The organism is Oerskovia sp. NPDC057915, assembly GCF_042887685.1.
Classification (GTDB): Bacteria; Actinomycetota; Actinomycetes; order Actinomycetales; family Cellulomonadaceae; genus Oerskovia.
In genome coordinates, this window is sequence record NZ_JBHVOS010000003.1 from 74,240 (window position 1) to 130,144 (window position 55,905).

Here is a 55,905-nt window from a genome sequence, read left to right on the forward strand (position 1 = left end):
GGGGCCCCCCCGCGGGCCGGTCCCCCCCCCCCACTCCCGCCGCCCCCCCCGCTCGTGCGCGCTTGCTCCGGGCGGGGCTGTCCGTGGGCCCCGGGGACAGCCCGAACTGCACACTCGACGCGGCGGAGCGCCGGCGGAGCGCCCGCGGAGCCCCCAGCGACCGTCCGCGGAGTCACGTGAGGTGGTCGAAGTCCCCGCGCACCCACGCCACGTGCCGGTCCGCGGACCGCCGCACGACGCCCCGCGCATCCACCGGGATCACGCCCTCGAAGTTGTTGTAGAGCCGGTCGAACGCGAAGCGCTCGACGTGGGTCGCGACCCGGTCCACCACGGCACCCGACAGCGGGATCCGGTTGGGGTAGCTGCGCATGAAGCTCACCGACGTGCGGTCGGGGTTGGCGAAGATCGTGTCCCCGCTGAGCAGGACGCCTCGCCCCTGCGCACCGGCCGCCCAGTGGACGACCGCGCTGCCGGGGAAGTGTCCGCCCGGCTGCGAGAGCGTCACGCCCGGCAGGATCTCGCGGTCCTCGGACCAGGTCTCGATCACCGGGTCGGGGCGGGCGACCCACCCGGCGTCGGCCTCGGCGACGAGCACGGGCACGCCCCCGAGCGCTCGGCTCCACTCCACCTGGACCCCGAACATGTGCGGGTGGCTCGCGACGACCGCCACGACCTCGCCCAGCGCGAGCACCCGGCGGACGGCGTCGTCGTCCAGGTACCCGACCGGGTCCCAGAGCAGCATCCCCGCCGGTGTCCGGACGATCTTGGACTCCTGCCCGATGCCCACCCCGGGGTGCCCCGCGAGCGCGAACAGGTCCGGTTCGAGCTCGGTCACGGACACCTCGTGGCCCTCGGCGGCGAGCTCGTCGAGCGTCGTCCACGCCTGACCGGACTCGGGCACCCACTGGCGCTCGTCGGCGCAGATCGCGCACACCTCGGGACGGTCGGCGTGCTCGACGGCGCACGTCCGGCAGATCCACCACGTCATCGGGGTCGTCCTCTCCTCGTCAGGGCCTCTCCTCGTCAGGGCCTCTCCTCGTCAGGGCCGCGCCTCGTCGGAGCGGGCGTGGCCCAGGGGTCACGCCCACTCTGACACGCCCCCGGGCCACGGGACCTGTCGGAACCAGCGTGGTGCGTGGACCACGCGGGTTCCGACAGGTCGTCGGGGGCGCGGGCGTCAGCGGCTCAGCACCTCGGCGTCCTGCGGCTCGTCGTCACCGGCCGCGTCGTCCGGCACGTCACCGGCCGCGTCGCCCGAGCCGCCCACCGGCGGCGCGTCGAGCCCGCGCAGCGGGTACGCCCAGAAGCAGAGCCAGGCCAGGCCCGCCACCACGAGCGGCACACCGCCCATGAGCACCCTGATCCCGGTCGACACGGTCTCCGGCTGGGCCGCGACCGAGAGGCCGGCGTCGTAGCCCGTCACGCCGAGAACCACGGCGATCACGACCGCCTGCACGATCACCGACCCGCGCACCACGAACCCGTTGACCCCGAAGTACATGCCCTCGCGGCGCAGCCCGGTGCGCCGCTCGTCGTCGTCGATCACCTGCCCGAGCGCGACCTCGAGGAGCTGCATCATGCCCGCGACCCCGATGCCGACGAGCCCGGCCACGGCCATCGCCCCCGGGATCGAGCCGGAGACCATGAACAGCCCGACGGCCACGCCGTACGCCGCGACGGACCAGAGCAGCGCCTTGCGCGGGCCGACCTTGCGGACCACCCAGGACCAGCCGACGATCGCGGGGATCGCGACGACGAAGATCGGCGCGAGCACGAGCGTCGCGTCGGCCTCGGCGCCGCCGAGCACGTAGCGCACGTAGAACGGCACCGACGCGAGCAGGATCGCGGTCGTGGACTGGAGGAGCAGGGAGCCCAGGACGTACGTCACGAACGCCTTGTTCGCGAACGTGTACCGGAGCTGGTCCCGCAGGGGCAGCGCGGCCTCGCGAGCCCTGACCTCGACCTCGTCGACGGGCCGCTCGACCATGCCCGCGAGGGACCACACGAAGAACGCGAGGCACAGCGCGCCCAGCACGAGCCCCATGCCGACCCACCCGAGCGCCGACCCGTAGAGCAGCGGCGCCGCGGCGGTGCCGAGGATCATCCCGACCAGTCCGAAGATCTGGCGCGGCGTGTTGCCGCGGGCGCGCTCCGCCGTCGTGCGGAAGATCTCCGGGAAGAGCGCCGAGGTGTTGAGGACGACCGCGACGTACGCGACGTCGTAGACCGCGACCACCACGAGGAACCACACGAGCAGACCCGCGGGGCTCACCTCGGGCGGCATCCACACGAGCGAGAACGCCGCGACGAGCGGCACGATCCCCAGCCCGATCCACGGGACGCGCCGCCCCCAGCGGGTGCGGTGCCGGTCGGAGGCCGCGCCGACGAGCGGGTTGAGGAGCGCGTTGAGGATGCCGTGCGCGACCATCGCGCCCGCGACCCAGCCTGCGGGGAGCCGCAGGTGGTCGACGTAGAAGAACACGACGAAGGCCGAGAACGTCTGCGCCATGAGGTTCGCGGGGAACGCCGAGGCACCGTAGGCGAGGGTCTGGCCGCGCGTGGGGAGACCGGTCAGGCGGCGGTCGCGCAGTGCCGTGAGCGCGCTCATCGCGCACCCCCGACGGCGTCGCTCGCCCGGGCGGCCGGGTTGCCCGAGACGTCGCGCACCCGGGGTTCGAGCCCCCGCTGGACGTCGCGCAGGTCGCGCCAGCCGACGCGCACGATCCCTTCCTCGGCGAGCGTCGCGGCGACGTCGGGGTCTGCCAGCAGCCGGCGCTCGAAGCCGCGCTTGGCGACGGCGTAGTCGGCGACGTCGCCGAGCTCCTCGTCGTCGAGCATGGGGTGCAGGAAGACCTCGGTGACCCCGGGTTCGATCGCGCGCAGCAGGTCGAGGAAGCCCACCTTCATCGAGGCGTAGTCCTCCTCGTCGGGCGTCCCCTCCCCCAGCAGCTCGAACGGGTGCGTCGTGAGGTGGTCGAGGATCACGACGCCGGCCGCGTCGGCTGCCGCCGCGGCCTGGTCGAGCACCGACCGGTAGGTGTCGGGCAGCCCCAGGCCGACCGTGCGGGGCAGCCGGAACGGCAGGCCGTGCCGGGCCGCGAGCTCGAAGACCTGCGGCAGGAAGCTGCGTCCCGTCTCGAGCCCGTAGACGGAGCCCATGTGGTTGTCGAGGTGCGTGACGTCCATGCCCGCGGCGAGCGCCGTGTCGAGCTGGGCGGCGAGCTCGGCCGCGACGTCGGCGTCGCTCGCGCGGGTCTCGACGCTGCGGCAGTCGGCCGGGAAGTAACCGGCGTCGTCGACGAGGGTCGTCCCGGTCCCGATGAGGGGGCGCCAGCGGTACCGGGTCCACTCGCTCGTGAGCACGAGGTGCACACCCAGGTCGAGGTCCGTGCGGTCGGCCGCGAAGGCGAGCGCCTCGGGCGCCCAGGGGCACGGCACCATGAGCGTCGCGGAGTCGAGGTGGCCCGCGACGAGCAGCTCGGTGATCGCGCGGTTCGCGGCGCGGCACATGCCGAAGTCGTCGGCGTTGAGGATCAGCGCCCGGGCGTCCGGCGGGAGGCCGAGCCGGGTCACGAGGTCAGAGGGTGCGGGCATCGTCGGCTCCTCGGGAGGAGAGACCGGGGGCGAGGTCGGCGTCGAGGGGTGCGTCGTCGTCGGACAGGTCCTCGGACTCCGCGGCGCGCTGCACCGCGGCCGTGAAGGCCTGGTCGCGCAGCGTGTCCCGGGCGAGGGCCGCCGCGCCGAGCAGCACCGCGTCGGCCGCGACGGCGCTGGGTTCGACCACGATCGGCAGGATGCCGACCCGTTCGGCGAGGTAGGTCTGGACGCGGCCCAGGACCGCGTCCTCGCGCGCGACGCCCGCCAGGACGATCTTCTGCGGTTCGAGCAGGAGCGCGACCGACGCGATCAGCACGGCCAGGCGCCCGGCGAGCTCGTCGACGACCGCGACCGCGCGCTCGTCGCCGTCGGCCGCGAGGTCGAGGACCTCGTGCGGCGCGAGGCCCGCGGGCAGGCCCGCCTCCTTGGCAGACGTCGCGAGCGACGCGGCGCCGATGCTCTCGGCGCCGAGCGCGCGGCCCGGCTGCGGGAGGAACGCGACCTCGCCGGCCCCGCCCGACGCGCCGCGGTGCAGTTTGCCGTCGATGACGATCCCGGCCCCCAGCCCGATCCCCAGGCGCAGCAGGACGAACGAGTCGAGCCCCTTGCCAGCGCCCGTGCGCTGCTCGGCGATCGCCGCGAGGTTGACGTCGTTCTCGAGCACGACGGGGCAGCCGAGGCCCGTCTCGAGGGCGGCGTGCAGCGTGGGTCCGCCCTTCTCGAGGCCGGGGACGCGGCGCACCATGGCGTGGTCGGCACCCACGATCGCCGGGAGCCCGACGACGGCGCACCGGATCGCGACGGACGCGGCGCCCGTGTCGTGGCGCACCGCGGCGACGCAGTGCGCGGCGAGCTTCTCGACAGCGCTCGCGCGCGCCTCGGGCTCCTTCGCGGACAGCGGCTGCTCGGCGCGGGCCCGGACCCGGCCGACGAGGTCGACCAGCGCGACGCGGACGCGGACGTGGCCGATGTCGACCGCGAGCGCGTAGCCGTGCTCGGGGTCGACGCGGTACAGCGTGGCCGCGGGGCCGCGTCGGTCGTGGTCGAGACCGGCCTCCTCGACGAGCCCGTGCTCGACGAAGGTGCGCAGCGCGAGCGCCACGGTGGTCTTGGACAGGCCCGTGGCCGCGACGATCTCGGGGCGTCCGAGCGTGTCGTGGGCGTCGAGCACCTCGAGGACTGCGCGGGCGTTGATCTCCCGGAGCAGTCGTTGATCTCCTGCAAGAAGCATGTCTACCGGTCTCCGTCGACGGTCGTTACCCCTGGGCACAAGTAGGTCGGAAACCTCCCTACCCGGGCGAGAGTACCCCGCCGGTGTTCACGGCCGCGCGGCGAACCAGCAGGGTTCACCCCGCGCTCCCGGCACAGGACGAGGCACAGGACTCGGGGTTGACCCCGAGGGCGAAATGGGGGGAACACCCGATGTCGCCCGGAGCCCCTCCCGCCCTAGCCTCGATGGTGGTGGGCCCCGCCGGGGGGGTGGGGCCCCCACCACCACTTGCCTCGGACACGACGAACAGGGGATCGACATGCGGACCACACACCGGCGACTGGTGACGGCGGGCCTGGTCGCCGTCACGGCGGTCACGCTCGGGGCGTGCGGGTTCGGGCCGCGATCGATCGCGACCGACACCTACACGGTCACCGACGAGATCACGTCGGTGCGTCTCGACCTCAGCGCCGGGTCAGTCGCGCTGCGCGGGGACGCGGCGGCGACCGAGGTCGGCATCGAGCGCACGGTCGACTACTCGGGCACCTACCCCGAGCAGGAGACGCACCGCGTCGAGGACGGCGTCCTGGTCCTGTCGGGGTGCGGCCGGCACTGCTCGGCGAGCTACTCGATCGACCTGCCCGCCGGGCTGCCCGTCACGGGCGGGACCGAGCACGGCAGCATCGACCTGACCGCGACCGGCGCGGTCGACGTCGAGACGTCCAACGGGTCCATCACCCTCACCGGGATCGACGACGGGATCGTCGCGAGGACCTCGAACGGCAAGGTCACGGGAACCCGGCTCGGCGGCACCGGCGGCGTCGACGCCGAGACGTCCAACGGCTCGGTCGAGCTGACCCTCACGACCCCGCAGGACGTCCGGGCGACGACCGACAACGGCAAGGTCCAGGTCACGGTCCCCGACGGCAGCTACCGGGTGCGCGCCGAGACCGACCTGGGAGGCACCGACGTCACGGTCCCGCACGACCCCGACGGCGAGTTCGCGATCGACGCGTCCTCGTCCAACGGGCGGGTCACGGTCTCGCGGGGCTGAGACCCGTCAGAGCGGGCCCAGGACGTCGCGGGCGTCCGCGTCGAGCGCGAGCGTGTCGAGCACGGTGAGCAGCACGCGTTCCTCGTAGCGGAAGTGGGACTCCATGATCGCGGCGATCCCCTCGAGGTGACGGTCGAGCTCGCCCGGTGGCGCGGACCGGCCGACCGCGTCCGCGAGCCCGCTCACGAGGTGCGCGATCATCGAGTGGTCCTGCCTCAGGTTCCGCAGCGTCCCGACGAGCTCGGGGTGCGCGGCGGCGATCGCGGGGAACAGCTCGCGGTCCTCGCCCTCGTGGTGTCCCGTCAGGGCCGTGCAGAATCCGTGGCAGAACAGCAGCAGGTCCCGGGTCGCAGGTCCGGTGGGCGCTCCGTCGTCGAGCGCGGTCCGGGTGACGCGCAGCGCCTCGCGCAGCCGTTCGTGCACGGCGCGCAGCTCGTGGCTCCAGGCGACGAGCCTGGTCTTCTCGCCCTCAGTCACGCGAGGGCGAAGGGGTCGACGTGGTCATCGTCGTGCTCCTTCGTGTCCGGCGCCTCCATGCCTGGCACGGTCTGCCACCGGCACGCGACGCTGCGCAGACCCTACCGGACCCGTCGCGCGCGGGTGCGCGGCGCCGTCGGGCACCGTGGCCCTTGCCGTTCGCCCCCGGTGCACCGCCTCAGCCCCGCGCGACCCAGGCGGGGCGCCGCGCGTCGTCGACACGCACGACCACGTCGGCCGTCCGCTCGGGCGCGACCTCGGCCCGGTACCGCTCGTACGCGGGCAGCGTCCAGGCCTCGGCGGGCGATGTGCGCCGTGCCAGCGTCGCGTCCTGGAGGGCGAGGTGGACGGTCAGGTCGACGTCGAGCCCGCGCCCGGACGACAGGGACCCGTCGAGCAGCACGACGAGCCCCGGTGGCGCCTCGACGTAGTCGGCGCGCGTCGAGCGCGAGGTCACGGGGTCGCGCAGGCTCGGCAGGTAGCGCCCGTCCCCACCCGGCCCGACGGCGGCGAGCACCTCCCGGTTCAGCGCCCCCACGTCGATCCACCCGTCGAGCAACGAGTCCGGGTCCTCGTGCCCGTGCTCGAGCCGCAACGACGCGGGCCGCAGGAAGTCCCGCACGCTGACGCGCGCCGTCGGGCGACCTGCGACGCGCAGGGATTCGACGAGCGCGTCGGCGAGGTGCTCCGGGCGGGTCGAGGGATGGCCGTCGACGAGGACCCTCGTCGCCGTCCCGTCATCACGCGAACGCTCGACGACGAGCGCGGCCACCCGTGCGACGAGGACCTCCTGGCTGACCGGCTCGACACGCACCGGGCCAGGATGCCACGGCACCCAGCGACGAGGGACCGACCGCGTGTCACTCGACGACGGGCACGGTGGGGAACTCCGGCGAGCTCGGGAGCCGCGAAGGGACCCACAGCGACCTCCGCGCCCGAGGCGCGCGGCTCAGCCGCGCGCGGGCGGGTCCCCGAGGAGCGCCTCGACCCAGCGGACGGACAGGTGGCCGACCGCCGCGATCTCGTCCGGCAACGCTCCCTCGTGCGCCGCGGCCCGTACGACCGCGGCCACGCGTTCGAGCTCCCCCGGGCCCGGCACCCCCGGCAGGTCGGCCGCGAGGGCGGACAGACGGTCGAGCGCGGTCGTCGGAGGCGTGTCCACGGCAGGAACGTACCAAGACGGCACGAATTGCGGGTCGTTCGCGCGCGACGCACGGTGAGAGCCTGTCCACCGCTCCCAGGAGGCGTCCACGATGACCACGTTCCCGACGATCCGGCAGGTCGTGCTCGACACGACCGACGCCCGCGGCCTCGCCGAGTTCTACCGGGCACTGTTCGGCCTGGAGTACCGCGCGGGCGACGAGGCGCCCGCGACCGGTGAGCCCGACCCGGACGGCGCCGACTGGCTCGTCCTGCGCTCGCCGGGCGGGGTGCCGCTCGCGTTCCAGCAGGTCGAGCACCTGTCGCCGTCCACCTGGCCCGACCCGGCCGTCCCGCAGCAGGTCCACCTCGACTGCACGGTCCCCGACCGGGAGGCCCTCGACGCCCAGCACGAGCGCGCCCTGGCCCTCGGCGCCCGCCTGCTCCGGGACCGGTCCGACGACCCCGACGAACCCCTGCGCGTCTACGCGGACCCGTCAGGCCACCCGTTCTGCCTCTTCGTGGGCTGACCTCCCGTCGCGTGCACGACCAGGCCGCCTCTCCGCGGCCCGCGCCGGGAGTGCCGTCAGAGCTCCTCCACGTCGATCAGCCACTGCGCGACGGTCCGGTCCTCGATCGTCATCCGGTACGTCCGCCCCGGGTCGATCGCGTCGTCCAGCCGGCTCTGGCGTTTCTCGTCGACCCCGAGCAGACCGCAGGACGTCCGGACGTCGTAGTAGGTCCTGGAACGGTTCGTGTGCGGGGCCACGTCGCTCTCGACGAGGCAGGTCCGCTCGGTCGTCGTCCAGCTCGCGACCCAGACGACGACCGGCGTCGCGACGACGACGGCCGCGACCGTCCACCCGACCACGACCTTGGGGATGCGCATGGCGTGGACGATACCGGGGCGCGGCCCGTCGTCGGGCAGCAGGGCCGTGCGACGCTCAGGCGGGCTTGGTCGCCTTGCCGTCCAGCCACAGGGTGTCGGACTCGTCGCGGTGCGTGCCCGTCGAGCCGACGTGCTTGCTGTCGATCGTCGGGCCCTTCTTGATCACGTGGACGATAGCCATCGCGTGACCGCGACCGAGGCCGTAGTCCTCCTTGAGCCACTCGACGATCACGCCGGCCTTCACCGCCGGGTCGTCGTAGCCCTTCTCCTGCGCGATCGTCACGAGCTGGCGCGGGGTGAGGCCGGTCTTGTCCTCGACGGCGTCCAGGTAGGCCTGGAATGACATGGTGCTCCTCGTTTCGGGTGGTTCGGACTGGGTACCGGGCCTGCCGGCCCGGGTGAGGCTTCACGAGGTGCCGAGCACCGTGCGCAGACGCTGGGCGAAGGCCGACGGGTCGTCGACGAAACCCGTGTGGTCGCCCGGGAAGAGCGTGGTCGTGGTGCCGAGCAGGGCCGCGAGCGCCGACGACGTCCGGTCGCAGAGCTGACCCGTCGAGTCCTCGCCGACCCCGACGACGACGCGGACGGGAGAGGCGCGCAGCGCCTCGACGTCGGGCTCGAAGAGCGTGGTCCCCAGGAGGTCGTGCGCGAACCAGAAACGTTCGTCCGCGACCTGCTGCGGGTCGCGCTCGCCACCGAACATCTGCTCGACCATCCCCTCCGGGACGTCGATGTCCCCGACCGCGAAGAACTTGCGCCAGGCGCCGACGACGTCGCCCGCCCGGTGGTCGTCCACGAGCTCGCGGGTCGCGGCGTGGAGCCGCTCACGGTCCGGCATGAGGGCGTCGAGCGGCGGCTCGTGCGCGACGACCCTCCGGACCAGGGCGGGCCGCGACTGGGCGAGAGCGAGAGCGGTCACGGCCCCGCCGCTCGACCCGAAGACGGTCGCGGGACCCGCGTCGAGGTGGGCCAGGAGCCGCGCGAGGTCGTCGGCCCGGACCTCCGGCGGCGTGTCCTGCTCCGGGTCGTCGACCGTGCTGCGGTGGATGCCGCGCGGGTCGGTCGTCAGGACCGTGTGGTCGGCCGCGAGCAGGTCGGCGAGCGGCGCGAACGCGTCGGCGTCCATGGGGGCGCCGACCAGCACCACGAGCGGCCCCTGGCCCCTGACCTCGTGGTGGAGCGTGGCGCCCGGGACCCGCAGCGTCCGGGCGGTCGCAGGGACGGTCGCGGGGACGGTCGGGGTGTCGGTCACGGGAACCTCCGGGGGTGCGCAGGACGGGTGGTCGAGGGGGTGGACCTGCCGGACGGCCGGAACTCATCGGTGCGTCGCGCCGGGGCTCACGGCCCTCGCCTCCGCACCCCGCCGCCCGAGCCCGACCGCGATCAGCCAGACCCCGAGGAACACCTCGAACAGGCCCGCCGGGGCGGCGAGCACGAGGCCCGCACCCGCGACCCCGAGGAGCTCGAGCGCAGAGCCGAGAGCGAAGAGCGCGTAGCCCACGGTCCCCCAGAGCGCGACGCCGCGCGGAAGCAGCGCCGCCCGGAGCAGGGTCACGCACAGGACCACGCTGCCCGCCCCGAGCGTCGCCATCCCCAGCGCGTACGCCGCGTCGTCCAGGGCGACGAGCACCCCGCCCACGAGCGGGTCCCCCTGCGCGGCAGCCTGCGCCCAGAGCGCCGCCCCGCCGACGGCGAGCAGGACGGCCTCGACGATCCGGGCCGCGAGGTACGCCGTCGCCGCGACGGGGCTGCGGCGCGAGAGGACGGGGACGAAGAGGATGCCGATGGCCAGGACCGCGAGGGAGTTCACGAGGATCAGGACCACGCCGGTCCCGAGGGGGCCACTACCTGCCGGGCCTCCCTCGGACACGGCGGTCCCCGAGGCGAGCAGGCTCCCTGTGCCGTAGAGGGCGAAGGCGGACAGGAACAGGATGCCGATCGTGGTGGTCGTGCGCCGGTCGGTCGCGGCGCTGTCGGTCACGGCGCTTCTGGTCGCGGCGCTGGCGGTCACGCTGGTGCGGTGCTCGGACATGGCGTCCTCCAGGGCAGACATACGGTGTAAGGCTGGATTTCCGACGCTACCATACGCTGTAAGGTGACTCCATGGCCCGAGCCCCGCTGACCCGAGAGAACGCCCTGCGTGCCGCTGTCCGGATCGCCGACGAGTCCGGCCTGGACGCCCTGAGCATGCGCAGGCTGGCCACGACGCTCGGCGTCGAGGCCATGTCGCTCTACCACCACGTCCGCAACAAGGGCGAGATCCTCGACGGCATGGTCGACCTCGTGATCGGGGAGATCGCCTCCCCGCCACCGGCGACGGGCTGGCGCACAGGGCTCGAGGAGGTCGCCCGCTCGACCCGGACCGCACTCGCACGTCACCCCTGGGCGACGGCCCTGCTCGACTCCCGGTCCACGCCGGGTCCGGCGCGCCTGGCCCACCTCGACGCCATGATCGGCGCGCTGCGCCGCGACGGGTTCACGGTCGCCGCGACCGGACACGCGCTCGCCCTCTTCGACAGCTACGTGCGCGGCTTCGCCCTCCAGGAGCAGGCGCTGCCCGTCCCGGCCGACGGCGGCATCGCCGACGTCGCGACCGACATCATGGCCCAGCAGGAGTCGATGGCGACGTCGTTCCCGCACCTCACGGAGATGGCGACCGAGCTGGTGCTCCGGCCCGGGTACGCGTTCGGCGACGAGTTCGAGGTGGGCCTCGCCGTCGTGCTCGACGGGATCGCGGGCTTCGCACCGCAGGCCTGACCCCGCAGCCGGGCCGACGGACCGCCGCGCCGGGCCGGAGCCACGGCCCCACGGTCCCGCGCCCGCAGGCGCCGCGACCTACCGCCCGAGCAGCGTGTCGATCTCGGCCATCTCGGCCGTCTGCACGTCGACCATGACCTGCGCGAGGTCACGGAGCTCGGCGTGCCCGCCGCCCTCGATCTCGCCCTGCGTCATCGCGATCGCGCCCTCGTGGTGCGAGTGCATGAGCTCGAGGAACGTCCTCTCGGCCGCGGCCACGGCGCTCGCGTCGCCCGTGCTCGCGTCCGCGAGACGCTCGAGGGACCCCATCTGGTCGCTCGTGAGCATGCCGTTCGCGACGTGCACGGAGTGCATCTGCATGAGGTCGTCGAGCCCCCAGGCGTCGGCCCAGCCGACCATGGTCCCGATCTCCTCGGCCTGCCCGTCGAGGATCCGCTGCGCGAGGTCGCGCGTCGGAGCGCTCACGCCGTCGACGGCCAGGATGATCTCGCTCATCTCGACGGCCTGCTCGTGGTGCGGGGTCATCATCGCGACGAAGTGCGTGTCGACGTCGTTGACCTCCGCCGGAGCCTCCGCCGGGCTGCTCGCGGCGGACGCGCTCCCGTCCCCCGAGGAGGACCCGCTCCCTGCCGAGCAGCCCGCGAGGGCGGCGGTCAGGACGAGCGCGGTGAGGGCGACGGGCAGCTTCTTCATGAGGACTCCGGTGTGTCTCGGGATCGCCGGGGCACGCGGGCGCCGGTGCCGGCGAGCGTCCGACCAGCGTAGATGCGGAGCCTGGGAGCCGGCTGTGCACGAGCCTCGGGCCAGAGCCTGCCCCGAACCGACCGGGCCCGACGGCGGCACGTGCGCGACGTCGTCGGGCCCGGAGACGCTCGGGGCGCGCCGGACGAGGCGCCCCGGCACCAGATCACCCTGTGGATCGCGCGCCCGGTCCGTGCCGCCACAGTATGGTCGGCGCACTCGACGAGAGGCCACCGCACATGAGTCCCCACCCGCCCGCGCCGACGCAGACCCGGGAGACACCGACCCTGCCACCCCAGCTGACGGGGTGGCGGCGCCTGTGGACGCGCCCGGCCCTCATGCCGTACGTGCGGCTCGTCGCCCTGGTCCTGGCGGTCAACGTCGCGGCGGCCGTCGCCCTGCTCCCGGGGACGTCGACACCCGCCCGGCTCGACCTGACCCTGACGGCGGCCGCCCTGAACCTCGGGGCCGCGGCCGTGATCCGGCAGCAGCACGTCGTCAACCTGCTGTTCCGTGCCGCCACGAGCGCACCCGTGACATGGCCGCTGCGCGTCCGCGCGGGGCTCGCGAAGGTCTACCACCTGGGCGGGATCCACGTCGGGGCCGCGATCTCCGCGACCGCGTGGTTCACGCTGTTCGCCGCGACGGCCCTGAGCCCGTCGGGGCGGGGCGAGCTGTCGGGGCCGACCCTCGTCGTCGTCGTCGCGCTCGCACTCCTGCTGCTGACGATCGCCGCCCTGGCCACCGCACCGTTGCGCCGCAGGCGCCACGACCTGTTCGAGATGAGCCACCGGCTCGGGGGCTGGTCGACGCTCGCGGGCTTCGCGGCCCTGACCCTCCTGTTCGCTCACGACCTCGCCCCCGCCGACCCCTGGGACGCGATCCTCACGGCCCCCGCGACGTGGGTCCTGGCCGTCGTGGTCGTGTGCGTGGGGCTGCCGTGGCTGCACCTGCGCAAGGTCGCCGTGGACGTGCACACGCCGTCGTCCCACGTCGCGATCGTGCGCCTCCACCACGACCCGAGGACGTTCGTCGGGTCGTCGACCACGATCGCCCGGCACCCGCTCGGCCAGTGGCACCCGTTCGCCAACCTCGTCACGCCGACCCGCCCCGAGCTGCGCCTCGCGATCTCGCGCGCGGGCGACTGGACGGGGTCGTTCATCGACTCCCCGCCCGACCACGTGTGGGTCCGGGGCGTGCCCACGGCCGGGGCGGGGAACGTCGGCAAGCTCTTCCGCAAGGTCGTGTGGATCACGACGGGCAGCGGGATCGGGCCGTGCCTGCCCAGCCTGCTCGCGGGCGCGCCCGCCCACCTGGTGTGGGTCACGCGCACGCCCGAGGCCACGTTCGGCCCCGGGCTCGTCGGCGAGATCACGGAATCGCTGCCCGACGCCCTCGTGTGGGACACGCGCGCCCAGGGCAAGCCCGACCTCGTGGCGCTCGCGCTCGACGCGGTGCGCACGACCGGCGCCGAGGCCGTCATCTGCATCTCGAACCGTCCGACGACGTTCGAGGTCGTCGAGGGTCTCGAGTCGCGGGGCATCCCCGCGTTCGGCGCCATCTGGGACTCCTGAGGGGCGCCCCCTCCCCCGCCCGACGACGTCACGTGCGTGCCCCCGTCGGGCTGCGGCGGGTCTCAGCCCGTCAGCGCGCGTCGCACGTCAGCCGTGCACCCAGGGTGACGGCCGCGACCACGGCCGCCGCGGCGACGAACACGACGTCCTTGAGGACGTACTGGCCCATGAGCGTCATGCCGTCGCCGAAGAGCTCGCCGGCGAAGAGCACGACCGGCGACATCATGCCGACCAGCGCGACCGCGAGCACGACCAGACCGACCTTCAAGGCACGTCCCGTCAGGAGGGTCAGCCCGATGAAGGTCTCGACGACCGCCGTCAGGACGACCGCCGCCGTGCCCTCGACGACGCCGAAGGTCAGCGCACCGACGGTCTGCGTGACGATCTGCTCGGCCGGGCTCGCACCGGGCAGGAACTTGAGCACGCCGAACCCCAGGAACACGAGGCCGAGCGTGACCCGGAGCGCGGGGACCGACCAGCGGGTGAGGTGGGCGGCCAGTGCGACGACCACGGCATCGGCCCGGCCCAGGAGCCCCGGCCGCGCGGGTGGGGCCTGGTTGGCAGGTGCGGCAGGTGCGGGCGGCGAGGGCGGCGAGGGCAAGGTCTGGGTTCCGGCAGCAGGCATCTGTTCTCCTCGTCGAGAGCGTGCGGACGGGCGGCGCTCTGCGGAGAAAGCACCGTGACGTCCGGATTTGTGATGGCTCGCCGAGCGTAGCCATCGCGGATGAGGGCCAGATGAGGCGGGGCTCAGCCCGCGAGGCGGGCGTGCAGGTGCATGTCGTGCCAGCCGTCGACGTGCTTGCCGCTCTCCCGGAGCGTGCCCTCGGGCAGGAACCCCGCAGCGAGCGCGACCCTGCACGACGCCTCGTTGCGCGTCGAGTGCACGAGCCGCAGGCGGTGCAGGCCCAGGTCCTCGAACGCCCACGTGACCAGCAGCCCGACGGCCCGGGGAGCGATCCCGCGGCCCCGCGCGGCAGGCAGGACCCAGTAGCCGACCTCGCCCCCGCCCTCGTGCAGGTCGAGATGGTGCAGGGCGGCACGGCCGACCACGACCCCGTCGGACTCGACCGCCCAGTCCCCGGCCGCCTCCTGCACCCAGTGCTCGTCCCGCGAGTCGACCCAGGCCTCGGCCTCGGCGACGTCGTCCATCGCGCGAGCGTGCCAGAGCTGGATCGCCGGGTCCTGGTAGGCGGCGAGCAGGGTCGGGGCGTCAGCCCGCGTCCACGGGCGCAGCGTCAGGCCGCCACCCGCGAGGACGGGCATCGGCTGCGCGCTCAGACGGCCGGGGTGGACGGTGGGCTCGGTGAGGATCGGCACGCGAGCGATGATCCCACGAGGGTTGCGGAGCGGTCACGATCCGACGACGTGCAGGACGCTGGCCGCACCGCTGGGGTGCGAGGTGCGCCCCCAGCAGTCCACGGCTTGAGGAGTTGCTAAACTCGTCAAGTCCCCAGGAGGTCCAGTGCCCACCACCGCCACCACGGCACCGCTCTACGCGATCAAGGCCGAGCTGTTCCGCTCCCTCGCGCACCCCACCCGTATCCAGGCGCTCGAGGTGCTCAGCGCCGCACCGGACCACGAGGCGGCCGTGAGCGACCTGCTCGCAGCGACCGGCGTCGAGGCCTCGGTCCTGTCCCAGCACCTCGCCGTGCTCAAGCGCGCCGGCGTCGTGACGTCGTCGCGCACGGGCAACACGGTCGTCTACCGGCTCAGCAGGCCGCTCGTCGCCGAGCTGCTCGTCGTGGCGCGCGCGTTCCTGCGCGAGACCCTCGACGCGTCCGGGCGGCAGCTCGCCGCCACGGACGAGCTCCCTCCCCTCCAGGGGGAGAGCGAACGGACCGGGCAGTGAGCCGGCCGACCGGGTCGGCCCGGTCGTCCGAGCACCCTGGGTCGGCCCGGCCTGCCCGGCCTGCCCGGTCTCCCCGGCGGTCCCCCGGGTCCGCCCGGTCCCCGCGCGACCTGCTGCCGTCGCGCGCGGACGTCGACCTGCGACCGCGGACCCTGCGCGCCGACCTCCTCGCGGGGGTCACGGTCGGCGTGGTCGCCCTGCCGCTCGCGCTCGCGTTCGGTGTGAGTGCGGGCGTCGGCCCCGGGCCGGGGCTCGTGACGGCGGTGGTCGCGGGCATCGTGGCCGCGGTGTTCGGCGGCTCGCGCGTCCAGGTGAGCGGGCCGACCGGCGCGATGGCCGTGGTGCTGGCCCCGATCGTCGCCCAGCACGGCCCCGCGGCGGTACCGCTCGTCGCGATCCTCGCGGGCGTCGTCGTGCTGCTGGCCGGGGTGACGCGGCTCGGGCGCGTCGTGACGTTCATCCCCTGGCCCGTGGTCGAGGGTTTCACGGCCGGTATCGCCGCCATCATCTTCCTCCAGCAGGTCCCCGCGGCCCTGGGCGTCACGGGTGCGGTGGGCGGCAACCCGCTGGTCGTCGCGGCGGACTCGGTGGTCGCTGCGTTCGCGAACGGTCCCACGGCCCTGTGGACGCTCGGCACCGTGGCGCTCGTCGCCGTCGTGATGCTGGTCCTGCCGCGCGTCGCACCGGCCCTGCCCGCGTCGCTCGTCGCGGTCGTCCTCGCGACCGTCGTCGCCCAGCTCGCGGGCGCGCCCGTCGCCCGGATCGGGGCGCTCCCCGACTCGCTCCCCCTGCCGACCGTGCCGCCCCTCGACGCGGGCATGCTGCAGTCGCTGGTCGGGCCAGCGTTCGCGGTCGCGGCCCTGGCCGCGATCGAGTCCCTCCTCTCGGCTCGCGTCGCCGCGGCCATGCCGTCGCCCGAGCAAGGACGGTCCACGGCGTCCGGAACCGCCACTCCGTCACGCGGCCCGTCGGGCGCCACGACCGTGCCCGACGACGCCACGCACCGCTACGACCCCGACCGCGAGCTCGTCGGCCAGGGGCTCGCGTCCATCGCGAGCGGCGTGTTCGGCGGCATGCCCGCAACCGGGGCCATCGCCCGGACGGCGGTCAACGTGCGAGCGGGTGCCCGGACGCGGCTCGCGGCCGTCGTGCACTCGGTCGTGATCCTGGGCGTCATCTACCTGGCGACAGGACCCGTCTCGGCGATCCCGCTCGCGGCCCTGGCCGGTGTCCTCATGGTCACCGCCGTGCGCATGGTCTCGGTCGCCACCCTCCGCGCCGTGCTGACCTCGACCCGGGCCGACGCCGTCGTGCTCGTCGTGACCGCGGTCGTGACGATCGCGGTCGACCTCATCGAGGCCGTGCAGATCGGGCTGCTCGTCGCGGCGTTCTTCGCGCTGCGGTCGGTCGCGAAGGCTGCGGCCGTGCACCGCGAGCCGCTGCCCGGACCGGCCCTGCCGGGCGACGAGCACATCGCGCTCTACCGGCTCGACGGCGCCATGTTCTTCGGCGCGGCCGACCGCATCCACGCGCAGATCCGCGACGACCAGGACGCCCTGGTCGTCGTCCTGCGGCTCTCGCACCTGCGCCTCGTCGACGCGACCGGGGCGCACGCGCTGGGCGAGCTCGTCGCGGACCTCGAGCGCTCGGGCGTCACGGTCCTGGTCAAGGGCATCCAGCCCGCCCACCTGCCCGTACTCACCCGCGTCGGCGTGCTCGACGAGCTGCGTCACGAGAAGCACCTGTTCGCCGACCTGCCGCCCACGATCGAGCACGCGCGCTCCCACGTCGCGCGGGCTCAGGCCGGGGCTGGGGCTCAGGCCGGGACCGGGGCCCCGCCCGCGAGCGCCGCCGCGCCCGCCGTACCCGCCGTACCCTCTGCGCCCCGGGACACCCTCACCGCGTGACGTCGAGCGTCAGGAGCACCGTGACGGTGTCCCCCAGCTCGACGCCCTCGGCCGCGCGGATCGCGTCCTTGAGGGGGACGACGTACAGGCCGTCCTTGGCGAACAGCGACGTGGTCCACGTCGTGCCCCCGATGCGCGCCGAGACGGGGATCATGCCCCACCCGTAGGTCACGAGCGGGGCGACCTCACGGATGCGCGCGCTCTCGCCGTCGGGCACGGACACGAAGTGGAAGGGCGCGGGGCCCCGCCAGTGCCACACCTCGCCCACGGCCTCGATCTCCATGCGCCCAGCATGACCCCGGAGCCGCTGCGACGCCGCGCGAGCGCTGCGTCGAGCGTGCAGTTCGGGCTGCGTCTCGAGGCCCGGAACAGCCCGAACTGCACACTCGACGAGGAGGGCGAGCGTCCCCCGTCGGTCAGGTGACGTCCTGGCCGCGGGTCGTCGTCGCGCCCGCCCGCTCGAACGCGCCCGCGAGCGCGGCCCGGACGGTTTCCGGGGCCTCCGGGGCGCAGCGCCCGGCCACGGTGGCGGCCAGCTCGGCGAGGTAGGGCAGCACGGCGTCGAGCTCCGGGGTGGTCGCGTCGAGCTCGGCGGCGGGCACGACGAGAGTGGCGGTGAGCCGTCGTCGGGGCCGCGAGAACCGGACGTTGCGGACCCCCGCCGGACCGGCCGAGGGAGTGATCGAGCCGCCGAGAGCGAGCATCAGGTCGAGCTCGTCCAGGCCGGGGACGTCGAGCGGTCCGCACTCGGCCGCGAGCGCCCGGCGCAGGACGACCACCGCGGCAAGGTCTCGCTCGGGGCCGCCCAGGACGTTGCGCTGGGTGACGATCATCGGCCGGCCTCGGCGGGCGGGAGGTCGGGAAGGTTCTCGTCGAGCAGGTCCGCGAAGCCTCCCGCGAGGACGTACCGCTCGCCCGTGTCGTGGTCGAACGTCACGACCGGCCCGTCGTTCGTGACCACGAGGGGGTTCCCCGACCCGTCGAAGCCGATCACGAGCCCCTCCTCGGCCACGGCCCAGCCGTCCGCACGGAAGGTGCGTGTCAGTGTCGCGACGTCGGTGTCCTCCAGGAGCGGCGCGTTGCGCAGCCCGTGCACGGGGACGCCCACGAAGCAGCCGCCGTGCCGCCCGACGACCTCGACCCAGTCCGCGTCGAGGACGACGTCGAGCCCGCGCACGGCGGCGTCGAGCTCGGTGCGGGTCGAGGGTTCGCCCGCGCCGTAGAGGGCGACGGCCGCGTCGAGCCGCGCCAGGAGAGAGGGGGTCAGCGCCATGCGGGCCAGGGTAGCGGTGCGGCGGTGCCGTGGTGGAGACGTGCCCGACGGCGCCGCGCACCCGGGTGCGCGTGTCACCGGCGAGCGGGAGGATGACGGAGGTACGTCCCCGACCCGCACGCCCCGACCTGCGAGGTGCCCCATGACCCGGTTCGTCGTCGACCCCGGCACGGTCCTGCGGCTCGTCGCGGACGACGCCCGGGTCCCGGCTGCGCACGAGCTGCTCGCGCCGACCCTCCTGCGGTCGCAGACACTCTCCGCGGTGTACGAGGCCGTGCACCGGGGCGACCTGTCGGCCGACGTCGGGCGCGAGCGGCTGGCCCGCGTCGGACGGCTGAAGATCCGGCTCCTCGGGGACGGCGTGCTGCGCCGGACCGCCTGGACCGTGGCCGAGCGGCTCGGCTGGGCCTCGACGTACGACGCCGAGTACGTGGCCCTCACGCAGCTCCAGGGCGACGCCCTCGTGACGGCGGACGCGGAGCTCGCGCGAGCCGTCCGCGGCGTGGTCGAGACGGCACCGTACGGGGCGCTGCTCGACGCGGGAGCATGACCAGCGCCACGGGAGGCCGGAAGCCTCAGGGGCTGGACGCCGCCAGCCGGTCGAGCGCCCCGATCCCCGCCTCGACGATCTGCGCCTGGGCGTCGGCCCGGCTCGTGGTCGGTCGCCCGTCCCCCGGTTGCGCACCGTAGTCGGCGAAGAAGGCGTGGACTGCCCCGGGGATCTCGACGAACCGGGCCGTGGCGGGCAGGTCGGCGCGGGACGCCTCGATCTTGTCGGGCGTCGTCAGGCCGTCGCGCGAGCCCCACACCGACGTCACCTCGACGTCCGCTGCGCTCATGTCGGCGGAGGGGTACGAGGCGTGCAGGAGCAGGCCGTCGACCTCGTCGTCGTGCGCCGCGGCGAACGACGCGGCGACGACCCCGCCCAGGGAGTGACCTCCCACCGCCCAGGTGCCGACCTCGTCGAACGCCGCCATCGCGGAGGCCGACTGGTTCGGGGACGTGAAGGCGATCCCCAGGGGCTCCTTGAGCGCCACGACCAGGTAGCCCGCCTCGGCGAGCGGCCGGAGCACCGCAGCCGTGGCACGCACGTCCACCCTCGCCCCCGGAGAGTAGACGAGACCTGTGGACGCCTCGCCACCGCGCGGGACGAACGCGATCCATCCGGCCTCGTCGAGCACCTCGACCGAACCGTCGCTCTCGAGGGCTGCGAGCGCGGGCGCGGTCGCGGGGAAGGGCCTGAGCCACACGACCGCTGCAGCAAGTGCCACGAGCACGACCAGCCCGGCCCCGAGGAAGGTCCCGCGGAGCACGCGCCGGGCTCGCGACCGCTCCGGGCGCCGAGCAGGCCGCCGTGCACGCACGACGGTCAGCACGAGGAGGAGCGCACCGGCGACCGCGCTCGCCACCAGGACGGCGGTGAGCGCCCGGTGCTGGTGACGGACCGTGTCCCCCGTCGTCGCCACGACCCACGCGGGCGCGGCGACCAGCACGACCCCCAGGAGCGCGAGCAGGAGGTGACCGACCACCCTGCCAAGCGACCCGCCCTCGTCGCCCGGCTGTCCGGGTCCGGGGTCCGTCCGGGCGTTCTGCGTGCTCATCCCCGCTCCAGAGCTCTCGACGACGCCACCGGCAGACCGGGGCGATCGTCACGCTAGCAGCGGGTCCGCAGCAGTGGGACCCCGCGCGCAACGGACGCGGCCGACGAGCGTGGTCACGCGTCAGCGGCGCCGGCGCCCACGTCGTGGCGTCGCGGACGAGGACGGCCGCGCACGGGCGCGCTGCGCCGTCGGGCACCGTGACCGGCGCCCCCAGATGCCAACCCGACCGACCCGGGCGAGCATGGCCGGATGAGCACCCTCCTGACCGCCGACCCACCGCCCGACACCGTGGCCCGCAGGATCGGGCGCGTCGCGCTCGGGCTGAGCCTCGTCTTCGCGGGGATCGGGCACCTGACCTTCTCCCGCGAGGAGTTTCGCGCCCAGGTGCCCGACTGGTTCCCCGTGAACGAGGACGTCACGGTCCTCGCGTCGGGCGCGGTCGAGATCGCGCTCGGCTCCTCTCTCGTCGTGCTGTCTCGGCGGCGCGTCGCGGTGGGGCTGGTCGCGGCCGCGTTCTTCGTCGTGATCTTCCCGGGGAACGTCGGGCAGTGGCTCGAGCACAAGGACGGTTTCGGGCTCGACACCGACGCCAAGCGGCTCGGCCGCCTCTTCTTCCAGCCCGTGCTCGTCGCCTGGGCCCTGTGGTCGACGGGAGCGTTCCGCGCGCTGCGGCAGGCGCGGGCCCGGGACTGACCGCGGCGCGCGGGGGGACACCAGATCCGAGGCACTCCGACGAAAGGAACGACCCATGGGCTACATCACCTCCGGCAGCGAGAACAGCACCCCTGTCGAGCTGTACTACGAGGACCACGGCAGCGGACCGACGGTCGTGCTCATCCACGGCTACCCCCTCGACGGGCACAGCTGGGAACGTCAGACGCGCGCCCTGCTCGAGGCCGGGTACCGCGTCGTGACGTACGACCGTCGCGGCTTCGGCCGGTCCAGCAAGGTCGGGACGGGCTACGACTACGACACGTTCGCGGCCGACCTGCACGCGGTCCTCGAGGCGCTCGACCTGCGCGACGTCTCGCTCGTGGGCTTCTCGATGGGCACGGGCGAGCTCGCCCGGTACGTCGCGAACCACGGCCACGAGCGCGTCGCGAGGCTCGCGTTCCTCGCCTCGCTCGAACCCTTCCTCGTCCAGCGCGACGACAACCCGACTGGCGTCCCGCAGGACGTCTTCGACGGGATCGTCGACACCGCCCGCGCCGACCGCTTCGCCTGGTTCACGCAGTTCTACGCCGACTTCTACAACCTCGACGAGAACCTCGGGACGCGCATCTCGCAGGAGGCCGTCACGGCGAGCTGGAACACCGCCACGGGGTCGGCCCCCGTCGCCGCGTACGCCGTGGTCCCGACCTGGATCGAGGACTTCCGCGCCGACGTCGCGGCGGTGAGGGCGAGCGGCAAGCCCGCCCTGATCCTGCACGGCACGGCCGACCGGATCCTGCCTATCGACTCGACGGGCCGTCCGTTCCACGCGGCGTTCCCCGAGGCGGACTACGTCGAGATCGACGGCGCCCCGCACGGCCTGCTGTGGACCCACGCGGAGGAGGTCAACCGGGCGCTGCTCGGGTTCCTCGCCTAGAGGGATCGTCGACACGTCTGCACGCCCCCTGTGCGCACCGGGCCTTGACCCGGTGCGCACAGGGGGCTAGTTTCGATCCATCGACCAGACCGACCGGTCGGTCTGGTCGTTCGATACCGATCCTGCCCGCGACCCGCCACGAAGGAGCGCCCCGTGCTGACGATCCCCCCGGCCTTCCACGAGGTGCTCGGCGAGCGCCAGGACCCCCGGATGCTCGCCGCGATCGGGGGCGTCGGTCTCGCCGGCACCGCCCTGCTCGTCCTCGCCGACCGCCCGACGTTCGAGGCCGTCCCCACCTGGCAGGGCGTGGCCGCGGCCCTCCTCGTCCTCGACGTCCTGTGCGGAGCGCTCGCGAACTTCTCCCGCGGGACGAACGACTACTACGCGGCCCGCCCGCGGCACCGCGCCGTCTTCCTCGCGATCCACGTCCACCTGGTCGCGATCGCCCTCCTGCTCGGAGCCGACCCCCTGCCCGCCGTCGTGGTGTGGGTCGTGACCGTCGCGGCCGCCGCGCTCGTCACGTCGCTGCGGGCCCCCGCGCAGCAGCTCCAGGTCGCCGCCGGCGTCGTGGTCGCCGCAGGCGCCGCGGTCCCCGTCCTGTTCGCCGGGTCGACGCTGATGACCGCGGTGGCGCTGCTGTTCGTGATCAAGGTCGTCCTCGCGTTCGCGGTCGACCACTACGGGGGCCGGGCGACCGACGAGGCCAGGCACTCCGCCGCGCCCGGCCCCGCGGACCACGACACGGTGCTGGACGCGACATGAGGACCGTCCGCGACCTGCACCGGTCCGAGCACCATCAGGCTGCGAGCCTCCTGGCGAGTGCGTTCGCGGCCGACCCGCTCTTCCTCGACCTGTTCGGCGACGTGCGCCGCGAACCGGCCGCTCGCCGTCGGGCGCTCCGTCTCACGTCGTGGGCCCTCGGGGCGAACAGGCTCCTCGGCGGGCGGCGGCGAGCCGTCGTGGACGGCGCGCGGGTCGTCGGCGTCGCGGTCGTCGAGCCGCCCCAGGGCACCGTGCGACGCACCGGGGGCGCCGCCCTCGCCGCCCTGCGCTTCGCTCCCGTGGCCCTGTCTCTCCCGGCCGCCACGACGACCCGGCTCAACCGGTACGGCCGCGAGACCCGGGCCCTGGTGCCCGCGGCGCCCCACCACTACCTCACGATGATCGGCGTGGACCCCGCCGCCCAGGGCACGGGCCTGGGCGGCGCCCTCCTCGGCGACGTGGTCACGCTCGCCGAGCGAGACCCCCGGTCGGCAGGAGTCGGCCTCGACACCGAGAACCCGGCGAACCTCGGCCTCTACGCCCGGCACGGCTTCGCGCCGTCCGGCGAGGTCGCCACGGCCACGTTCACCGCCCACGTGCTGTTCCATCCGCGAGGATCGTGACCATGGCCGACACGACCCCCACCCGCGAACGCATCGTCGAGACCGCGTTCCGGCTCTTCCTGACCCAGGGCTACGAGAGCACGAGCACGGCGCAGCTCGTCGCCGCGACCGGCCTCTCCAAGGGTGCGATCTACCACCACTTCCGCGACAAGGAGGAGATCCGGTCGGCGACCGTCGACCACTTCCTGCTCCGCTACGTCGAGCCGCCCGCTCCCGACGAGAGCGAGGCCACGCCGCCCGGTCTCGCGGCGACGCTGCACCACGTGGCCGACTCGTACGCCCGGCTCCTCGAGACCGTCGCCACCCTCACGGACGACCCCCTCGCCTACCACCGGTTCGTGCTCGCCGCCGCCCCCGGCCTGCGCGAGACGCTGCGGGACGCCGTCGGGCAGGTCCGCGACGTGCTGGCCGACGCCGCGCGCACGTCCCAGGACGACGGCTCCGTCACGACCACGCTCCCTCCGGAGCGCGTCGCGGAGAACGCCGCCGCACTCGTCGAGGGCGCCGGGCTGCTCTGGGCCGTGGACCCGCGAGGGTCGGCCCGCGACCGGCTGCGGGCCGTCGTGGACGACCACCTCACGCTCCTGGCCGGGGCGCCGGGGTCGTAGGGTCGAGGGGTCGGCACGCGGTCGGGCGGTCGGAGGACGGAGGCACCGTGACGGACGGAGGCACCGTGACCCTGGCCCTGCCGTTCGACGGGCGCTGGCTCGTGCAGAACAGCCCGGCACGGCGCGTGCCCAGCCACGGCGTCGACGTCCTGGGCCAGCGGTACGCGATCGACTTCGTGGGCGTCGACCCCCGGCACCGCACGGCCGCGGTCCGCGACTGGCGCACGGTCCTCGGGACCGAGCCGCCCGAGCGCTTCGTCGCGTTCGGTCGCCCGATCCTCGCGCCGGCGGCCGGCATCGTGGTCCAGGTGCACGACGGCGAGGACGACCACGCGGCCCGCCGCTCCCAGCTGACCCTCGTGCCCTACGTGCTCGGGGCCGCGGGACGGCTGCGCGAGGGCGTGCACGCCGTGGCCGGGAACCACGTCACCGTCGCGCTGCCGGACTCCGGCGTGTTCGTGTCCCTCGTGCACCTGCAGCGCGGGTCCTCGCAGGTGCGGGTCGGCGACGCGGTACGCGTCGGTCAGCAGCTCGCCGCGTGCGGGAACTCCGGGAACTCGACCCAGCCGCACGTGCACGTGCAGGCCACGGACAGCGCCGACTTCTCGGTGGCCCGCGGCGTCCCGATCACGTTCCGCGACTTCCGGGAGTGGCCGCGCGGGCGGGGCGAGCCCCTCCACCGGGTGACGGGGCTGCCCGACGAGCGCTCCGTCGTCGAACCGTTGGCGTGACAGCAGGCATCCACGATGCCGTCACGGACGCCGAGTGTGCACTTCGGGTCGTCCCGGGCCGCTCATGACGACCCGAAGTGCACACTCGACGCGCGCGAGCCTCGGCTGGCCCGGCCGGCCCGGCCAGCCCCGCCGCCTCCAGTCAGGCCAGCGGCTGGAGCCGGAACAGGCGGACCACCCGACCCGAGTCGCGCTCGTACGCGCGGTACCCCGGCCACTGCGCCTGGATCAGGTCCCACGCGGCCTCGCGCTCGTCGTCGGGCTCGACGAGCGTCGCCCTGACCCGCATGTCCCGGCCGCGGACCGTGATCGACGCGTCCGGGTGCGCCAGCAGGTTGTACGTCCATGCCGGGTGCCTGTCACGGGCGAACGACGTGCCCGCGACCACCGCCCGCCCGTGGCCGTCGGGCGTGTACATGAGGTACGTGCTGCGCGGCTCCCCCGACCGCGCACCCGTCGAGTGCAGGACCAGCGACGGCACGAGCAGCGCGCTGAGCTGCACGCGCCCTCCCGACAGGCGCGCGAGCAACCGCTCGGCCGGGGGCAGCACGACCGGCCCGACCCGGCGGAAGGCCCGCGTGCGCGTGATCGGGGCGACCAGGGACCGGACGACCTGCAGCAGGGAGGTCATGCCCCCATGATCGTCGGGGTCGCCACAGGGCGCACGACCGCAGGACGCACGACGGCGCGCGGCTGCTGGTCCCGGCGGCCGCCCTCACCCACCCGGCGTCCCACCGCCCGCGGGTCCCGGCGACAGCCCTCACCCAGCCGCCGTCCTACCGCCCCGCGTACTCGGCGTCGGTGACGTGCTCGAGCCACGTCGTGGTCGTCGACGGGTCGTCGGCGTTCTCGAGCATCGCGAGGTGCTCCATGAAGTGGTCCGGGGAGGCACCGTGCCAGTGCTCCTCACCAGGCGGGCACCAGACGGTCTCGCCGGGGCGGACCTCGACGACCTCGCCTCCCCGCGCCTGGACGCGCGCGACGCCCGACACCACGTGCAGCGCCTGGCCCCGGGCGTGCGAGTGCCAGGCCGTGCGCGCCCCGGGCGCGAACCGGACCAGCGCCACGACCATGCGCTGCGACGGGTCCTGCGGCATCGCGATCGGGTCGAGCCACACGTCGCCCGTGAACTGCTCGGGCGGGTTCTTGGTGGTCGGGGTCCTGGGGACGATCTTCATGGGGGTGTCCTCCTCGTCGGGGAGCCGGTGCCACCGGCCTCCTCGACCGTAGGACTCCCCGCCGTTCGCAGGGAGGTACTGGCGTTACCCGGAACGCCCGGGTCTCCCTGCGCGGCCGTCCCACCGGTGTGATGGACCGTGGAACTCGCGCCGGCCCCACCGAGCGGCCGCGCCCCACCGCTCGACCCGAGAGGCAACCCCATGCGTGCAACGTTCATGTACGGCGCCGGCGACGTCCGCGTCGTCGAGGTCCCCGACCCCGTCCTGCAGGCCCCGACCGACGCGATCGTGCGCGTCACCCTGGCCTGCGTGTGCGGGTCCGACCTGCACCCGTACCGCTCCCTGCCCGCGAGCGCCGAGGGCGTCCCGATGGGCCACGAGCTCATCGGCGTCGTCGAGCAGGTCGGTGAGGCCGTGACCGACCTCGCGGTCGGAGACCTCGTCATCTCGCCCTTCGCGTTCTCCGACAACACGTGCGACCACTGTCGCGAGGGCTTCCACACCTCGTGCGTGCACGGCGGCTGGTACGGGGCCGGGGGCGTCGGCGGCGCGCAGGCCGAGAAGATCCGGGTCCCGCAGGCGCAGGGCACGCTCGTACGGATCCCGGCCGACGTCGACGAGGCGCTCCTGCCGTCGCTGCTCACGCTGTCCGACGTCTACCTCACGGGGTACCACGCCGCGCACATGGGACGGGTGGGGCCGGGGAAGACCGTGACGGTGGTGGGGGACGGCGCCGTCGGGCTGTCCGCCGTGCTCGCCGCGAAGGAGCTCGGCGCGGAGAGGATCGTCCTCATGGGTCGCCACACCGCGCGCACCGACCTGGGCCGGGAGCTCGGCGCGACCGACGTCGTCGCCGAGCGCGGCGCGGAGGGCGTCGCCAAGGTCCTCGAGCTCACGGGCGGGCAGGGCACGCACGTGGTGCTCGAGGCCGTCGGGCACATGCCCGCGTACGAGCAGGCCTACGGCGTCGTGCGCCCCGGCGGCGTGGTCTCGCGCGTCGGCGTGCCGCAGTACGAGGACGCCCCGGTCGGGTTCGGGTCGCTGTTCGGCAAGAACGCGACGCTCACGGGCGGTCCCGCGCCCGTGCGCGCCTACATCGAGGCCGCGATCCCGCGGGTCCTCTCGGAGGAGATCGACCCGGGCCGGGTGTTCGACGCCGACCTGCCCCTCGCCGACGTCGCCGAGGCCTACCGCCTCATGGACTCACGGGAGGCGCTCAAGGTGATCGTGCGGCCGTGAGGCCCCGGGACCCCGACCCGTCGTCGGGTCACGTCGCCGGCTCGGGCGACGGGTCGGGGATCTCCCCGGGCCGGTAGCGCGGGAGCCTGCTGGCGGGCAGGATCGCGGTCGCGCTGACGCCGGCGAGGATCAGCAGACCGATGCGCAGCGTGTCGAGGCGGCTCTGCTCGTTGACGGCGACGGCCGCGTCGACCTGGGCCTGGTCGGCGTCGGTCCCTTCCAGGACCTCGCGCAGCTCGTCGTTGCTCACGAAGTTCACGTTGTCGAGGTCCACCTGCGCGACGAGCGACGGCGGCAGCTCGGGGTGCTCGACGACCGAGCGGGCCACGCTGATGCCCAGGACCGTCACGAGCAGCGCCCCGACGACCGCGGTACCGACGGCCGACGCGAGGTTCTGCGTGGTCCCGCGGATCGACCCGACGTCCCCGGCGAGCGTCTTCGGCACGGCCGTGACCAGCACGTTGAACACCAGCGTGACGAGCGCGCCCTGCCCGACCCCGAACACGAGCAGCCCGAGGATCGTCGGCAGCGTCTCCCAGTTGTTCGTCACGACGAAGGACAGCCAGGTGAGCGCACCCGTCGTCAGGACGAACCCGAAGACCCCGATCGTGCGCGGGCTGAACCGCCCGTAGAAGCGCACGACGAGGGTCGCCGTGACGAACACAGTGAGGTTGAACGGCATCATCGCGAGCGCGGTGTCGAAGGGCGTCCGGCCCTGGACGATCTGGATGTAGAGCGGGACGGTGAAGTTGAGCGCAGCCTCGAGCGCCACGACGATGAACATCGCGTACACCGCGGCCCGCTCGCTCGACGACCCGAGGACGGTCAGGTCGACCAGGGGCACCTTCCCGGCTGCCGCCCGCCGCCGCGTCCACCAGAAGAACGTCTGCCCGAGCACCACGCCGACGACCACGAACAGCGGCGCCGGGGAGACCCCGACGACCGAGAAGGGCGCGTCGGGCGAGGCGTACAGCAGCCCCCACGCGTTGAGGTTGTTGAAGCCCAGGGTCAGCAGGACGATCGCCGCGCCGATCAGGACGGCCGCCACGAGGTCGATCCGGATGCCGGGGTCGCCCTTGTCCGAGCGCAGCCGGAAGCTGAAGACGAAGACGACGACCGCGAGGAGCAGCACGATCCCGAACACGGGACGCCACCCGACGAGCGTGCCCAGCGCGCCGCCGATGAAGAAGGCGCTCACGCCGGAGATCGCACGGGCCGAGCCGAGGGACCCGATGGCCGTCGCCTGCTGGGGCCCGTGGTAGTTCTCGGCGATGAGCGCGACGAGCGCCGGCACGATGATCGCCGCGGACGCGCCCGCGACGGCCTGGCCCGCGATGGCCCAGCCCACGGTGGGCGAGAAGATCATCATGAGCGCGGACACGGCGAACGTCGCCACGACCACGCGGAAGACGACGACCCACCCGATCCGCTGGCCGAGCTTCGCCCCCGTCATCACGAGCGCCGCGACCGCGAGCCCGTAGACGACGATCGTCGAGCTCACGACGGTCGGCGGCACGCCGAACTCCTCGACCATCCCGCCGAGCGAGACGGGCAGGGCCGCGACGTTGAACGACATGAGGACCTGGGCCAGGAACAGGCCCACCATCGGGACCCAGGAATGTCGGGCCTCGGTGGCGGTGGGTTCCTCCTGGACACGGCTCATGGGTGGGGCTCCGTCTTCTCGGGGACGTGCACGGCTGAGGCGAAGAGGTTGAGGCCGAGGGCGCGGGACAGGTAGGCCGTCGCGCGCTGGCCCCGGACGCTGTTCCCCGCGGAGTCCAGCGGCGGGGAGAACGTCCCGATCGCCCCCTTGCCGGGTGCGACCGCGACGATGCCGCCCGCGACCCCCGACTTCGCGGGGAGCCCGATCTCGAAGAGCCACTCGCCCGAGCGTTCGTACAGTCCCGTCGAGGCGAGCACCGCCAGGGTGTCACGGCAGACCTGTGCCGAGACGACCCGTTCCCCGGTGACGGGGTTGACGCCGCCGTCGGCGAGGGTCGCGCCCATGACCGCCAGGTCACGGGCGGTCACGCGCAGCGCGCACTGGCGCGTGTACACGTCGACCACCTCGAGCGGGTCGGTCTGGATGCGTCCGTAGCTCTCGAGCAGGCGCGCGATGGCCCGGTTGCGGATGTTCGTCTCGGACTCGGACCGGTAGACGACGCCGTCGAGCTCGAGCGGCCGCCCCGCGAAGCGTGAGAGTCCCGTCCGGACGTTCTCCCACTGCTCGGCGGGCGTCCCGCCGGGCATCATCGCGGTCGTCGCGAGGGCGCCGGCGTTGACCATGGGGTTCATGGGGTGGCCGTCGTTGAGCTCGAGCGCCATGACCGAGTTGAACGGGAGCCCGGTGTTGTTCACGCCGACGCGGTCCCGCACCGCTGCGTGCCCGTAGGCCTCGCACACGAGCGCGTAGACGAACGCCTTCGAGATCGACTGCACGGAGAACTCGACGCCGGTGTCCCCTGCCTCGTGCAGCTCCCCGTCGACCACGGCGATGCTCACGCCGAACAGCGCGGGGTCGACCGCGGCCAGCACCGGGATGTAGTCGGCGACGTCTCCGGCCGCATGGTCGCGGTACCGGGCGTGGGCCTCGACGACCAGGTGCTCGACCCGGTCCCACCGGGGCAGCGCCCCGGTGGCTGCCACCTGTTCGACGTCGTCGACGTCCATCCGCGCACCCGCCCGTCCCTGGAACCCACCGTGATGCTCCCACCGCGTCCGCGGGAGCGCACTCGGAGGACGGAGAGGTCGGTACGGGGCGCACCCGTGCCGCATCGCGGGCCCGACGGCGCCGGGTCCGCGCGAGGGACGTCAGCCGCGCGCCCGGCTCGCCGCCGCGCGTCGCACGTCGGGCGCCGCGCGCCCGTCTCGGACGGGACCGGGGCGCACCCGGTCCCCGCTGGACGGCGGCAGGCCGCCGTCAGGCCTCCGGGGCGCTCAGAGCCCGTCGAGGAGGTCGCGCATCCGGTCGATCTCGCCGCCCTGGCCCGACGCCGTCTCGGCGGCGATCTCGTGCGCGAACAGGTCCTGCCCCTCGACGAGCACGACGTCGACCATGTCGAGCGCACCCTGGTGGTGCGCGATCATGCCCTCGAGGAAGAGCCGGTCGAACGTCGCCCCGCTCGCTCCCGCGAGCGCCGCCATCTGCTCGTCGGTGAGCATCCCGACGACGGCCTCGCCGTGGGTCCCGTGCCCGCCCCCCGCGCCCTCGGGGACGCGCGGGCCCGTGCCGCCCGCGGCCTCCGCGCCCTCGGGGATCTCGACGTCGCGCGCCTGCAGCCACGACGCGAGGGCGTGGATCTCCGGCCCCTGCCCGGCGGTGACGCGCTCGGCGAAGGCCCGGACGGCGTCGGACCCCGCGCGGTCGGGCGCGAGGGCGGCGATCTCGAGGGCCTGCAGGTGGTGCTCGATCATGCCGGCGACGAACCCGACGTCCGCCTGGTTCCACGAGCCCTCGGCCGGGGCGCCGTCGAAGTCCTCGGGCAGGACGGTCGCGTTGCCCTCTCCCGGCAGCCCGGGCTGGACGACGACGCTCGACGGAGTCGAGGTCGGCAGCGGGTCGCCCGTGCACCCCGAGGCTCCGAGCGCCAGCCCGACGACGACGAACCCGCAGGTCAGCCCTCGGACGCCCGGAAGTGCGCCGCGCCCCCACCGTGCGTTTCCACCGGGAAAACTCCGCATCAGCACTGTTCCCTCCGTGTAAAACCTCGCCGGAACCATCCCGTTTAAGTGGTGCATGTCACATTTGCCGGTCAGAATGCGCAGAACCCTACCAAGGAGGTGTTTCCCTCGTGCATCGAAGAACGCACAGGCGCAAGAGCCAGGTCCTGCTCGCCTCGTCCCTGGCAGCCACCCTCGCCGTCTCCTCGCTCGCGGTCGCGTCGGCAGCGTATGCCGAACCGTCCGACGGGTCTCCCGAGGCGGTGGCCGAGCTCCTCGAGCAGGCCCCGTCCTCCCTTCCCGCACAACGCCTCGCTCCCCTCGCCCAGGCCACCGACGTCCTGGCCCCCGGGGAGATCGCCGGCAGCCCCAACCTGACCCTCGTCGCCAACATCCCCAAGAACGGGGCCTTCGCGCCGGAAGGTCAGTACAACAGCGACCTCGCCTTCCAGGGCCGCTACGCGTTCGCCGGAAACTACGGCGGGTTCACGGTCTACGACGTCGCCGACCCGACGAACCCGCAGCAGGTCGCGCAGGTCGTGTGCGCCGGCTCCCAGAACGACATCTCGGTCTACGGGGACCTGCTCGTCCTGAGCACCGACTCCTCGCGCAGCAACGCCTCGTGCGACAACGTCGCCCAGAGCGCCACGATCAAGGACTCGTGGGAGGGCCTCAAGGTCTTCGACATCTCCGACCCGACGTCGCCGAGGTACGTGTCGGCCGTCGAGACCCAGTGCGGCTCCCACACGAACTCGCTCGCACCGTCGAAGGACGGCAAGGACCTCTTCGTGTACGTCTCGTCGTACTCCCCCAACGCCGCGTTCCCCGACTGCAAGCCGCCGCACGACCTCATCAGCGTCGTGCAGATCCCCGTCGACGACCCGGCGTCGGCCGAGCTCGTCTCGACGCCCGTCCTCTTCCCCGAGGGCGGCAACCCGGGCGGCAACGGCTCGAGCACGACGTCGGGCTGCCACGACATCACGACCTACCCGTCGAAGGACATCGCGGCGGGCGCGTGCATGGGCGACGGCATCCTCATGGACATCTCCGACCGCGCGCACCCCGTGGTCACCGAGGTCGTCCGGGACACGACGAACTTCGCGTTCTGGCACTCGGCGACGTTCAACAACGCGGGCACCAAGGTCGTCTTCACCGACGAGCTCGGCGGCGGCGGCGCACCGACGTGCAACGCGACGGTCGGGCCCGAGAAGGGCGCTGACGCGATCTACGACATCGTCGACGGCCGGCTCGTGTTCAAGAGCTACTACAAGATCCCGCGCGAGCAGGCCGCGACCGAGAACTGCGTCGCGCACAACGGCTCGCTCATCCCCGTCCCGGGCCGCGACGTCATGGTCCAGGCCTGGTACCAGGGCGGCATCTCGGTGTGGGACTTCACGGACTCGGCCAACCCTGTCGAGATCGCGTGGTTCGACCGTGGCGCGCTGTCGTCCGAGCGGCTGATCCTGGGCGGGTCGTGGTCGGCCTACTGGTACAACGGCGCGATCATCTCGAACGACATCCAGAAGGGCCTCGACGTCCTGCTGCTCGACGACCCGGTGACCAACGCCGCGAAGTCGGTCCTGACGGACGAGCTCAACCCCCAGGCCCAGCCGACGTACGTCGAACCGGCCGCGTGGTCGAAGAAGACGGCGTACGCGGGCGGTGCGACGGTCACGTACCAGGGGGCCGTCTGGCGGGCCCAGTGGTGGACCTCGGGCCAGACGCCCGGCGACCCGTGGGGTCCGTGGGAGGAGATCGCGGGCGTCGACTCGAAGGGCGTCGGGGCGTGGAAGCCGACCCGGGTCTACTCCTCGGGCGACACCGTGATCCACGACGGCACCACGTACACCGCGAAGTGGTGGACGAGGAACCAGGCCCCCGGCGACCGCTGGGGACCGTGGGCGCCGCAGGGCTGACCTGCGTCCCGCCCGGGCTGCGGCCCGGGTGACCACCGCCCGACGGCGCCGCCCACCTCGCAGGTGAGCGGCGCCGTCGGGCACGGGCGTCCGGGTGGGCGCGTTCCGGGCGGTGCGGCGAGTCCGGGCGCGCGCGCTCCTCAGGGGCGCGCGGCCCCGGCCGCCTCCGGGGCGACCGGGTCCGTCGCGGGCTCCTGTCGGGCCTTCTGGGTGTTCGGGATGAGTGCCGTCGCGACGACCCCGAGCACCAGGAACCCTGCGGCGAGGTACGACCCCAGGGCGAGGCCGTGCGTCATCGCCTCCCGTGCGGCGTCCGCGACGAACGCGGTCGCCGGGTCGGCCGCGAGCGGTGCGATGGCCGCTCCCGCGCTGTCGGTGACGGCATCGCCCCACGCCACCACCTGATCCGCCGACGCCCCGGCCTCGGTGAGCCGCGCGCGCAGGTCCGAGCTCAGCACGGAGAAGAACACGGTCGTGAGCGCCGCGATCCCGAGCGCCGACCCGAGCTGTCGGAAGGTGCTCTGGATGCCCGAGCTCTGACCGTCCTCGTCCTCGGGGACGTCGGCGAGGACGACGTTCGTGACCTGCGACGTCGCGAAGCCGACGCCGATCCCGTAGAGGAAGAGCACGAGGGAGACGAGCCACCACGACGCATCGGTGAACGCGGCCACCGCACCGAGCCCCGCGAGGCCCGCGGCCTCCAGCACGAGCCCGATGCGGACCATGCCGAGCGGCGAGATCCTCGCCATGAGCGGGAAGCTGATCCCGCTCGCGACGAAGCTGCCGACCGCGATCGGCACGAGGGCGATCCCCGCCTCGAGCGCGGTGTAGCCCATCGTGAAGACGAGCCAGAGCGGGATCACGGCGATGATGCCGTACTCGCCCAGCCCGATGATCGTGGTGGCGATGTTGCCGTTGCGGAACGAGGCGATCGAGAACAGGTTCGTGTTCATGAACGGCTCACGGGTGCTGGTCGGGCGGCTGGAGACGACCTGGCGGGCGACGAACACCGCGAGGAGGACCACCGCGAGCACGAGGGCGACGAGCGCGGGCGACAGGCCGGAGGCCCAGGTCAGGCCGGGCAGCTCGAACGCACTCTCGCTGAGGACCCAGCCGTAGGTGCGCCCCTCGATGAGCCCGAAGGCCAGCAGCCCGAGCCCCAGGATCGACAGGACGGCGCTCGGCACGTCGATGCGGCCCCGGGTGCGGGGGGTGGGGACCAGGAAGAACGCCGACAGGACGAGGATCAGGACCGTGAGCGGGATGTTGATGCCGAACGCCCAGCGCCACGACAGGTTCTCGGAGAGCCAGCCACCGATGACCGGGCCCAGCGCGGTCGCCGCACCGATGGTGGAGCCCCAGATCGCGAACGCGTGGCCACGCGCCTTGCCGGTGAACATCCGGTTCAGCAGGGCGAGCGAGGTCGGGAGGATCAAGGCTGCCGTCGCGCCCTGGAGGAAGCGGGCAAGGATCAGGGTCTCGCCGTTGGGGGCCAGGCCGGCCAGGAGGCTCGTGACACCGAACCCGACGACCCCCCAGACGAACACGGCGCGGGCCCCGAGAAGGTCCGACAGCCGACCGACGAGCAGGAGGAGGGCCGCGAAGACGATCGCGTAGGACTCCTGGATCCACTGCGCCTGCGTCGAGTCGATGCCGATGTCCTCGATCACCGACGGGGTGATCACGTTCACGATCGTGGTGTCCACCACGATGAGCGCCACGCCCAGCGCGATGGCTATCAGTCCGAGCCACCGACGGACGGGTGCGGATGCTGCCGACATCGTCGACCTCCTTTTATCTTGATAAGCAAGTAGTTAGATGGTGAAGATACTTTCACGCGTGATAACTTGTCAAAGATCCGCAGCGACGACCAGAAGAGGACGCACGATGAGCCCAGGCCCCGACGCCGGCCCTGGCCACGGCCCTGAGCCTGCGGAGGAGGCCGTCGCGAGCACGCCGGAGCATCGAGACCGGCTGCTCGACGGGCTCCGCGCCTACGGTGCGATCTCCGCCGAGATCAGCAAGCGGTTCGCGGGCAGCCTCGGCCTGCACCCGACGGACGCCACCGCGCTCATCGAGATCCTCGAGGCGGAAGAACGAGGAACGCCCCTCTCCCCCGCACGGCTCAGCGAACGGATCGGCCTGACCTCCGGCGCGACGTCGTCGCTGCTCAACCGGCTCGAGGAGAACGGCCACATCGAGCGCAGCCGCATCCACACCGACCGGCGCATCGTCACCCTGCACTCCACCCCCGGGGTGCAGACGATCGCCGAAGCCTTCTTCGACCCGTTGGGCGAACGCCTCAGCGCGATGATGAGCGCCTACCCGGACGAGGTCCTGGAGCAGTTCGAGGCGTTCCTGTCCGAGATGCGCTCCACGTCCGAGGCCTACCTGCGGGACCTCCCCTCCTGACGCGTGCACGCTGGTGGCGCCTCGACCGACGACGACGAACGGCCCGCGCTGTTCGCGGCGCATGGGGCATCTTCGCGGTCACCGTCCCCGTCGGGGCCGTCGGCTTCTGGCTCCTCACGATCGGCCGGGACCCTCTCGGCGACGCCCTCGACCTCTGATCACGGAGCGCCTCGGTCGCTGCGGCGCGTGGCCGCTCCGTCGCCCCGGCTGGACCGCCGCTACGAGAGACGGTCGGCCACCCGGCCGAGCGTGAGCATCCCCGTCGCACCGCCAGCGAGCTCGCGGCGCGCGGGCTCGAGCGCCTCGCGCGACCTCTCCTTGGCGTGCGGATGCGCGGTGATCCTCGCAGCGTCGGCCACGAGGCTCCACAGTGCCTCCAGGAGAAGGCCCGCCGGAGGATCGGGGACGTCGTCCAGGAGCGCGGCCGCGGCGTCGGTCTCACCTGCCCGGGCGTGACGGAGAGGGGCGAGCCACGGGTCGTAGGCGCCGGCGTACAGGTCGTCGAGCCGCGCGTCGACGGCACGGACACCGACGAGGGCGAGCGGAAGGAGCCCCTCGGCCACACCGGGCATGCCCGCGTCGTCGAGGAGCGCAGCGGCGTCACGGTAGTCGGCCTCTGCCGAGGGTTCGTGGCACGCGGCGGCACGAGCAGCGGCGTTCCAGCCGGTGAAGACCCGGGCGAGGGGGCGCTCGTGGCGGTCCGCGAGCGCTTCGACCGCCGACGCGAGCGCCGCCGCCTCGCCGAGGTCATCGAGCGCGGTGGCCGACTGCATGCGGACGAGGAGACCGTGGAGGTGGAACGTCGGCAGGTCGTGGCGTCGGGCCAGGTCGACGATCTCCGCCGCGAGCCCGTCGCGCTCGACGGCGAGCCCGGGCCTGTCGCAGCGCTGGACCACGGCGGCGCTCAGGGCGAAGCAGAGCAGCTCGGCGCTCCCGAGCTCACGCGCGACCCGGACGGCTTCGAGGGCTGACGCACGCCCGGTCCTCGTGCGTGTCCCGCGGAGCTCGACGGCGACGACGGCGTGGAGGCGTGCACGCGCGGTCAGCTCGTCCGGACCGAGCTGGTCGAGGGCACGCAGGGCCGCGGCGGCGACGGCGGCGGACGAGCCCTCGTCGTCGGACCGCGGCCAGATGCTCGGGACGTCGAACCCGCCGATCACGCGCGCCGCGAGGGCGGGGTCGCCGAGCCCTTCGACGGCGTCGACGATCTCGGAACGTCGCTCGCGAGCCTCCACGAGGCCCGTACCACCCGACACCGCCAGGGTGCGGAGCAGCCCGACCGTGGACTCGAGTCGCAGGCGGGAGTGGGCATCCGTGATGCGCGCCGAGGCCTCGGCGACGCGGGCGAACGCGTCCACGTCCTCTCGTGGTCGTTCCTGGCGGAGGATGCTCGTCCGCAACCCGTCCAGCTCGCGCGACGGCTCGAGCCCGAGGGCCGCGAGGCGCCCCCGGACGGCATCGATCGAATCGATGGCCTCGGCCGCCCGTCCTGCATCGTCCAGCGCGCGGGCGAGCCGCAGCGACGCGCGCTCACGAAGAGGTGAGCGCCCCAGCAGCTCACGCAGGGTCGTCGCGGCCTCGTCGGGTCGGCCGAGGGCGAGGAGAGCGGCAGCGCGACGCTCGATCATGTCGTCGCGCGTCTCTGCGAGGCGCGCCCGCTCCTCGACCGCCCAGGCCGCCTCGCCCGCTTCCGGGTAGGGCGTGCCGCGCCACATCCCGAGAGCGGCAGCGAGGGAGCGTTCCGCCTCACCGGGAGCGAGGCCCGTCGCACGGACGGTCGCCCGTTCGAACCTGCGTCCGTCGATCGCGTCGTCGGGGAGCAGGAGCGCATAGCCGTCGCCTGCCGTGGTGAGGACGCGAGCGGGTCGGCGCGGCAGGCGGTCCGGTTCGAGCGCGTGCCGCAGGTCACCGACGAACGTGCGGATCGCTCCGGTCGCGCCCGACGGCGGATCTTCACCCCACAGGGAGAACGACAGCTCAGCGACGGAGACCGGACGCCCACGCGCCACGACGAGACGACCGAGCAGCGCCCGGTGCCGAGGACCGCGCAGGGCGAGCGGCGTGCCGTCGGCGAGCGTGCCGTCCGTCGGGCCGAGGACCCGCAGGACCGACGTGCCCTGCGGTTCGACGGATCGCGGGCGGCGCATCCGTCCACCGTACGCGCACACGGCGTGCTGATCCGTTGCTGATCGAGCGGCACGAGGCTTGAGGGACCGGACGACCCGAAGACCGAACGAAAGGGGTCCTCGTGACTCTCTCCATCCCCGGATTCACGGCCCAGCGACTGCGCGGAGCCGGTGACGTCACCCTGAACGTCGCCGTCGGCGGGAGCGGCTCACCGATCGTGCTGCTGCACGGCTTCCCGGAGACGCACGTGATGTGGCGTCACGTGGCGGCCGATCTCGCCCGCGAGCACACCGTGATCTGCCCCGACCTGCGGGGCTACGGAGCCAGCGACAAGCCGGCCGAGGCGGACGAGCACACCTACTCCAAGCGCACGATGGCCACCGACGTCGTCGCGGTCGCCCGCACGCTCGGCTTCGAGCGGTTCGCGCTCGTCGGCCACGACCGCGGAGCCCTGGTCGCGATCCGGGCAGGCCTGGACCACCCCGACACCGTCACCCACCTCGCGTCGCTCGACGTGCTGCCCACCTTGGACATGTGGGACATCCTGCGCGGCGCGGACGCCAAGGTCGCCTGGCACCTCTACCTCATGGCACAACCGGCGGGAGTCCCCGAGCCGATGATCGCCGGAGCCGCCGACGCGTTCTTCGCCTCGTTCCTCGACGGCTGGACCTCGGACCCGGAAGCGATCCCCACCGAGTACCGGGCCGAGTACCTGCGCGCGTCCAGGGAGGCGATCCCCTCGATCGTGGCCGACTACCGCGCCTCGGCAGGGATCGACGTCGTGCACGACCGCGAGGACCAGGCCGCCGGCGTACGTCTGACGATGCCGACACTCGTGATCCAGCAGGACTGGGGCGCCGCGCTCGGGTACGACGCGCAAGCCCTCTGGTCCGCGTGGTCCGACGACCTCGTCCACAAGACCCTCGACGCGGGGCACTTCATGGCCGAGGAGTCACCCGAGCGCATCACCACGGAGCTGCGCGAGCTGCTCGAGCGGTGAACGGGCGTCGCGGGGCACGCCCGCTCACCGTGCCCCGCGGGCGAGCGGTCACGCCAAGTCGGCGTGCAGCGAAGATCGCTGGGCCGTCAGCGGCTGCAGGAGGGTCGCCGCCCCGTTCGTCGGGCTGCGTACTCCGCGTCGGTGACGCGCCCGAACCAGGTCGTGCTCCGGACCGGGTCGTCGGCGCCCTCCGCGATCGCGAGGTGCTCCATGAACGAGGCAGGGGCGGCACCGTGCCAGTGCTGCTCACCCAGTGGGCAGTACACCGTCTCGCCCGGCAATGCCCTTCCGGGTCGAGGAACTGGAACCGAGCACTGTTGACCGGCCTCTTCGCGATCCGCTCGGGCGACTCGTAGATGACGCTCCCACACGAGATCGGCCATGTTCTCCTGCACCCGAAGTGAGCCACCTACCTCTACGTCGACGGCGCACACGACACGATGACCAGCAGGAGACCGCCGTCAGTTTCTACGCCAGCGAATTCACTCTTGATGACAAGCTGCGCCGCGAACTCCCGAGACTCAATACCGACGATTAACTCAAGTCGCTCGCACAATGCGTTGGACCCTCAGAGGGCGTGGTCGCTGATCAGTAATGTTATTAAACGGCCAGCTGGAGGAAGCTCCGAGAATTACAACCACGAGCCGATCTCGAGTCTCTGCTCCGATAGCCCCCGAAGCTCCACAACGTTTCATGACCGCGCGGCCTGCGTTCTTGGAACCCCCGACATGGCAATCGGTCTACACACCGCCGCATCCATGTCGACTACCCTCCCGGTCGCAGAGCTTTTAGGGTCTCTGGCCCATTCCCGATGCTGACCCGTGCGGATTTTGGGGTTGACGCCGTCCGCCGCCGCTGCAAGACCACCGTAGCTAACCGCTTGGCGGCCTCAGTCGGATCCTCGTGCTCCCAGACGCGGACGACGATCCAGCCCGCCTGTTCAAGTCTCGTGTTCGTGTCGGCATCGCGGGTCCGGTTCTGAGCGATCTTCGCGCTCCAGAAGGCAGCGTTCTGCTTGGCGTTGGTCCCGTGCTGCGGGCATCCGTGCCAGAAACAGCCGTCGACGAACACTGCGACCTCCGCTCCCGGGAACACCATATCGGCCCTCCGGTTCAGGTCGCGTATGGGGCGAGCATCCACGCGGTAGCGGAGCCCCAGTGCATGCGCGGCTCTGCGGAGTGCAAGTTCCGGCGCCGTGTCTCGTCGCCGGTTCGCTTGCATGCGTCGATGCGCGGCCTGTGACGATGCTGTCGAAACTGCCTTCACGGACGCGCCGGTCTCCTTCCCAGGGTCACGAGTTGTCATAGGCCACCTGGATCCGCACCGTGCCCTGCGCGGTGTGCAGCAATGCGTCACCGCGCCCTGCAAGCGCCTCGGCTCCAGTCTCGTCGAGGACGATCCGGCTGTCTGTTGCGGTTTTAACCCGCAGCGCGAGCTGGGCAGGGAAGTTCGACCTGATCGTCGTCGAGATGACATCTGCACTCGGGCGCTGCGTTGCCGCAATCACATGAATACCAGCTGCGCGGGCCTTCTGAGTCAGTCGGCGGAGAAGATCTTCGATCGCGCGCTTGTCGTCGGGATCGCTGGTCAAATCCGCGTACTCGTCGAGAACGATGACTATCCACGGCTTCCGTTCCCCGGCCTCAACCCGCGAGTTGTACTCCACCAGATTCCGAGCACGAACGGCCTTCAACGCCCGGTAACGATCCTCCATCTCCTGAACAGCAGCCGCCAGGATCTCGATAGCGTCGTCTGCATCCATCCCGATCGAACCATCGACGTGCGGATCGTCCTCGAAGTCGACCAATTCCGTGCCCTTCGGATCAACGAGTTGAAGCCTCACTAAAGCGGCGTCGTAGCGAAGCAGACCCTTGAGAATCGTGTCAAGCGCGACGGACTTTCCGGAACCCGTCGTACCTGCGACAAGTAGGTGGGGCGAGTCGGGTGAGGAGAAGTGGATCTCGACAGGTATCCCAGCAATGTCGGCACCGACCGGTGCAATGAGGCCGCTCTCACTGACAGGACACAATTGCCAGAGCGCCGTTGTAGGCACGCCGTACTTCTCGTCCTCGACCTTCGGGATCTCGAATACGACGGCGCCGCGATCGCTGCGCGTGCGGATGCTGAACCCGGCAGGGAGTCCAAGCGCCAAGAAAATCTCCTCGCGACGGTTGACCACCTTGTCCACGGCGACACCCGGTCTCGGGATGAATCGCAGTACGTAGAACCCTGGTCCCTCCTGCCACGCATCCCCAGTCTCCGGCGGTCCAACCTGGACGTTGTGGAGCGAGAAGACGCTGAGCACCCTGTTGTATCGGTGCCGGAGCTCGTCGTCGCCGAGGCCCCCGGTGTGGGAAGACGACGGCCCGTGAACTTCGTCTACGACGCCTGGCGCGCTGCCGCCGTCCTCGTCGAGTCGCTCGCCATTCATGTCGACCTTACGAGAGGAGGGCACACTACTCTCCGCGTCGCGCAAGGCGTCAATGCGGCTCGCCAACGTGTGCGAGCGCGGGCCTTCGGTCTCAATGATGTCCGCATCCAGTACGAGGGCGGGGTCCATGTCAGCGCGGAGCAGCGCGATGACCTTCTGAAGTTCGGGGCGGTTGAGGCGCACAAGGGTGTGGCTGCCGAGTGCTCGTGGAACGGGCGCCGGGTCGTCTTGCCGTGCCGCGATCGCGACGGCCAGCCCCTTGACGGAGTGGAGGACCACGTTGCCAGAGCGAAGCTCCTCGACAACGCGTGCGGCCAGGTCCGGATGCACGGGGCCGACGTGCTCTCGGGATGGCAGCTCCGACCCGGGGAGTTCCTGGATGCTGGTTTGCTCGATGGCCGAGGCAAGTTCCTGGAGCCAGAACTTGTGATCGTCGGTCGCTTTGTCGCCCGACGCAAATGCGAGCCGACACAGATCCGTCGTGCGGTTCAGTTGCTCTTCGGCAGACCCATGGTCGTAGGTCTGCCGGAACTTCGACTCAGCAACGAGGATGTCGAGCTTGACACCCCCGTCCTCGCCGAGCGTTAGCGCAAACCGGCCAAGGTCTGCCCTCGTCTTCGCCCCGCGACCGAACCATCTCTGCTGCTCGTCGAAACTGAGCCAGACCACGAGGCAGCTCTGATCAGATGGGACCGGCACCTGCTGCGCGATGACATAGCGGGTCGCGACCAGGCCGATGACCTCGTTGACCGTCGTACCTACACCAAGTGAGCGGAGGATCGCACCCGGGACGACGTTCCGGCCCACGGTGTAGAACCTGGACGCAGTCGCTTCGGCCTCGCCGGACTCCACGACACCGATATCGATGAGCCTCCGACGGAGGCGCCTCACGACCAACTCGCGGCCTGTCTGGGAACTCACGATCAGCGTGTATGCCTCGTTCTTGCCCACTCCCGGCTTCACCAGAATGACGTCCGGCCGTTCCCGCAAGTTGTCGATCTGGTCGCGCCCGATGAAGGCGTCGAGCGTCACGACCCAGTGAGCAACTCCGTGGAGCGCCACGAAGAGATTCTGATGCTGATCGAACTGGATCTGCATCTCGAAGTAGTCGGTGTTGCCTTCCGCCTCACGAGCGACGGCCGAGCGACGGTCGTAGCGGACGCACAGGGTCGCCCAGGTCTCAAGGACTTCGTCTGGCGAACTGGGCAGCAACTCACGGACGACGTTCTCGCTCGACTCGGCCAGGTTGTGCGCAGCGGGATGCGTCCACGGGTCGTAGCGTCCAGCCAGCACGGCCGACGGGTCACGCGTACTGGCGTTGAGGCTTGTCTGTGTGCCAAAAAGCGCTGGCGCGAGGGCGATGTCGATCGAGTCCTGAAGTCCTGCGAGGTCGACATCCCTATCGGAGTTCCACGACTTGAGGACGAGTTGAACATCCGGGAGGAAACGTTCCTCTGCCACGTCCGAGTCTGCGAATTCGAAGTCGAACGCCTGAATGATCCCATGGTGCATCTCGCGCGGAGCAAGGACAACGAGGTCCAAACGGAGGTTGGGATTCTTGGCTCGCATACGCTTAGCGACCCTAACTGGGAGCACCGGGTCGCCGTTGCGGTCCAAGAGCAGCACAGATAGCCCGTCCATCTTGTGCGGGTAGGTCGCTAGATAGTCGGTAATGACCCGAACCATTTCCTCGATAGCCGTCTCATCCACTGCCGCCAGCCAGTCACGCGACTCATTGCCGCCCTGCCTGACCGGTGCATATTCCTCGTGCCCAGCAGACTCCCGCATCGGGATGGCGACGGTCTGGCTCGGCCCGACGATCATCGCCGGCGTCCCGTGCGGCGACACACGCTCAAGCGAGTCGAAGAACAAGTCACTGTTCTCCGAGTTGAGCTTGAGGCATTCATTGAGAGCTTTCGCAAGCCACGAAGTAACCTCGGCGTAATGCCTGGCGAGCCAACGCAGACGGAGCGGGTGGGTCGCGAGCATCATCAAACGACCGTCTGAGAGCCGGACGACATCGCTGAGGACGACGTCGGCGAGATCGGGATCAGGAGCATTCGCGGGAACCAAACTTGCTCGTGCACGGCCGACCACCTGCTCCCACTCATCGAGATACGCGCCGATCAGTTCAGCGTCGACGCCCTCGGTGAAACCCTCGAAGTGCTTCCTCCTCAGGTTGAATAATTCTGCACCGAACCGCCCACTTGGTTGCTCAAGGCCACGTCGCTGCCAGTCTCGTGGGTCGCTGAATCGCTCCAGGAAGCCGTCAAAACTGCCTTCGTGCACCTCTCCGGGCGAAATCTCGAATCCGCACAGGAGAGCGGCGACGGCGATCTGCCCAGGCGTGGTGAACGGATCCCATCGGAAGCGTCGTTGAGCTCCTCCCTGCATCTCAACGACGACGCGGATGGGCGCCCACGCGTCCACGGTATCGAACGGCTCGTCATCGTCTGGCAACTCAGGCGCGTCGCAAGTGAGGAGGCCGGCTTCGACCTCCAGCCCCAGACGGAGTCCCGCTGAGGCCTGGACTTGCTTGAGGGACCGTCCATACAGGAAAGCAAACAGCCATTGAGTCCATCCCCCGCTCTCGACCGTGCCCTCGACACGGACGTGGACCGTCCCTTCCTCGTCGTCGTCGAAGTACGTGAGCTCCCGTAGAAGTGCGCGGAGAGGATCAAGAACGACCTGCGAATCGGGGAACGCGATCTTCTCTACGCGTCGGCGGAGGACCTTTGGCAGCAGGTCTGCGAGTGTCTCAGCATCCACCGGCGGCTCCTCGAACAGGAACCGTTCGGCAGCCTCCTGATCACTGCGGTCCAGCCCGTCTTCGACCAGAAGCGCGTCGAACTCCTCCAAGCGAGCAGGGGCCACGCGCTCAACAACGTCACGGATCTGACGTCCTAAGCCGACCTTCGTCGAACGCTTTTCGAAGATCTCAAGCCAGAGCGGAAGGTCCAGCGCTCGGCGCGCATCCTCCGACCTCTCTCCCACCTCCATGACGAGATTCCGCATGTGTGTCTTCGCGTCATCGCTTGAGAGCGCGACGCGTTCGAGTGACACCGCGGTCAGCTCCGCTGTATCGATGCGTGCAAGCAGGTCCTCCTCAGCAAGGAGTGCTCCGCTCGGCTGCTTAAGCCCCGCGACGCGCACGTTCTTCTTGATGCGCGCCTCAGCTGTGCTTTCGGATGCGAAGAGTACGCTGTCGGGAAACAGGCCAAGGCTGGGTAAGGCACTAGACGCGGCTTCTTGAACCACCTCGTCGCTGTGAACGGTGGAGGCTGCCACCTTCCCGGCGGACTCCACGAGAAAGCGAGCTAGTCGACGGAGCGAACGGCTCTCCTCCCGAGAGTCCGACACCGCGCGCCAGATGTGCCGTTGGTACGCCACGAGGGCGGGAGGAACTCTGCCGTCTCCTCCGACGGCAAACCACGCCTCGTGAGCGAAGAGCTCGAACCGGGCTTCCCTGTCCGGCCCGGTGAGAAGAACGGCACCGTCGAGGCGGTTGACAGCGGAAAGTCCTTGGGAATCTGGTGGCTGACCCCAGTCGAAGAGTAGAACCGATGCTCCTGTCCCGGGGACGTTCCGCCAGGCCGTGAGCTGCTCGCCGTCGCCGAGCAGAAAGTCTGCGGGCACTCCATCTATCGTCGTGGTCGTGCCGACCTTCACGATCACGTCTGTTGCTGCCCCATCGGCGAGTCTCTGTGCGACCTCGCGCAGCGCGGACTCCACGATTGGCTTCTCGAAGGCTGCGACTCGCAACGCTGCACGAGTTCCGTCCGAGCCTTGAGTGACCGAGTCCAATGCCACGCGGGCGACGACACGTCCGAGGGTTGAGTCTGCTCTGTCAGTCACCGGGGTTCTCCTCGCACGATGCTCGTGGCATCCGAGTACTGGGTGAGGAGCCCGGTAGCCGCCAGACGCGAGCGGAAGGCGTCCAGATTCCGAGCAAGAATCGATGCGTCGATGTCGACGGTGAGGTCGTGTTCGCCGGCCGTTCGGTCGTCGACGATAACGCGGTACTCGTCGAAGAGCCGGGAGCAGAAGGCGTACAGTTCCTCCTCCTGGCCCGGCGCGAGAGACGCGCAGACCATGGCCTCCAGCATCGGAGGCTTCATAGTGAAGTGCCGCCGCCCGGTCGTCGCGTTGAGCGCGCCGACGGCTGCTAGCGACTCGGAGAAGAACGCCACTGGGGATCCAGTCCCCGCTTTGCTCTGGGTCATGTGTCGGGCGTACCGACGCGCTCCTTCGTCGTTTGCGCTGGCCACTGCTTCGCTGTGAAGGGTTGTCGCGCGGGCAATGATCGCGTTCACGATGTTCTTCCGGAACCCGTCGAGACCGTCTTGCGACAGCCGGCGCAACGGCGATGCGTCCTTGAGCATGTCGACGAAGACGGTCTCAGTTGACAGGTCCAGAGACGTTCGCGCGAGATGAAGCTGATGTCGGGCGAGACAGTAGGGAGTCCAATGCATCAGGCTCTCGATCCGCTTTGCCCTCGGGACCTGGGTGCGCGAGACGATGGAATTCACGCCGCGCCTCAGGTACTCAGGCCACGGGCTGAGCTTCTCGAAAGTGTTGATCTCCGCTTCTGACCTGTCCGGGAAGGCGTCGTCCTCGGTGTCATAGTCGTGGGCCCTAAGGGCGCGCGCGATCTCTCCGAGGGACGTTTCGCCGTCATGGATTAGCTCGATCAGTCCTCCACGTGTAACGGTGCGTCGCGCGCCGTCAGGGTCAGAGCGGAGCACACGGTATGCCCACCCACCGCCGCCACGTAGGACGTAGCGTTCGATGTGCGGCACCTTCGTCCCGCGCGGAAGCCCCGCCTTCCATCTCTCGGCTGCGTCGTAGTGGATAAGTTCACCGACAAAAGGGTACAAGTGCGAGTTGTACCAGCTCGGAGACTTCCGGCGCCCCGGGATCTGCACCAGCAGGGACGAAGTGAGTGCCTGAAGGGTCGCAAGAGTCTCGTCGTCGCCGTCGACGGCGGCCTGAAGTGTCTCAGGCTCTATCGCGGCGCCGGCGGCAACTCGGCGCGCGAAGTCATGGGATGACCGCCGGTATGAGACGACGTCAACGCCCGGATCGAGGAGCTCCAACTGAGTTGATTCGTAGACTCCTCGAGCGATCGCGAGGAGTTCGAGCGACACGTAGAACCCACGTCCCTGCTGCTCGATATTCACCCCGAACAGATCTAGGACGACCTCTGCTTTCGACCGATCCGCCATCAGACCCGGACTGATCTGATCTGGTCGCCGACATCGATCGTGAGCTTTCGCGGCGCACCGCCGACTAACACCTGGATGACCTCTCGTTCGCTGGCCGCTTCTGCAAGCGCTGCCAGGGTGTTGGTTAGGCCTCGGATCTCCGCCTCGTGCTGAGTACCGCTCCGCAGACCGGCCGCCCATCGGTTGAGCAGTTCGAACCGCAGGAGATCAACTTCGACGGCGATCGGTGCGCGGCCTAAGGGAGCCGGAATGCGGACGAAGATCACGCGGTTCAGCCATTCGACGGCCTCGTGCATCAGCGTACCCCGTGCTTCCTGCTCAGTTTCACTCCGCCACTGACTCACCTGGTCGACTATCTGAACGTTCCGGTTGGTGACTGTCCGCGACACAACGGCGGCGCGCGTACGGTGGGAGAAGAACGCTGGATCGAGCACGAGGAAGTCGGGATTGTTGCCCGTCCGGTGGATACCCTGAACTGCCTCGAGGCCCTTCAGGACGACATCGCGGACGGCGGTCTTGCTTGCGTCAGACGCATTTCCTGTGATCCTGACGAACTCGTCTCCAGCGCTGAGCCCCAGACGAGCAAACCGATCGGACGCATCTCCGCTGAAGAAGTCGGCCCTCCGCAAGAACGTGTAGAGGTCACGTAGCACGCTCGCCTCTCGCTGCGCATCTTGGGCTGTCCGCAGGGGTCGTCCGCTGGCACCCGGCATCGGAGGGAGGAATGTGACCTTGGCTCCCTCTGGTTCGAGCATGTCGTCGACCTGGCGACGTGAGACCCTCCCGGGATCTAGGCGTCGCAGGGCTGCGATCGCAGGGACCTGCTGGCGTTGCTGCGGTGAGAGTCGATCTCCAAACAGTGCCTGGTGATACTGGTAGGGGTACTGCCACGAGTCGTCCGTACGCGCATTCCGATACCTACTGTGGACGTCCTTGCAGGTCAGCCCACCCGTGATCGCGAAAGCGAGCACCGATAGTGCCTGGCGCGCCGTGATGATCGCGCCGGTACGTTCTGCCGCGCTGAACACGTCGCGGACCGCGCGACGCCGCGGCGGACCACTGGCGCCATCGGAGAGGGCCTCGTGGTTCGCAAGGATCGGACAGGCATCTCGCGCGTCGCAACGCTTGCAGATCTGCCACGAGCGCTTGTCGGCCGACCAGCTTCGTGTCGCCCAGTCGACGAGGCCGTCATTCTGGTCGTCGGGTGCCACCGACTGGTAGTTCAGGTTGATGACAACGACCGATCCGTCACTGCTCGTCACCGTCCCGAGCTTGATACCCGAACCAAGGGTGTCGACCACTATCTGCGCGAGGCGCGCTTTATCGTCGGAGACGCAGTTTCGGAGCTGGCCCTCGTTCGCGCAGATGATCGCGACCCCGCTATCCGGCGGGTTCAGGAGGTCGATGAGTCGCTGAGCCCCGACGCTGGCGGAGAAGTCACTCAGGTCCTTTAGCATGTAGATGGGGCGTCCAGCGGCCGTTGTGCCAACCGGCTCGCGACCGTGCTTGCCTGCCCGCTCGATCTGTCGCGCGGCATCCTCTTTGCTCGCGCCGAGGTCTTCCAAGAGGCTGGCGCAGAGGCTCGTCTTGCCATGTCCCGCGTCCCCAGTCAGGACGATGGTGCGAGTTCCTGGGAACTCCACCACGGACAGCAGGTAGTCACGCGTCACGACGCGAAATATCGGCTGGTTGTGGTCAGTCTGGCGCTCGAACACGAGGTCTGCACTGTCTGCGTCGAAGGGCTGGAACCGGTGCAAGCGCCCAACATGGCCGTTCACCTCAAGCGGCACGAGCGAGTCTCCCCTTCGCCTTCGAACATCGTCGTCGCGATCGTATAGCCTCACGTGGAGAGCGACACAGAGAGTCTGCCCGCCCGCCGACAAGTCACCCGCTGCGTCTCCCCCAGGCTGTGGTCGGTGGCGGCAGGAACGATCGGCAGCACGTTGGTTGAAGAGGACCTGTGGTTCGACGTTGTCGGACCACAGGTCACGACGCATCTCAAGTAGACTAGTCCTTTGAGCTACAAGCGCACAGCCTGCGGAAGGGCATGGATGGCGAGCAAGCACCCCCTTCGCGGTCGACGTAGGCCCGCGTTCGAGCGTGGCGACCAACACCTTGTCGTTGTTGACCTCTTCGCAGGCTGCGGAGGCCTCACGCTCGGTGCCGCCCAGGCAGCACAAGACCATGGACTCGCTCTCAGTGTGCCCCTGGCCGTGGACTTCGAGCAGGCACCCGTGACAGTGTTCAAGGAGAATTTCCCGAAGGCGAACGTTCACGTGGCACCGGTCGAGAGCTACTTCGACGGCGCCCTGGGCGCCAAACCAACGATCGCGGAACTCACGACCCGCGAACAGGTCGGGGACGTGGACCTACTCATCGGAGGCCCCCCGTGCCAAGGACACTCCAACCTCAACAACCACACGCGCCGGGATGACCCGAAGAACCGACTGTATCTGCGGATGGCACGGGCGGCAGAGATCCTGCGCCCTCGGGTCATGGTGGTCGAGAACGTTCCCGCTGTCGTGCATGACTCGCAACAAGTAGTCGCACGAACACGAACCCATCTTGAGAAGGCGGGGTACAAGGTCGCTGCCACCGGGGTCGAACTCGTACAACTCGGAATCCCGCAGACACGTCGGCGTCACATCTTGCTTGCAGTGCGATCCGATGCGCTGGCCGCTGGCCTGTCCGTTGCCAACCTCCTTGAGTTCGCACCCCAACCAACCCATGACCTTCGCTGGGCTATCGGCGATCTGGAGCATGCCGGCTCGGAGCGATGGATCGATGCGCCATCGAAGATGAGTCCTGAGAACCAGGCACGGATAAAGTGGCTCATCGACGAGGACGAAGTGAACCTACCGAACGACAGGCGTCCGGAGTGCCACCGTGGAGACCACTCGTACGTGTCGATGTACGGCCGTCTCACCTGGAGTCAGCCGGCGCAGACGATCACCAGTGGCTTCGGGAGTATGGGACAGGGCCGTTACGGACATCCCTCCCAGCCACGAACGCTGACACCTCACGAGGCCGCCCGCATCCAGGGATTCCCCGACTATTTTCACTTCGACACCACCGTGACGCGTACACAGCTCTCAGTAATCATCGGCAACGCGGTCCCGCCGGCGCTCTCCCGCGTGCTAACGGCGCGCCTGTTGGAGACAGGAGTCCTCGGCCGGGAAACGAACGCCAGGCTGGATGAGTCTGCCTAGCTACGACTCGTCTCCAACTCAGAGTCTGTTTCAAGTCGCTTTGCTTCCACCTCTTGCCGCACCCCGGTGATCGACACGAGCCCAGCATCGTGTGAGTCCGTCATGACCGCCGTACAACACCGGCCCGACCCGACCCTTGCGCGGTTCGCTTGTGTACTTCGTGCCCACTGGGACGGCAATGGGGTCGTCCGCGTCCAGACTGACGCGGGCCTCCGCCGACCCCTTCAGCCGCCCGACGCGTCCGAGGATGACATCGACAGCCTCCACCGCGGCCAACAGGTCCTGTTAGACGTACCCCCGGTGGGCGTGGTTCAGATCACTCATGGCCATATCGACATGGAAACCCCGGGCCCGGTTGGAGGCGACGGCTTCGTGAGAGGAAGCATGTCGGCCAAGCCACGCACTCTATCCGGGCCGGAACGCAGAAGCCCGCAACCGGTACGGGTGATCCTCCCCTCGCCCCTTTGGTCAAGGGCCGGTCAGTTTAGCTATCCGGGCGATCGCTCAATCTAGGTTGCATCTCGACAGCCTTACTCCACAGGGCCGACACTCAACGCGCTCAGTTACGTCGCACGGACGCACGTCAGGTCGAAGTCCTCCACGCCGGGAGCTCCCATCGACCGAGCTGGATGTCGTGCTTCGGTCCAGTCGTGGGCCGCCCTCGTGCAGGATGGGTCCCATGAAACCACCCGTCCGCCGTGGCGGCGACATCGACCTCGGGCACCTCCTGCTTGCCGCAGGCGTCGAGCTCGACACCACGATCGTCATCCGGCACACCTACACCCCCGACGGACTCACCGGCCCCGACGACCTCACACCCGAGAAGATTCACGCCAACACGCGACGTCAGGGCTTCCGGAAGTTCCCCGCCGAACCGCCCGAGCACTGGCTCGTCTTCGTGACCGACGGGGGCCTGCGCTCGCGTTTCCTGACCGCCTACGACAACCGCGGCGAGGCGACCGCCGAGCGGACCCGGACCCACCGCTACTTCGACCTCGAACGTTCCGACCGGCTTGCCACCCTCAGTGGGCGTCTCGTGGTCCAGTGGTCCAAGGACGCCGTGAATTGGGTCAAGCAGGGCAGCGCCGCCGCGCAGTTCACCGTCCTTGAGATCACCGACCCTGCCGAGGTGACCTTTCCTGGCTTCGACAGGCTCGTGATCGACTTTGCCACCCTCCGTGACGTCGTCGAGAGCTCGCGATACCGCTCCTGGCAGACGGCCCTCTCCGCGGTCCAGGCCGTCTACCTCATCACCGACTCCCGCACCGGCCAGCACTACGTCGGCAAGGCCGACGGCGCCGAACGACTTCTCGGACGCTGGAGCACGTATGCCCGCACCGGCCACGGCGGCAACGTCGCACTCACCACGCTCGCCGGCCTCGACCCCGACCACGTCCGCGACTTCCGCTTCAGCATCCTGCGCGTCTTCGGCCCCGACACACCCCGCACAGATGTCGACGCCGCCGAGGAACACTTCAAGCGCGCACTCATGACCCGAGAGTTCGGCCTCAACCGCAACTGACTCACCACCGCCGCTACCGTCGACGCCATGCTCAACACAAGCACCCTGCCTCGGCCCAACCTCCTCGCCACGTCGATCGCGATCTCCACCGAGCTCCACCGCCGCGCCTACGTCCTCACCGGCACCTCGCTCGGTCGCCTACGACGCCCGCCTCGAGGCGTTCGTCAACGCTGGCTAGGACGCCATCACGACCGGTGGAAGGCGCATCCAGGTCAGGACCGGCTTCCTCGAACCCGGATCCTCCCGACGCTCCCTCACGTCGTCCCGTTCGATGTCACGGTCTGCTGCTGCAGCGAGCAGTCCAGAGCGAGCTGGTCGAGGCTCACCGTTCATCGCCCCCGGGGATGCGCTCCCAGCGCAAGGCTGGGGCCGGTGGTGTCATCGCACCGCGTGGCGCTGGCGACACGGGGCACTGTGCCGGGTCACGCGGCCATGTCTATGAGGTGGGATCACTGTGCGGACGCCAGGTCCTGCCGTGCAAAGGCCGACGTCACAGGCGGGAACGGTGCACGTGGCCGGGGCCTCAGGCCTCCTGTGGAGCTCTAAGCAGGTCGGCACACTTCCTCAGGTCGTGCTCGAACTGTTCGAGGTGACGGGCGGCGTCCCGGACGCTGCCCGATGTGACGACGCCGTCATTTGCGCAGCGCAACGAGGAGAGCAACTCCAGGCCCCGCCGAATGCGTGTGGTGGCGTGCTTGGCGGCGAGGTCGCTCGAGGTTGCGATGGTCAGCGAGATGGCCTCGTAGAGCGTGGAGACGAGCGTGAGCGTGATCGCGCGGACCAGAGGGTCAGGTGCGTCGGCGACGCTTTCTGCTCGGCCCGCTTCGATGAGGAGCTGGGTGTACTTCGCTGCGACACCCAGGAGCGCGGCCAAGCGCACTGGCGCGGGCGCTTCGAGGGCGTCCTGGGCAAGGATGGACGCGCTGAGCTGGTCGCTCGCGAGCGTCACGGCGTCCTTCAGGGTGCTCTGCGTCGCGGCGCTCAGGGTCGTGAGCACTGCCGTGACACCTCCGTCACCTGCGGCGCTCAGGGCGGCCGCGGTCGCGTTCTTCAAACCAACGGGCCCCAGGATTCGTGCGGCCTTCGCAAGGTGCCGGCGCAGCGTTGACGGGCGGGCTCCAGTAGGGCGAGCCAGGCCGCGGGTGGTGTCTGAGATGAGTCGGTCGAGGCGATCGGCGTAGCAGAACAGCGCGACCTCAAGCGTGCGGCGGGTGCTGTCGGCGTTTGCGGTGTCGGCCGTGTGGGCGCGCTCCAGGGCTTCCTTCAGCTCCTCCTCGAGCTCTGCTGCGCTCGGCGGCGGGACGTGCCCGAGCAGCAGGAGCAGGTCGGCGAGATTCTGGTCGAGGACCTCGTCCCGGACGCCGTGCATCGCGCTGTTGCGCAAGCGCAGAGCCAGCGCGAACGAGTCATCCGTCTGCTCGGACGTCTCGCCCAGCAGTGCGTGCACGAGGGCGCTGGTGCGCTGGGCGACGGGGAGCAGCGCCTCGGCGTGGGTGCTGCCCTCGTCCGGGTCGGGGCCGATGAGCGCGTCGAGTTCGACCTTGAGCCGGCGTGAGCGCAGGATGGCGGCGGAGCGACGAACTGCGGGCGGCGCATCGGCGGCGTCGACGCTCGGGTCGAGCTCGTAGAGCGACGTGCCCGGTGGCGGCCAGGGGCGCTCGTCATAGTCGGGTTCAGTCATCGGTGCTCCCCGGGAGTGGTGTGAATGCTCGCAGAGCATCGCACCTGCGCGAACGCACTGCCACCACGACGGGCGCATGAAGGCGCCAGCACCTAGCGCAGCTCGTACAACGCCGAGGACTCCTTGACCCGGGAAGCCCGGTTTGCCGCAATGTTGCGCGCAAAGGCTTCCTGCACAATGTCCTCATCGTCAAAGCGCAAACGCTGCATTTTCACCCCCGCCAGCGGGACCGGGGACGCGTCCCCCTGAACGCTGCTTCCCTGCTGGGCTCGGTGGGCCCCGCGTGCGGCGCGGGCGACCTGGCGTCATCAGCAGAGGGTCCTCGATGCCGCCCGGGGAGCCGGCCCTGTGGGTCCTCGTCCCGGTAGGTCCTCGACAGATACCACCCGGCGCCCCAGGGCGGAGCGCGGTTCACGCACGGCGGCCCGGCACGCTCGAGTCGTCCCGACCATGCGACACTGCCTGGACGGGTTCTGGTGAGTGTCCGCGCGCTCGAGTCGTCCTGGTGGCCCGGCCGCGAGCCGCGGGCTCGCGCGAGATCGCGGCGACGGCGTCCTTCCCGCGCGCCGGTCCTTTCGCCTCGGCTGTCCCCCTCATCGTGCACGCCCGGCAGGCGGCACGCAGACGGTCCACAGCTTCCTGGGAGGGCGCAACGTCCTGAGCCCAACACCGCGGCGACCGGCTGTCCCGGCTGCCCGCGAGAACCGCGAGAACCGCGAGGACCGCGAGGACCGCGAGGACCGCGACGAGCGTTGTTCCCAGATTGAGTCGGCGCGCGGTGGCCGCTGTCAAAGAGGGCGTACTCCCACCCCACAGCCAGGCATGTCTCCTCGGTCAGTACGGCGGCGCGCAGAAACTCGGCACCGCGCTTCTCGTGCGGACGCGCATCCCAGACCACGACTCGCCCATCCTCGTGCTCGGCAAGGAGGTCTGGCACATGCCCGGGTTCACCCTCGAATCGCAGCAGGGCCGGCTGAGCAACAATCCACGCGACGCTCGGGTCACGATCGAGCTCGCGAGCCAGTTCGTGCTCGAGCCCCGACTCCAGTACGAGGACCGTGCCCGTGGTCTGGCAGGCCATGTGGACCGGAGCATGCCGGGACATTGCATCCGCGGCAGGGCGTCGGGCCGGAGCAAGATAGCGGACCGGAAGCTCTTCTTGTCGCCAATCCCAGGCCAAGTCACCACCCGCAGTGGTGTGTATGCGCCACGTAGCCACGACACCGGCGAGGCCTGCATGGCGGTCTGGCAGTCGACAGAAGGTCGTGCTGCGGGTTGACGGACGGAGTTTCGGAAGTGCAGTTTGGACGTGCTGAAGACATGGGAGTACCCCCAGATGAGTGGTGGTGTTTCGTCCAGCGGAGGCGTAAGTCCGCAGCGAGGCGATCGGGTCCGGGAGAGCCAACTCCCGGACCCACTTCGCGTTTTCGGCTAGCCTTGCCCATCCCGGATCAGCCCATGGCGCCCCCATCGTCATCGAGGGCCCTATCGAGATGTTCCGCGATCACGACGCTCAGCGGGTTCCCGGTCGTGTGGGCGGTGTCGTAGAGCTGTTGAGCAAGACGCGCAGGGATGCGGGCCTCACAGCGAACGAGTTCGCCCGCCTTGTAGACGCGGTCACGTGTGGGTGGCCGACCGGTCCGGGCAGACCGAATCACCACCGGGCCGTCCCTGTGTTCCGCCACTCTGGTCACCACCCAACTCGTCCCGACGCCCAACAGCCGCACATCAGCTCGGTTGGTAAGTCCGAACAAGCAGGACCCGGGGGTGGTGAGTCTCCGGGGCCACATCAATGTGGCGACGCGCATGCTAGGCACACGCTCCGAAACGGATACTGCAGCGAGGGCAAGGGTTACTCAAGGGCTGTCCCGAACCGCAAGGCCCGCCCCTCGAACGGTGAGGCACGCGGGACTATCGCACCCCTAGGTCGCCGGGCGGGACAACCTCCCCCACCTCGACGCCACCACACCATCAACTGGCCAACACGTTACAAAGCGCCAGCCATGCAGCATAGGTGGAGGATCGTGCAATCTAGGCTGCACGTCGACAGACAGCTATCGAATCAGACCTGCATGTCCACGAACCGCGCGTAGTGCCCCTGGAACGCGACGGTGATCGTGTCGGTCGGGCCGTTTCGGTGCTTGGCCACGATCAGGTCTGCCTCGCCTGCTCTCGGGGACTCCTTCTCGTACGCGTCCTCGCGGTGGAGCAGGATGACCATGTCGGCATCCTGCTCGATGCTGCCACTTTCGCGAAGGTCGCTCATCGCGGGCTTCTTGTCCGTGCGCTGTTCAGCGCCACGGTTCAGCTGCGAGATCGCGATGACCGGCACCTCGAGCTCCTTCGCGAGGAGCTTGAGCGCACGGGAGAACTCGGAGACCTCTTGCTGTCGGGACTCGACGCGCTTGCCCGACGTCATGAGCTGGAGGTAGTCGATCACGACGAGCTTGAGGTCGTGCTTCTGCTTGAGCCGGCGGCACTTGGCGCGGATCTCCATGAGCGACATGTTGGGCGAGTCGTCGATGAAGAGCGGCGCCTCGGAGATCTTGCCCATGGTGCCGGCGAGCTTCTGCCAGTCGTCCTCCCCCATGGAGCCGTTGCGCATCTTCTGCAGGTGGATGCGCGCCTCGGCGGCCAGCAGACGCATCGTGATCTCGTTGCGGCTCATCTCGAGCGAGAACACGACGGACGTCATGTTATGCTTTATGGAAGCACTCCTAACAATGTCGATTCCCAGCGTCGACTTGCCGATGGCCGGTCGCGCCGCGATCACGATCATCTGCCCGGGGTGCAGCCCGTTCGTCAGCCGGTCGAGGTCGGCGAACCCTGTCGGGACTCCGACCATCCCCTCGCCGCGGTGCCCTGCGGCCTCGATCTCGTCGACGGTCCCGCCGATGACCTCGCCCAGGACGATGTAGTCCTCGGCGGTGCGTCGCTCGGTGACGGCGTAGACCTCGGCCTGCGCATTGTTCACGACGTCGTCGACGTCGCCGCCGTCGGTCGCGTAGCCGAGCTGCACGATGCGCGTCCCGGCCTCGACGAGGCGACGCAGCACGGCCCGCTCGCGCACGATGCGCGCGTAGTAGCCGGCGTTGGCCGCGGTGGGGACCATGGCCATGAGGTCGTGGATGTAGGGTGCGCCGCCGATCCGGCCCAGCTCGCCGCGGCGCGTCAGCTCGGCGACGACCGTGATGGCGTCGGCGGGCTCGCCGCGGCCGTAGAGGTCGATGATGACGTCGTAGATCGACTCGTGCGCGGGCTTGTAGAAGTCGGTGCCGCGGATCTGCTCGATCACGTCCGCGATGGCGTCCTTGGACAGGAGCATGCCGCCGAGGACGCTCTGCTCGGCCGCGATGTCCTGCGGCGGGGTGCGGTCGAACCCGGGGCCGCCGCTGCCTGCGGGCGGTCCGAAGCTCGACTCGAGCTCGTCGATCGACATGCGGGCCCCTCACTCCCCCGGCGTGGCCGGGTATCGTCCTGCGTCGCACATCTGTTCTACTCCGGCCCACCGACACGTCCTGAGCCCGCGTCGTCGAGGGGTGTCGTGTGGTGCTGCACCGTCGACCGTCCGTAGGCCCGAGCATGCACGACTCAGCGACAGTAGATCGCGCTTCCATCCCCCGCAAACGACCCTGTTCACAGAGGTGTGGACAGCCTGTGGACAGACCCCGCCAGCCTGTTCACAGGCATGTGGACAACCATGTGGACAACTGACGAGTTGTCCCCTGTACACGTCCATGAGCAGCCTGTTCACTAGGCTCAGGGGTGTGGACGAAAGAAATTCCGGCGACACGCCGCACGTACCCCGGCCCGCTCCCGGTCAGCCCGCCGACGCCGATCGTTCACCCCGTTCACCCGGGGGCCGCTCCCCGGCCCCCGAGGAGGGCCCGCACCGGCAGCCGTCGTCCACAGGCGATGCACCCC

At 70.8% G+C, this 55,905-nt stretch carries 51 protein-coding genes (1 of these 51 running past the window's edge); 20 read left to right on the top strand and 31 right to left on the bottom strand.

The genetic code is table 11. From position 1 onward, the window contains the following. Positions 1-172: 172 nt before the first annotated feature. The 4 genes from ACFVQ3_RS02855 to ACFVQ3_RS02870 form a co-directional block, all read right to left on the bottom strand. A complete protein-coding gene (locus ACFVQ3_RS02855) occupies positions 173-988 on the bottom strand; it encodes a hydrolase (RefSeq protein ID WP_387634836.1) in 816 nt (271 codons plus the stop codon). 189 nt (positions 989-1,177) lie between these two features. Continuing rightward, on the bottom strand, positions 1,178-2,608 hold the full coding sequence (locus ACFVQ3_RS02860) for an MFS transporter (protein WP_387634839.1): 1,431 nt from the start codon (positions 2,606-2,608) through the stop codon (positions 1,178-1,180). Continuing rightward, positions 2,605-3,594: a polysaccharide deacetylase family protein gene (locus ACFVQ3_RS02865; RefSeq protein WP_387634842.1), complete on the bottom strand. Its 990-nt coding sequence runs from the start codon at positions 3,592-3,594 to the stop codon at positions 2,605-2,607. Before ACFVQ3_RS02865 ends, ACFVQ3_RS02860 begins: the two co-directional genes overlap by 4 nt. Continuing rightward, complete coding sequence (locus ACFVQ3_RS02870; protein WP_387634844.1) at positions 3,578-4,828, bottom strand: ROK family protein; 1,251 nt, start codon at positions 4,826-4,828, stop codon at positions 3,578-3,580. The genes ACFVQ3_RS02865 and ACFVQ3_RS02870 overlap by 17 nt, the downstream gene beginning before the upstream one ends. Before the next feature lie 298 nt (positions 4,829-5,126). On the opposite strand from ACFVQ3_RS02870, the gene ACFVQ3_RS02875 reads away from it, so the two are divergent. Continuing rightward, positions 5,127-5,861: a hypothetical protein gene (locus ACFVQ3_RS02875; protein ID WP_387634846.1), complete on the top strand. Its 735-nt coding sequence runs from the start codon at positions 5,127-5,129 to the stop codon at positions 5,859-5,861. A 6-nt stretch (positions 5,862-5,867) separates the two neighbouring features. Here ACFVQ3_RS02875 and ACFVQ3_RS02880 read toward each other — a convergent pair whose 3' ends face one another. The 3 genes from ACFVQ3_RS02880 to ACFVQ3_RS02890 all read right to left on the bottom strand — a co-directional run bounded on the left by ACFVQ3_RS02880 (position 5,868) and on the right by ACFVQ3_RS02890 (position 7,500). Then, on the bottom strand, positions 5,868-6,338 hold the full coding sequence (locus ACFVQ3_RS02880; protein ID WP_387634849.1) for a hemerythrin domain-containing protein: 471 nt from the start codon (positions 6,336-6,338) through the stop codon (positions 5,868-5,870). A 178-nt stretch (positions 6,339-6,516) separates the two neighbouring features. Beyond that, the gene (locus ACFVQ3_RS02885; protein ID WP_387634851.1) at positions 6,517-7,152 is read right to left on the bottom strand and encodes a uridine kinase; all 636 of its coding nucleotides are present in this window, start codon (positions 7,150-7,152) and stop codon (positions 6,517-6,519) included. A gap of 135 nt (positions 7,153-7,287) precedes the next feature. Continuing rightward, complete coding sequence (locus ACFVQ3_RS02890; protein WP_387634853.1) at positions 7,288-7,500, bottom strand: hypothetical protein; 213 nt, start codon at positions 7,498-7,500, stop codon at positions 7,288-7,290. Between the two features lie 91 nt (positions 7,501-7,591). Between ACFVQ3_RS02890 and ACFVQ3_RS02895 the strand changes: the two genes are divergently transcribed. Then, the gene (locus tag ACFVQ3_RS02895; protein ID WP_387634856.1) at positions 7,592-8,008 is read left to right on the top strand and encodes a VOC family protein; all 417 of its coding nucleotides are present in this window, start codon (positions 7,592-7,594) and stop codon (positions 8,006-8,008) included. 56 nt (positions 8,009-8,064) lie between these two features. Here ACFVQ3_RS02895 and ACFVQ3_RS02900 read toward each other — a convergent pair whose 3' ends face one another. From ACFVQ3_RS02900 to ACFVQ3_RS02915, 4 genes are all read right to left on the bottom strand, one after another. Next, positions 8,065-8,367 carry a hypothetical protein gene (locus tag ACFVQ3_RS02900; RefSeq protein WP_387634858.1) on the bottom strand — a complete coding sequence of 101 codons (303 nt, stop codon included), beginning with the start codon at positions 8,365-8,367 and terminating at the stop codon, positions 8,065-8,067. 55 nt (positions 8,368-8,422) lie between these two features. Continuing rightward, positions 8,423-8,713 carry a DUF4287 domain-containing protein gene (locus tag ACFVQ3_RS02905; RefSeq protein ID WP_387634861.1) on the bottom strand — a complete coding sequence of 97 codons (291 nt, stop codon included), beginning with the start codon at positions 8,711-8,713 and terminating at the stop codon, positions 8,423-8,425. Between the two features lie 60 nt (positions 8,714-8,773). Continuing rightward, positions 8,774-9,619, bottom strand: coding sequence for an alpha/beta fold hydrolase (locus ACFVQ3_RS02910; protein ID WP_387634863.1), 846 nt, complete (start codon positions 9,617-9,619; stop codon positions 8,774-8,776). A 63-nt stretch (positions 9,620-9,682) separates the two neighbouring features. Next, a complete protein-coding gene (locus ACFVQ3_RS02915) occupies positions 9,683-10,420 on the bottom strand; it encodes a DUF4386 domain-containing protein (protein WP_387634865.1) in 738 nt (245 codons plus the stop codon). A 50-nt stretch (positions 10,421-10,470) separates the two neighbouring features. Between ACFVQ3_RS02915 and ACFVQ3_RS02920 the strand changes: the two genes are divergently transcribed. Next, positions 10,471-11,124, top strand: coding sequence for a TetR/AcrR family transcriptional regulator (locus tag ACFVQ3_RS02920; RefSeq protein WP_387634867.1), 654 nt, complete (start codon positions 10,471-10,473; stop codon positions 11,122-11,124). Between the two features lie 78 nt (positions 11,125-11,202). Here ACFVQ3_RS02920 and ACFVQ3_RS02925 read toward each other — a convergent pair whose 3' ends face one another. Continuing rightward, the gene (locus ACFVQ3_RS02925; protein ID WP_387634870.1) at positions 11,203-11,817 is read right to left on the bottom strand and encodes a DUF305 domain-containing protein; all 615 of its coding nucleotides are present in this window, start codon (positions 11,815-11,817) and stop codon (positions 11,203-11,205) included. A gap of 287 nt (positions 11,818-12,104) precedes the next feature. Here ACFVQ3_RS02925 and ACFVQ3_RS02930 point away from each other — a divergent pair, with 287 nt between their 5' ends. After that, the gene (locus tag ACFVQ3_RS02930; protein WP_387634872.1) at positions 12,105-13,439 is read left to right on the top strand and encodes a hypothetical protein; all 1,335 of its coding nucleotides are present in this window, start codon (positions 12,105-12,107) and stop codon (positions 13,437-13,439) included. 70 nt (positions 13,440-13,509) lie between these two features. Here the strand turns inward: ACFVQ3_RS02930 and ACFVQ3_RS02935 are convergent, their stop codons facing one another. Both ACFVQ3_RS02935 and ACFVQ3_RS02940 read right to left on the bottom strand, forming a co-directional pair. Then, a complete protein-coding gene (locus ACFVQ3_RS02935) occupies positions 13,510-14,064 on the bottom strand; it encodes a DoxX family protein (RefSeq protein WP_387634874.1) in 555 nt (184 codons plus the stop codon). Positions 14,065-14,186: 122 nt separating this feature from the next. Then, a complete protein-coding gene (locus tag ACFVQ3_RS02940) occupies positions 14,187-14,756 on the bottom strand; it encodes a GNAT family N-acetyltransferase (RefSeq protein ID WP_387634876.1) in 570 nt (189 codons plus the stop codon). A gap of 145 nt (positions 14,757-14,901) precedes the next feature. Here ACFVQ3_RS02940 and ACFVQ3_RS02945 point away from each other — a divergent pair, with 145 nt between their 5' ends. Together ACFVQ3_RS02945 and ACFVQ3_RS02950 are read left to right on the top strand one after the other, a co-directional pair. Further along, positions 14,902-15,288 carry an ArsR/SmtB family transcription factor gene (locus ACFVQ3_RS02945; RefSeq protein ID WP_387634878.1) on the top strand — a complete coding sequence of 129 codons (387 nt, stop codon included), beginning with the start codon at positions 14,902-14,904 and terminating at the stop codon, positions 15,286-15,288. Positions 15,289-15,398: 110 nt separating this feature from the next. Then, on the top strand, positions 15,399-17,195 hold the full coding sequence (locus tag ACFVQ3_RS02950; RefSeq protein ID WP_387635136.1) for a SulP family inorganic anion transporter: 1,797 nt from the start codon (positions 15,399-15,401) through the stop codon (positions 17,193-17,195). Here ACFVQ3_RS02950 and ACFVQ3_RS02955 read toward each other — a convergent pair. From ACFVQ3_RS02955 to ACFVQ3_RS02965, 3 genes are all read right to left on the bottom strand, one after another. Continuing rightward, complete coding sequence (locus tag ACFVQ3_RS02955; RefSeq protein WP_387483780.1) at positions 17,185-17,478, bottom strand: DUF1905 domain-containing protein; 294 nt, start codon at positions 17,476-17,478, stop codon at positions 17,185-17,187. The genes ACFVQ3_RS02950 and ACFVQ3_RS02955 overlap by 11 nt on opposite strands. Positions 17,479-17,611: 133 nt before the next feature. Next, positions 17,612-18,028, bottom strand: coding sequence for a hypothetical protein (locus tag ACFVQ3_RS02960; RefSeq protein ID WP_387634881.1), 417 nt, complete (start codon positions 18,026-18,028; stop codon positions 17,612-17,614). Continuing rightward, complete coding sequence (locus ACFVQ3_RS02965) at positions 18,025-18,468, bottom strand: SMI1/KNR4 family protein (RefSeq protein WP_387634884.1); 444 nt, start codon at positions 18,466-18,468, stop codon at positions 18,025-18,027. The genes ACFVQ3_RS02960 and ACFVQ3_RS02965 overlap by 4 nt, the downstream gene beginning before the upstream one ends. Positions 18,469-18,610: 142 nt before the next feature. On the opposite strand from ACFVQ3_RS02965, the gene ACFVQ3_RS02970 reads away from it, so the two are divergent. After that, positions 18,611-19,018, top strand: a complete 408-nt coding sequence (locus ACFVQ3_RS02970; protein ID WP_387634887.1) for a type II toxin-antitoxin system VapC family toxin — start codon at positions 18,611-18,613, stop codon at positions 19,016-19,018. Between the two features lie 25 nt (positions 19,019-19,043). On the opposite strand, the gene ACFVQ3_RS02975 is transcribed toward ACFVQ3_RS02970, so the two are convergent. Continuing rightward, the gene (locus ACFVQ3_RS02975) at positions 19,044-20,069 is read right to left on the bottom strand and encodes an alpha/beta hydrolase (RefSeq protein ID WP_387634890.1); all 1,026 of its coding nucleotides are present in this window, start codon (positions 20,067-20,069) and stop codon (positions 19,044-19,046) included. A 249-nt stretch (positions 20,070-20,318) separates the two neighbouring features. Here ACFVQ3_RS02975 and ACFVQ3_RS02980 point away from each other — a divergent pair, with 249 nt between their 5' ends. The 6 genes from ACFVQ3_RS02980 to ACFVQ3_RS03005 all read left to right on the top strand — a co-directional run bounded on the left by ACFVQ3_RS02980 (position 20,319) and on the right by ACFVQ3_RS03005 (position 24,381). Beyond that, on the top strand, positions 20,319-20,762 hold the full coding sequence (locus ACFVQ3_RS02980; protein WP_387634893.1) for a hypothetical protein: 444 nt from the start codon (positions 20,319-20,321) through the stop codon (positions 20,760-20,762). A gap of 55 nt (positions 20,763-20,817) precedes the next feature. Next, positions 20,818-21,657, top strand: a complete 840-nt coding sequence (locus ACFVQ3_RS02985) for an alpha/beta fold hydrolase (RefSeq protein WP_387634895.1) — start codon at positions 20,818-20,820, stop codon at positions 21,655-21,657. A gap of 153 nt (positions 21,658-21,810) precedes the next feature. Next, a complete protein-coding gene (locus tag ACFVQ3_RS02990; protein WP_387634897.1) occupies positions 21,811-22,419 on the top strand; it encodes a hypothetical protein in 609 nt (202 codons plus the stop codon). After that, entirely contained in the window at positions 22,416-23,042 is a 627-nt protein-coding gene (locus ACFVQ3_RS02995) for a GNAT family N-acetyltransferase (RefSeq protein ID WP_387634899.1), read from the top strand. Before ACFVQ3_RS02990 ends, ACFVQ3_RS02995 begins: the two co-directional genes overlap by 4 nt. Before the next feature lie 2 nt (positions 23,043-23,044). Beyond that, the gene (locus ACFVQ3_RS03000; protein WP_387634901.1) at positions 23,045-23,650 is read left to right on the top strand and encodes a TetR/AcrR family transcriptional regulator; all 606 of its coding nucleotides are present in this window, start codon (positions 23,045-23,047) and stop codon (positions 23,648-23,650) included. Between the two features lie 47 nt (positions 23,651-23,697). Beyond that, positions 23,698-24,381: a M23 family metallopeptidase gene (locus ACFVQ3_RS03005; protein WP_387634904.1), complete on the top strand. Its 684-nt coding sequence runs from the start codon at positions 23,698-23,700 to the stop codon at positions 24,379-24,381. A 142-nt stretch (positions 24,382-24,523) separates the two neighbouring features. On the opposite strand, the gene ACFVQ3_RS03010 is transcribed toward ACFVQ3_RS03005, so the two are convergent. Continuing rightward, entirely contained in the window at positions 24,524-25,012 is a 489-nt protein-coding gene (locus tag ACFVQ3_RS03010) for a nitroreductase/quinone reductase family protein (RefSeq protein WP_387634906.1), read from the bottom strand. Between the two features lie 145 nt (positions 25,013-25,157). Next, positions 25,158-25,559: a cupin domain-containing protein gene (locus ACFVQ3_RS03015; RefSeq protein WP_387634909.1), complete on the bottom strand. Its 402-nt coding sequence runs from the start codon at positions 25,557-25,559 to the stop codon at positions 25,158-25,160. 201 nt (positions 25,560-25,760) lie between these two features. Between ACFVQ3_RS03015 and ACFVQ3_RS03020 the strand changes: the two genes are divergently transcribed. Beyond that, positions 25,761-26,798 (top strand): zinc-binding dehydrogenase, encoded by a 1,038-nt coding sequence (locus tag ACFVQ3_RS03020; RefSeq protein ID WP_387634911.1) that lies wholly within the window; start codon positions 25,761-25,763, stop codon positions 26,796-26,798. 28 nt (positions 26,799-26,826) lie between these two features. Here ACFVQ3_RS03020 and ACFVQ3_RS03025 read toward each other — a convergent pair whose 3' ends face one another. The 3 genes from ACFVQ3_RS03025 to ACFVQ3_RS03035 all read right to left on the bottom strand — a co-directional run bounded on the left by ACFVQ3_RS03025 (position 26,827) and on the right by ACFVQ3_RS03035 (position 30,479). Beyond that, positions 26,827-28,461: an MFS transporter gene (locus ACFVQ3_RS03025; protein ID WP_387634913.1), complete on the bottom strand. Its 1,635-nt coding sequence runs from the start codon at positions 28,459-28,461 to the stop codon at positions 26,827-26,829. Next, complete coding sequence (gene glsA, locus ACFVQ3_RS03030) at positions 28,458-29,468, bottom strand: glutaminase A (protein ID WP_387634915.1); 1,011 nt, start codon at positions 29,466-29,468, stop codon at positions 28,458-28,460. The genes ACFVQ3_RS03025 and glsA overlap by 4 nt, the downstream gene beginning before the upstream one ends. Positions 29,469-29,735: 267 nt before the next feature. Continuing rightward, a complete protein-coding gene (locus ACFVQ3_RS03035) occupies positions 29,736-30,479 on the bottom strand; it encodes a DUF305 domain-containing protein (protein WP_387634918.1) in 744 nt (247 codons plus the stop codon). A 110-nt stretch (positions 30,480-30,589) separates the two neighbouring features. On the opposite strand from ACFVQ3_RS03035, the gene ACFVQ3_RS03040 reads away from it, so the two are divergent. Then, positions 30,590-32,374: a carbohydrate-binding protein gene (locus tag ACFVQ3_RS03040; RefSeq protein ID WP_387634920.1), complete on the top strand. Its 1,785-nt coding sequence runs from the start codon at positions 30,590-30,592 to the stop codon at positions 32,372-32,374. A 140-nt stretch (positions 32,375-32,514) separates the two neighbouring features. On the opposite strand, the gene ACFVQ3_RS03045 is transcribed toward ACFVQ3_RS03040, so the two are convergent. Then, complete coding sequence (locus ACFVQ3_RS03045; protein ID WP_387634923.1) at positions 32,515-34,155, bottom strand: MFS transporter; 1,641 nt, start codon at positions 34,153-34,155, stop codon at positions 32,515-32,517. A gap of 106 nt (positions 34,156-34,261) precedes the next feature. Here ACFVQ3_RS03045 and ACFVQ3_RS03050 point away from each other — a divergent pair, with 106 nt between their 5' ends. After that, positions 34,262-34,786, top strand: coding sequence for a MarR family winged helix-turn-helix transcriptional regulator (locus tag ACFVQ3_RS03050; protein WP_387634926.1), 525 nt, complete (start codon positions 34,262-34,264; stop codon positions 34,784-34,786). A gap of 218 nt (positions 34,787-35,004) precedes the next feature. Here ACFVQ3_RS03050 and ACFVQ3_RS03055 read toward each other — a convergent pair whose 3' ends face one another. Then, positions 35,005-36,933, bottom strand: a complete 1,929-nt coding sequence (locus ACFVQ3_RS03055; RefSeq protein ID WP_387634928.1) for a BTAD domain-containing putative transcriptional regulator — start codon at positions 36,931-36,933, stop codon at positions 35,005-35,007. Positions 36,934-37,034: 101 nt separating this feature from the next. Here ACFVQ3_RS03055 and ACFVQ3_RS03060 point away from each other — a divergent pair, with 101 nt between their 5' ends. Then, entirely contained in the window at positions 37,035-37,913 is an 879-nt protein-coding gene (locus ACFVQ3_RS03060; RefSeq protein ID WP_387634931.1) for an alpha/beta fold hydrolase, read from the top strand. 765 nt (positions 37,914-38,678) lie between these two features. On the opposite strand, the gene ACFVQ3_RS03065 is transcribed toward ACFVQ3_RS03060, so the two are convergent. The 4 genes from ACFVQ3_RS03065 to ACFVQ3_RS03080 all read right to left on the bottom strand — a co-directional run bounded on the left by ACFVQ3_RS03065 (position 38,679) and on the right by ACFVQ3_RS03080 (position 47,359). Continuing rightward, positions 38,679-39,218: a very short patch repair endonuclease gene (locus tag ACFVQ3_RS03065; protein WP_387634933.1), complete on the bottom strand. Its 540-nt coding sequence runs from the start codon at positions 39,216-39,218 to the stop codon at positions 38,679-38,681. Then, positions 39,205-44,076 carry an FtsK/SpoIIIE domain-containing protein gene (locus ACFVQ3_RS03070; protein WP_387634936.1) on the bottom strand — a complete coding sequence of 1,624 codons (4,872 nt, stop codon included), beginning with the start codon at positions 44,074-44,076 and terminating at the stop codon, positions 39,205-39,207. The genes ACFVQ3_RS03065 and ACFVQ3_RS03070 overlap by 14 nt, the downstream gene beginning before the upstream one ends. Positions 44,077-44,195: 119 nt before the next feature. Further along, positions 44,196-45,569 (bottom strand): hypothetical protein, encoded by a 1,374-nt coding sequence (locus ACFVQ3_RS03075; RefSeq protein ID WP_387634938.1) that lies wholly within the window; start codon positions 45,567-45,569, stop codon positions 44,196-44,198. After that, entirely contained in the window at positions 45,569-47,359 is a 1,791-nt protein-coding gene (locus tag ACFVQ3_RS03080; protein ID WP_387634940.1) for a hypothetical protein, read from the bottom strand. The genes ACFVQ3_RS03075 and ACFVQ3_RS03080 overlap by 1 nt, the downstream gene beginning before the upstream one ends. Before the next feature lie 261 nt (positions 47,360-47,620). Between ACFVQ3_RS03080 and ACFVQ3_RS03085 the strand changes: the two genes are divergently transcribed. Beyond that, positions 47,621-48,778 carry a DNA cytosine methyltransferase gene (locus tag ACFVQ3_RS03085; RefSeq protein ID WP_387635138.1) on the top strand — a complete coding sequence of 386 codons (1,158 nt, stop codon included), beginning with the start codon at positions 47,621-47,623 and terminating at the stop codon, positions 48,776-48,778. A 679-nt stretch (positions 48,779-49,457) separates the two neighbouring features. Further along, positions 49,458-50,300 carry a GIY-YIG nuclease family protein gene (locus ACFVQ3_RS03090; protein WP_387634942.1) on the top strand — a complete coding sequence of 281 codons (843 nt, stop codon included), beginning with the start codon at positions 49,458-49,460 and terminating at the stop codon, positions 50,298-50,300. Between the two features lie 523 nt (positions 50,301-50,823). Here ACFVQ3_RS03090 and ACFVQ3_RS03095 read toward each other — a convergent pair. Together ACFVQ3_RS03095 and dnaB are read right to left on the bottom strand one after the other, a co-directional pair. Continuing rightward, positions 50,824-51,981: a hypothetical protein gene (locus tag ACFVQ3_RS03095; RefSeq protein ID WP_387634945.1), complete on the bottom strand. Its 1,158-nt coding sequence runs from the start codon at positions 51,979-51,981 to the stop codon at positions 50,824-50,826. 2,062 nt (positions 51,982-54,043) lie between these two features. Next, positions 54,044-55,420 (bottom strand): replicative DNA helicase, encoded by a 1,377-nt coding sequence (gene dnaB / locus ACFVQ3_RS03100; RefSeq protein ID WP_056654050.1) that lies wholly within the window; start codon positions 55,418-55,420, stop codon positions 54,044-54,046. A gap of 298 nt (positions 55,421-55,718) precedes the next feature. Here dnaB and ACFVQ3_RS03105 point away from each other — a divergent pair, with 298 nt between their 5' ends. Then, positions 55,719-55,905 carry the 5' portion of an MATE family efflux transporter gene (locus ACFVQ3_RS03105; protein WP_387634947.1) on the top strand. It continues 1,322 nt past the right edge of the window, so the window shows 187 of its 1,509 coding nt (coding positions 1-187); the start codon lies at positions 55,719-55,721; the stop codon falls past the right edge of the window.

What these genes read in the sequence shown, in the direction of transcription:
- ACFVQ3_RS03000 (WP_387634901.1), top strand. Translation starts at nt 23,045, where the DNA reads ATGGCCGACACGACCCCCACCCGCGAACGCATCGTCGAGACCGCGTTC.
- ACFVQ3_RS03025 (WP_387634913.1), bottom strand. Translation starts at nt 28,461, where the DNA reads ATGAGCCGTGTCCAGGAGGAACCCACCGCCACCGAGGCCCGACATTCC.
- ACFVQ3_RS02855 (WP_387634836.1), bottom strand. Translation starts at nt 988, where the DNA reads ATGACGTGGTGGATCTGCCGGACGTGCGCCGTCGAGCACGCCGACCGT.
- ACFVQ3_RS03050 (WP_387634926.1), top strand. Translation starts at nt 34,262, where the DNA reads ATGAGCCCAGGCCCCGACGCCGGCCCTGGCCACGGCCCTGAGCCTGCG.
- ACFVQ3_RS03095 (WP_387634945.1), bottom strand. Translation starts at nt 51,981, where the DNA reads ATGACTGAACCCGACTATGACGAGCGCCCCTGGCCGCCACCGGGCACG.
- ACFVQ3_RS03020 (WP_387634911.1), top strand. Translation starts at nt 25,761, where the DNA reads ATGCGTGCAACGTTCATGTACGGCGCCGGCGACGTCCGCGTCGTCGAG.
- ACFVQ3_RS03065 (WP_387634933.1), bottom strand. Translation starts at nt 39,218, where the DNA reads ATGACAACTCGTGACCCTGGGAAGGAGACCGGCGCGTCCGTGAAGGCA.
- ACFVQ3_RS02930 (WP_387634872.1), top strand. Translation starts at nt 12,105, where the DNA reads ATGAGTCCCCACCCGCCCGCGCCGACGCAGACCCGGGAGACACCGACC.
- ACFVQ3_RS02860 (WP_387634839.1), bottom strand. Translation starts at nt 2,608, where the DNA reads ATGAGCGCGCTCACGGCACTGCGCGACCGCCGCCTGACCGGTCTCCCC.
- ACFVQ3_RS02960 (WP_387634881.1), bottom strand. Translation starts at nt 18,028, where the DNA reads ATGATCGTCACCCAGCGCAACGTCCTGGGCGGCCCCGAGCGAGACCTT.
- ACFVQ3_RS02895 (WP_387634856.1), top strand. Translation starts at nt 7,592, where the DNA reads ATGACCACGTTCCCGACGATCCGGCAGGTCGTGCTCGACACGACCGAC.
- ACFVQ3_RS03015 (WP_387634909.1), bottom strand. Translation starts at nt 25,559, where the DNA reads ATGAAGATCGTCCCCAGGACCCCGACCACCAAGAACCCGCCCGAGCAG.
- glsA (WP_387634915.1), bottom strand. Translation starts at nt 29,468, where the DNA reads ATGGACGTCGACGACGTCGAACAGGTGGCAGCCACCGGGGCGCTGCCC.
- ACFVQ3_RS02955 (WP_387483780.1), bottom strand. Translation starts at nt 17,478, where the DNA reads ATGGAGATCGAGGCCGTGGGCGAGGTGTGGCACTGGCGGGGCCCCGCG.
- ACFVQ3_RS02995 (WP_387634899.1), top strand. Translation starts at nt 22,416, where the DNA reads ATGAGGACCGTCCGCGACCTGCACCGGTCCGAGCACCATCAGGCTGCG.
- ACFVQ3_RS02865 (WP_387634842.1), bottom strand. Translation starts at nt 3,594, where the DNA reads ATGCCCGCACCCTCTGACCTCGTGACCCGGCTCGGCCTCCCGCCGGAC.
- ACFVQ3_RS02925 (WP_387634870.1), bottom strand. Translation starts at nt 11,817, where the DNA reads ATGAAGAAGCTGCCCGTCGCCCTCACCGCGCTCGTCCTGACCGCCGCC.
- ACFVQ3_RS03010 (WP_387634906.1), bottom strand. Translation starts at nt 25,012, where the DNA reads ATGACCTCCCTGCTGCAGGTCGTCCGGTCCCTGGTCGCCCCGATCACG.
- ACFVQ3_RS02980 (WP_387634893.1), top strand. Translation starts at nt 20,319, where the DNA reads ATGAGCACCCTCCTGACCGCCGACCCACCGCCCGACACCGTGGCCCGC.
- ACFVQ3_RS03090 (WP_387634942.1), top strand. Translation starts at nt 49,458, where the DNA reads ATGAAACCACCCGTCCGCCGTGGCGGCGACATCGACCTCGGGCACCTC.
- ACFVQ3_RS03075 (WP_387634938.1), bottom strand. Translation starts at nt 45,569, where the DNA reads ATGGCGGATCGGTCGAAAGCAGAGGTCGTCCTAGATCTGTTCGGGGTG.
- ACFVQ3_RS02900 (WP_387634858.1), bottom strand. Translation starts at nt 8,367, where the DNA reads ATGCGCATCCCCAAGGTCGTGGTCGGGTGGACGGTCGCGGCCGTCGTC.
- ACFVQ3_RS02965 (WP_387634884.1), bottom strand. Translation starts at nt 18,468, where the DNA reads ATGGCGCTGACCCCCTCTCTCCTGGCGCGGCTCGACGCGGCCGTCGCC.
- dnaB (WP_056654050.1), bottom strand. Translation starts at nt 55,420, where the DNA reads ATGTCGATCGACGAGCTCGAGTCGAGCTTCGGACCGCCCGCAGGCAGC.
- ACFVQ3_RS03045 (WP_387634923.1), bottom strand. Translation starts at nt 34,155, where the DNA reads ATGTCGGCAGCATCCGCACCCGTCCGTCGGTGGCTCGGACTGATAGCC.
- ACFVQ3_RS02875 (WP_387634846.1), top strand. Translation starts at nt 5,127, where the DNA reads ATGCGGACCACACACCGGCGACTGGTGACGGCGGGCCTGGTCGCCGTC.
- ACFVQ3_RS02920 (WP_387634867.1), top strand. Translation starts at nt 10,471, where the DNA reads ATGGCCCGAGCCCCGCTGACCCGAGAGAACGCCCTGCGTGCCGCTGTC.
- ACFVQ3_RS03055 (WP_387634928.1), bottom strand. Translation starts at nt 36,933, where the DNA reads ATGCGCCGCCCGCGATCCGTCGAACCGCAGGGCACGTCGGTCCTGCGG.
- ACFVQ3_RS02870 (WP_387634844.1), bottom strand. Translation starts at nt 4,828, where the DNA reads ATGCTTCTTGCAGGAGATCAACGACTGCTCCGGGAGATCAACGCCCGC.
- ACFVQ3_RS03085 (WP_387635138.1), top strand. Translation starts at nt 47,621, where the DNA reads ATGGCGAGCAAGCACCCCCTTCGCGGTCGACGTAGGCCCGCGTTCGAG.
- ACFVQ3_RS02915 (WP_387634865.1), bottom strand. Translation starts at nt 10,420, where the DNA reads ATGTCTGCCCTGGAGGACGCCATGTCCGAGCACCGCACCAGCGTGACC.
- ACFVQ3_RS02970 (WP_387634887.1), top strand. Translation starts at nt 18,611, where the DNA reads ATGACCCGGTTCGTCGTCGACCCCGGCACGGTCCTGCGGCTCGTCGCG.
- ACFVQ3_RS02905 (WP_387634861.1), bottom strand. Translation starts at nt 8,713, where the DNA reads ATGTCATTCCAGGCCTACCTGGACGCCGTCGAGGACAAGACCGGCCTC.
- ACFVQ3_RS02985 (WP_387634895.1), top strand. Translation starts at nt 20,818, where the DNA reads ATGGGCTACATCACCTCCGGCAGCGAGAACAGCACCCCTGTCGAGCTG.
- ACFVQ3_RS03035 (WP_387634918.1), bottom strand. Translation starts at nt 30,479, where the DNA reads ATGCGGAGTTTTCCCGGTGGAAACGCACGGTGGGGGCGCGGCGCACTT.
- ACFVQ3_RS02935 (WP_387634874.1), bottom strand. Translation starts at nt 14,064, where the DNA reads ATGCCTGCTGCCGGAACCCAGACCTTGCCCTCGCCGCCCTCGCCGCCC.
- ACFVQ3_RS02975 (WP_387634890.1), bottom strand. Translation starts at nt 20,069, where the DNA reads ATGAGCACGCAGAACGCCCGGACGGACCCCGGACCCGGACAGCCGGGC.